Raw genomic sequence first — 57,671 nt, 5'->3', positions numbered from 1 at the left:
TCAAACAGACGAATGAGCGGGATATTCAGTACAAGCTTCAGAAACAAGCCGACAAGCAGACTGAAAATCGTGAACTTCTGCTCATCGATCCCTTGAAGAATCGCTGCGGTAACTGCAAATAGTGCAAACAGGATCGCTACAGGTGCATACGAGCGTAGTATCGAGGTTCCGAGTGGATCGCTGTGATAGAACAATGTATACATCGGTTCAGCCAAAAGGGCTAGTCCTAGTGCTGCCGGCACGGTCAGAAACAACAGAATCTGAAAGGTTTGATCAATGTTCCTGCGCATCGTCTTCCGGTCACCACTCGTATAAGAGGTCGTAATGAGCGGAATCAGCGTCATGGAGAAAGCTGTCGCCAGTGACACCGGAATGATCACGAGCTTATGGGTGTAGAAGTTCAATACGGCAAAAGCGTGGTCTGAGACTTTCGCATTCCCGATATCAGCCATGGCGGTATTGAAGGTGATCTGATCCACCAGTTGAAACAATGGATTGGCGAGACCGACAAAAATGAAGGGAATCGAATAGGCAATGATCTCTTTGTACATCGCTTTTAACGAAATCTCTTCATTCCCCCGGTCCTCTTCAAGGAGTTCATCCAAATGAGGTTTCCGTTTGAACCAATACCAGATCAATGCTCCAAGACTGGCAAGCCCCCCTACGAAAGCGGCGAATGTCGCAACGGAAATCGCCGTTGTCACGGTCCCTTCCATAATGTTCAATACGACATAAATCCCGCCAAGGAGGAAGACTATCCGGACGATCTGTTCAATTACCTGGGAAACCGCTGTCGGCCCCATGGATTGGTGCCCCTGGAAGAAACCGCGGATCAAACTCATGAACGGAATGATGATCAGGGCAAAGCTCACGGCCCGGATGACGGTGGTCACCTGAGCGACGGAAATGACCTGCTCGTCGCTTTTAATCGTCATTTCTGCAAAAATCGGTGCGAATGCATACATGATGAGGAATGATACAACTCCTGTCAGAGTCATGAGCACAAGCCCCGATTTAAATAATTTCCGCCCTACGGCATATTCCCCGATGGCATTATATTTTGAAACGAATTTTGAAACGGCCAGTGGCACTCCTGCAGTCGCTACTGTCAGAAAGATCGTATAAGGTACATATCCATATTGATAAAGGGATGCCCCTTCTTCATGACCTTTTAACAAATCATCAAACGGTATAACATAAAAAAGACCCAAAAACTTCGAAATAAAGGTCCCTAACGTTAAGATAAACGTTCCTCTTATTAATTTAGATGACATAGTATCCCTCTCTATATATCTTGTTGCCCGTTAAACAAACAAAATAAATTCACACACTATCAGTAGTTTACTACTGTACGAATCGAATGACAATTTTTTTCGAATGTTGTATTTAAAACACATCCCATTTAAAATAAGGAGAAACTTCATTTCTGAAGCGAATATTAAAAGTTGGTGGAAAAAATGGTAAAAAAATACGATGTCATCATCATAGGCGGAGGACCATCGGGCTTGATGGCCAGTATCGCAGCCGGGGAAAACGGCGCGAAAGTCCTCCTTGTAGATAAAGGTACAAAGCTTGGTAGAAAGCTTGCGATTTCAGGAGGCGGCCGCTGCAACGTGACCAACCGGCTTCCTGTAGAGGAAATCATCAAGCATATCCCCGGGAACGGGCGTTTTCTATACAGCGCATTTTCGGAGTTTAATAATGAAGATATCATTTCCTTCTTTGAAAACCTGGGAATAGGGTTGAAAGAGGAAGATCATGGACGGATGTTCCCTGTATCGAACCGGGCGATGGATGTAGTCGAAGCCTTACTGAAACGGATGAAGGAATTGAATGTCGACACCCGGACAAGTACCAGTGTAGAAGAAGTGCTGTACGAAAACGGCAAAACGGTGGGCATCCTCTTAAAAGACGGGGAAACCATCGCCGCTAACGCTGTCGTGATTGCAGTCGGCGGAAAGTCCGTCCCTCACACCGGATCAACTGGTGACGGGTATCCATGGGCTACAAAAGCCGGGCATACGATCACGGATCTGTTCCCGACTGAGGTACCCCTTACGTCGGACGAAACATTTGTGAAAAAGAAAGAGCTTCAAGGCCTTTCTTTGCGAAGCGTCGATTTAAGTGTCTTAAATCCCAAGGGGAAGAAAATCGTGACGCATAAAATGGACATGATCTTTACTCATCTCGGCATTTCCGGTCCGGCTGTTCTCCGCTGCAGCCAATACGTCGTTAAGGCCATGAAGAAATGGAACCTGACACACGTGACCATGCAGATCGACTCCATGCCCGATCAAAATGAAGAGCAGTTATTCCAGTCCCTGCATAAACAGGTGAAGGACGAAGGTAAGAAAGCGGCGAAAAATATCTTCAAGGGACTGGTCCCTGAACGATACCTTCTATTTTTATTGGATCGCGCGGAAATCGATCATGACGAAAAAGGGGATCACATCTCCTCAGAGAAGATCCGTCATTTTGCAAAGCTCTTAAAACAATTCACCTTCAATGTGAACGGCACACTATCCATTGATAAAGCCTTTGTAACCGGCGGTGGAGTTTCCATCAAGGAAATCGAACCAAAAACGATGGCTTCGAAAAAGATGGACGGCCTCTTCTTCTGCGGAGAAGTGCTTGATATCCATGGATACACAGGTGGCTACAATATCACCTCTGCCCTGGTTACCGGCCGGCTTGCTGGGTTGAATGCCGCTAAGGTGTGGGTATAAAAAAGAAAGGTTGATCTCATCTGCATATGCAGTGCGATCAACCTTTTTATTTTCTGTACACGACCATGGCCGAGAAGCAATAGATCTGATCTTCCACTTCCTCTGACATCGCAGCCACATGATATTTAATATCGACGATCTTTTTATCATCCATTTTACTGAGAAACTGGTTCATATCTTTCTCTAAATCTTTTTCATGCTCATAATCGAACACCCTCACCTGGATCATGGAATCCCCTCCCGGATTGTTTTGGTATTAGTATTGTCAGAATTATTTATTTTCAAACTAGCAGAGAGGGGATTTATTGACTTCTTTGGAGTAGCGAATTTCAGACTGTTTTCTATTAAATACACGAAAAAAGCACATTCCTTTAAAAAAGAATGTGCTTCCCCGCTTAAATCTCCTTATTTCTTCGCTGCAGTCTCTCCGGCCCAGTTCATCATGCCGCCTTCCATGTTCACCACTTTATACCCCTGTTCCTGCATATAGTGGGCAACATTTCCGCTGCGATTTCCGGAACGGCAGATAAAGATATACTCCTTATCCTTATCGAATTGATCAAGTGACTCAGGGATTTCCCCCATCTTGATATGCTTCGCTCCCGGAATCATCCCTTCTTCCACTTCTTCATCCTCACGAACATCCACTAGTAGCAGATCCTCACCATTCTTCAACTTCTTCTCTAACTCATCCGTTGTAATCGTCTTAATACTATCCATATTCAACATCCTTTCAAGATTCATTTAACCATTCACCAAGATTATACCAAAGCGCGTCCCCAGAACAAAAACATCAGATCCAAATAGAGGGACGGACCTCATTGAAATGCTGATTTAAAGCGCTTTACGCTTCAAAACAGGCCCATTCCGAGGTCCGTCCCTCACCATTATTAGTTGGCTACGATGTTGACTAGTTTGCCTGGTACGGCGATGATTTTGCGGATGGTTTTGCCATCGATTTGTGTTTTGATTTCATCGTTTTGCATGGCTGTTTTTTCTAGGTCATCTTTGGTCATGTCGCGTGGGATCATGACTTTGGCTTTCACTTTTCCGTTCACTTGAAGGACGATTTCGACTTCGTTGTCGACTAGCTTCGATTCATCGAACGTCGGCCATGCTTCGTAGGAAATCGTTCCTTCATGACCAAGCTTGCTCCAAAGTTCTTCTGTCATATGAGGTGCGATCGGTGACAGAAGCTTGATGAAACCTTCTACATAGTTCTTCGGAAGGGTATCCGCTTTATAGGCATCATTGATGAATACCATCAGCTGGGAAATCCCTGTGTTGAAACGAAGACCTTCATAGTCCTCTGTGACTTTCTTAACGGTTTGGTTATACGTTTTATCAAGGTCGCTGTTCGGTGCATCCTTCACTTTAGAGGAAAGTGAACCGTCCTCTTCAACAAGCAGGCGCCATACACGGTCAAGGAAGCGGCGTGCTCCGTCAAGACCGTTCGTGCTCCAGGCAATGGACGCTTCCAGTGGTCCCATGAACATTTCATAAAGGCGAAGGGTATCGGCACCATGAGATTCAACAACCTCATCGGGATTCACGACGTTCCCTTTCGATTTACTCATTTTTTCATTGTTTTCCCCAAGGATCATTCCTTGGTTGAACAGCTTCTGGAACGGCTCTTTCGTTGGAACTACGCCGATATCATATAGGAACTTATGCCAGAAACGGGCGTATAGCAAGTGAAGGACAGCATGCTCGGCTCCTCCGATATACGTATCGACCGGAAGCCACTCCTGCATTTTCTTCGCATCGGCAAGTGCATCTTCGTTATGTGGATCGATATAACGGATGTAGTACCAGCAGCTTCCCGCCCACTGCGGCATCGTGTTCGTTTCACGGCGGCCTTTTTTACCTGTTTCAGGATCTTCTACGTTCACCCATTCACTGATATTTGCAAGCGGGGATTCACCTGTACCGGACGGTTTGATTTCCGTCGTTTTCGGAAGAACAAGCGGAAGCTCACTCTCAGGGACAGTCGTTGTCGTGCCGTCTTCCCAATGAATGACTGGAATCGGCTCACCCCAATAACGCTGGCGGCTGAATAGCCAGTCGCGAAGGCGATACGTAATTTTCTTCGTTCCGATATTTTTCTCTTCCAACCATGAAATGGCTTTCGCAATCGCTTCTTCCTTACCAAGTCCGTCAAGGAAACCGGAATTCACGTGATCTCCGTCACCTGTATACGCTTCTTTCTCAACGTTACCTCCTGCGACCACTTCCACGATAGGAAGATCGAATTCTTTCGCAAATTCATAATCCCTTTCATCATGGGCAGGAACGGCCATGATCGCGCCTGAACCATAGCTCATCAGAACGTAATCGGCGATCCAGATCGGCATTTTCTCGCCGTTAGCCGGGTTAATGGCATAAGCACCTGTGAATACACCGGTTTTCTCTTTTGCTAGATCGGTACGTTCAAGGTCACTCTTCGATTTGATTTTGTCGATATACTCATCCACTTTGGCACGTTGTTCGTCCGTCGTGATTTTCGCAACAAATGGATGCTCTGGGGCAAGAACTGCGTAGGTCGCACCGAAGATCGTATCTGGACGGGTCGTGAAGACATCGAACGATTCTTCATGACCATCGATGGTGAAATTCACTTCTGCTCCTTCAGAGCGCCCGATCCAGTTACGCTGCATATCCTTGATGCTTTCCGGCCAGTCGACCTCTTCAAGGTCTTCAACCAGACGGTCTGCATAAGCCGTGATCTTCAGCATCCACTGCTTCATCGGACGGCGTTCCACTGGATGCCCTCCGCGTTCACTCTTCCCGTCGATGACTTCTTCATTGGCAAGGACCGTCCCAAGTGCCGGGCACCAGTTCACGGCAACCTCATCCACATAAGCAAGTCCCTTTTCGTAAAGCTTCGTGAAGATCCATTGCGTCCACTTATAGTAGCCCGGATCTGTCGTATTGACTTCGCGGTCCCAATCATACGAGAAACCAAGGGACTTGATTTGACGACGGAACGTATCGATATTTTTTTGAGTGAATTCTGCCGGATCATTCCCTGTATCAAGGGCATATTGCTCAGCCGGTAAACCGAATGCATCCCAGCCCATCGGATGAAGGACATTGTACCCCTGCATACGCTTCATGCGGGAAAGGATGTCTGTCGCCGTAAACCCTTCCGGATGTCCGACGTGAAGGCCTGCACCTGATGGATACGGGAACATATCCAGTGCATAGAAATTGGATTTTCCTTCGTCTTCCGTTGCCTTGAACGTTTTATTCTTTTCCCAATATTGCTGCCATTTCGTCTCAACACTTCTATGATTAAAACTCATATTGAGATCCTCCTTTAATTGTCATATGTCTTTCTTTAAAAAACAAAAAAACCCTCATCCCAAATAAATATTTGGGACGAGAGTCTGTATGTACATTCTCCCGCGGTACCACCCACATTAGTGTACGCGCACTCAGCTTCATTCATCCTTAACGCGGAAAACGGCAAGTCTTACTGTTACTTCACACTTGCAACTCAGCAGGCGAGTTCATGATGCTTCTGGTTGACTTTCACCACCCGTCAACTCTCTACGACAGAAAACCGTCATTACTACTCCTGATCAACGTTTCGATATTAATAAATACTATATGTATTCACTATTTTAGTGAAAAATATACAGAAGCGCAAGCCCATTGTTGATTTGTGGGTGAGATTTTAGTCATTTGTTTGAAAGTATGGGCAAAAATTTGAAAAAGAAACGGCCCCCTAAAGGCCGCTTCTCCTCAACCAGTCTATTGAACCGTATACCCGCCATCCAAAACAACTGCCTGACCGGTGATCCCTTTTGCTGCATCACTGCACAGGAACATCGTATAGTCGGCAATTTCTTTGACGTCCAGTAATCGTTTCTGGGGCACCAAAGGATAGATGACTTCTTCAATCACCCTCTCAAATGGGACGTTGCGCGTCTTCGCGAGATCCGCCAGTTGATTCCGGACCAAAGGCGTATCCACGTAGCCGGGACAAACCGCATTCACGGTGATACCATTCTCCGCCGTTTCCAGTGCCGCGACTTTCGTCAAGCCGATGACTCCGTGTTTCGCAGAATTATAGGCGGCCTTGCCCGAGAATCCGACCAATCCATTAATGGACGCCATGTTGATGATCCGTCCCGATCCCTGTGCCTTCATGTGGGGAAGAGCATGCTTGATGGCAACAAACGGGGCTGTCAGCATGACTTTTAACAGCAGCTCGAACTTTTCAGTAGGGAACTCTTCGATATGGGAAACATGCTGAATCCCTGCATTGTTGATCAGGACATCAAGCTTCCCGAAATGATCCACCGTTTTCCCGATCGCTTCTTTTAATTCTGTTTCCGATGTTACATCACAGCCCAATCCCAGAACCTCATATCCTTCTGCTTTAAGAGATTCTGAAGCTTCATGAACAGTATCTTCCTTCAGATCAGTCAGGGCGACTTTCGCTCCTGCAGCGGCAAATTCCCTGCCGATTTGATAGCCGATGCCCTGGGCTGCCCCTGTAATGAATACCACTTTATTTTCTACCATTTTCTTAAATCCCCACTCCCAAGCTGAATAGTATAATCGCAAGTGCCAATCCGATGAGAGGAACGATGACCGTCAATGCCCCGACAGCACCATATGCTTCCCCGTGTGATTCATTACAGATCGAGCGGATCGTCGTCACGACATATCCATTGTGCGGCAATGAGTCCAGTGCTCCTGAAGAAATCGCCACTACCCGGTGAAGGGCTTCTGGATTAACACCCATATCGACATAGTGCGGTGCAAGGATCGGCAGTGCAATCGCCTGACCGCCCGAAGCAGAACCTGTCATACCGGCGATGACGCTGACGGCGATGGCTCCTCCGATCAATGGTGATCCAGGGATATTTGTCATGACATCGACTGCTGTAGTAAAGGCAGGAACAGCTTTGGCCACTCCACCGAAACCGACAACGGCCGCAGTGTTCCCGATGGCGATCAACGCTCCGACCGTCCCCTCGGAAACAGCTCCCCAGAAGCCTTTGAAATACTTACGATTCAATACATAAGCAGAAATGACCCCGCCGAGCAAGGCGATGATCAGAGCCGATTGTTTTAAAGAATCGTGGAATGAAAAAGCCAGGATGAGGACGACCAATAATGGGATCAATCCCATGAACGGGTTTGGTAACGGTCTGCCTTCATCAATGACCGGATCTTCCTCACGTGAGAGGAATCTCTCTCCTTTTCTCACTGCCTTCGTGATCATGCGCTTTAACCACCAATACCCAAACACCGCCATGAATACGGCAACGATCAAACTGACTTCCCAGCCTGCATAAGGCGTTGTGTTTAAGAATTCGATGGGGATCCAGTTTTGGATCTCCGGTGAGCCGGCGGAGGTCATCGTGAACGTGACTGACCCGAACGCTAATGCCGCCGGAATGAAACGGCGCGGCAGATCCGCTTGTTTAAACAGACTGACCGCCATAGGATAAACCGAGAATGCCACAACGAACAGGCTGACTCCCCCGTACGTTAAAACCGCACAGGCAAGTACGATGGCGAACACAGCGTATTTCATCCCCAATTTTTCTACTACAAAACGGGATACGCTGTCTGCGGCACCGCTATCCTCCATCACTTTCCCGAATACGGCTCCAAGTAGGAACATCAAATACCAGGCAGCGACGAAGCTTGTGAAGCCTGACATATAGTTCGTGACGAGATCCGCTTCACCATTTCCAGCCAGTTGCGGAAAAAGCGGCATCCCGCTCAGCACTGCGACAAATAATGCCGAGATGGGCCCAACGATCAGGATGTTCATGCCCCTCATCGTTAAAAAGATTAATAAAATAAGTCCTCCAATCAGACCGATCATGCTTAACATGATATTTCCCCCTTTATTCTCTCGTGATGATGACGCTTACATTTTTATTCAGATGCGTACGCTCCCCTTTCCCAAAAATATGTTCACTCACTATACATGCAATAATTGTGCCAACTTTCAGATTACTATAAGAACACTCGCAAAATTTTTGGGGAGTCCGAAATTCCGGATACACCCACCCTTCAGTCACGAAATGTTCACCATTCCTCTTACAATAAGATAGTCCGGAAATACGGACTATTTTCCATATTTCCGGACTATCTCATGCGTTTATAAAAGTCCATACTTATTTAATTTTTCATACATGCTGGATTTACTGATACCAAGTGACTCTGCAACCTTCCGTTTATCGGGTTGGGCTTGCAGACTTTGAGTCAGAACGGATTTTTCCGTTTCCTCAAGAATTTCTTTCAGCGTTTTAGATCCCACTCCATACACATTCCCCGACTTCATATAAGTCGGTAATGACTGAAGGGAGATTTTGCTTCCATTAGAAAGATAGGTTGAAGCGTGAATGACATTTTCCAATTCACGCAGATTACCCGGCCAGCTGTAGGAGAGAAAAATCTGCATCACTTCTTGGACAAAATCATGGATACGTTTTCCCGAGGATTTTGTGGATTTTTCCAAGAAAAAGGAAGAGAGGGTTTCAATATCCTCTTTCCTCTCTCGCAGGGGTGGTATCTGAAACGGGATGACATTGATCCGGTAATACAGATCACTACGGAATCTCTTTTCTTCCATCATTTTTTCCAGTGGACGGTTCGTGGCCGCAATGATCCTCACGTCCACATTCTGGATCCGGGTTGAACCGACTGCCTCCACTTCCCCTTCCTGTAATACCCTGAGAAGCTTCGCCTGCATATTAAGAGGCATATCACCGATTTCATCAAGGAACAATGTCCCCTTGTGGGCAAGCTGGAATTTCCCTTTCTTCCCGCCCTTTTTCGCCCCGGTAAATGCCCCTTCTTCGTAACCAAAGAGCTCCGACTCCAGGAGCTGCTCGGGGATCGCTGCACAGTTCACTTTAATGAAAGGCTGTCCACTTCTTTCACTCAGCTGGTGGATGCTGTGGGCGAACAGTTCTTTACCCGTTCCGCTCTCCCCTCTTATCAGGACCTGTATATCACTCGGGGCGATCATTTGGGCCTTGTCCTTCAATTCATTCATACCGGGTGAGTCCCCGATGATATCGTTCAGCGAGTATTTCACCCCGGTATTGATATCCTGTATGTAACTTTGAATCTTTGACATCATGTTTTTCACATGTGAACTCATTTGCATCCATTCACTCGTATCCCTGAAAATGACGGATCCAAATGCCCCGATCACTTTCCCGTCCACCCGTATCGGGATTCGGTTGGCGATCATGTAATTCCCCTTGATATATTGAAGATCTGCCACCTCTTCTTTCCCGCTCTCAGCCACAATGTGCATTCTCGTGTTTTCAATCACGTTTGTTACATGTGATCCTATCGCTTTATCCCGTTCAACCTCAAGAAAGCGACAGTAATTATCGTTTATATAGATGATGATTCCTTCGTCATCGACGACGACCAGCCACTCGAAAGCATTCTCAAGAATGATTTCGATCATGTCGACGGACACCTTTTTTAATAAACTGCTCATTTCCCATCGCCTCCTCTGTTTTGCAAGAGAACATATACCTCTATAGTAGCACATCCCAACCTGAGCTTTTTGAAAACAATTCTGATTTGTAAATAATTTCAATCACCAGTCGGGATTCGGTTTAATGCCTTCCATATTAGGGAATCTTCTTAACATGAATGGAGGAATGAAAGGATGAAAATCGCAGAACTGAATATATTTTATTTCGAAGACGATGGAATCATCCCGAATAACCCGGACCTGCCCGTTCTCATTTACCGGAACGCACTCGATCAGGCAAAGGAAGCCGAAGAGATATTCAACCAGAATCACTGGCTGAACAGCTGGACAAACGGCATTTACGATTATCACCATTATCACAGCAATGCCCACGAAGTATTGGGCGTCATGCAGGGTGAGGCAAGCGTTCAATTAGGCGGGGAAATGGGCAAGGAAGTGACGGTCCATCAAGGTGATGTCATGGTCCTGCCAGCCGGGACCGGTCATAAGAGATTGACAGCAAGTCCCGACTTTAAAGTCGCCGGTGCGTATCCTGACGGAGACAATTATAATGTAAAAAAGGGTTCCTTACGCGAACGTCCCAGTGTGTTAATTGAGATTAAAAACGTTCCCCTTCCAACATCAGACCCAGTATTTGGTGATAAAGGTCCTCTGATAAAATATTGGCTCAAAAAATGAGTTAGAAACCATTCTGCACAGTACTGACGCTTTCATTCCTATTTCTCTATAGTAATCCTTCTTAGAAACGACTATCCTTACTTATAAAAACACATGATAATCTTCAGTTAAAGATTATATTTATAAAATAGTCTTGTTTTCTTTCAAGTCCTATGCTATTCTATTATAGCGATGAGCTGAATTGTGTAAGTCGGTGATCACGTCCTTGTGACAACAAACGATGTGGCGTTTGCTGATTATCCGCCTCAATTTTTTTGCAAGTGGGCTTCCATAGGAAATGGGAGCCCTTTTTATATGAAGAAAACCCCCAATGATTCCTCATTGGGGGTTTCTTTATTGTTGCACCGAAACTGGCACGGCGCTTTTCTTTTTCAATGGACGATCATATTGACTGGTAATCAATAATGATACGATGAAAAACGCGATCAGCGTCATGAAGAGCACCTGCATGCTGAATACATCCACCAGCACCCCTCCAATAAACGGACCGATCATCCTTCCACCCGTTGCCGTACTATTGACGATTCCCTGATAGAATCCTTCTCTTCCCTTTGGAGCAAGTGAGTTGGCAATCGTCGGGACCGCCGGCCAAATGAGCATTTCACCGATCGTCAAAATAATCATGGCAATGGCAAACCACTGAAATTGATCGGCAATCGACGCAACACCGAACGAAATCATGAAAATGATGGTTCCGATCATGATTTGCAGCTTTAAATTGTTTTCAAAACGCTTGATCGCTTTGGATAAAAGCGGCTGAGCAAGAACAATCAATGCTCCATTGATCGTCCAGAGTAAGCTGTACTGTTTCAGGGATATATTGATTTCCTGTGTATATGTGGCGATCGTGGACTGCCATTGCACGTATCCCATCCAGCATAAAAGATAGGCGGCACATACGAAGAGCAGTGCCTTCAGTTTCGACTTATCCCTTATCACCTTCGATTCATTCAACACCGACGTATGACCTGCAACCGTAATGTTCCGGTATCCGAAGAAGGCGATGAAGAAAAAAACGATATACATACTCAGATTAGCGATAAATATATAGTTAAAGGAGAATGAGGCGACGAACCCGCCCAATGCGGCTCCGACGGCCACTCCAATGTTTTGAGCGACATAGACAGAATTGAATGCTTTCCGTCCCCCTTCCGGCCACACTGAACCTGCCATGGCGTACATGGAAGGAAATACGATACCTGAGCCGAATCCGACAACAGTCAGGAATACGACATAGTAGGAAAAGCCGTGCCATATATTCATCCCGATAAGGGCGGATAATGTGATCGATATTCCTAACAGGATTGAACGATAACCGCCAAAACGGTCGAATAAAGTCCCTCCAATCAGATTCCCGATCACACTCGCGCCTGCATTCATCATCAGTACAATTCCCGCTACAGACAATGACTTCCCTAAATTTTCATGAAGGTAAATCGTATTAAGCGGCCATAAAAAAGAGGCTCCTGTCACATTCACCATCATTCCAATGACAAGTAACCATAATGATTTGGGCATCATTCTGCCCCCTTTCCATCCTTTTATTTCGAGTCCCAAAAGGATTTTACTCCTTTTCAGGAAAGGGAGCAAGAACTATTTCTTCAAATCATAAAAAAACCAGGCACTCATGGAGAGCACCTGGCCGGGGACATTTATTTTCCGTTGTGATGATTGGATTTAACGGGCTGACCCTGTTTTTCGTAGCGCTTTTTGGCTTCTTTGACAGGATTGTTTTCAGCACCGAATTCTGTATCCAGTTTTCGGAAATCACTACGGGTCTTTTGTTCAGGGTTGTTTTGATCGGAGCGTGTACTCAATGTAATTTACCTCCCACAACATTCGGATCATGATCTAACAGGATCATCTCATTTTGCATGTTTTGAAGCTGAAGTCTCATACGATGCAGTTGTTCACGCTGCTGGGAGTTCGCACTGTTGGCCATGTGAGCCACGTCGTTGACCGCTTCTTCAAGCTGCTGCATGGCCTGTGTGTATTCCACATCATGATAATGCTCCTGCTGTGACCCTGCTTTATATTGTTGTTGAGCGTAACGAATGGCATCTTCGCATTTCTGAATGCATTCATCCATCGAATTCCTTGTTGCCATTTCGACTACCTCCTTGATGGTTGGAATCAAGAAGAGGAAGGGCATATCCTTACTCTCCTCCATCTTAGTTTGAACTTGTTTGCCCGTTTCAGAAGTGGTAATCTTCACCTATTTCTTTGTGCAGGATACATTTGTCCCCGTGTTCATGATAAAATCTCTTTAGCGTCATACATACCGCTATATCACTTGAAATTTAGGAGGTGTTTGTCATCGGGACAAACCCATTTCCATATGCCACAGATTCAAAACGATATCATACATGGAATCATCACCTCCGAAACCATTTCGGACATAAGGTGTTTAAAGTTGCCCTCGACGGCGGGTTCGATTGCCCGAACAGGGACGGCACGGTTGCACACGGCGGCTGTACCTTTTGCAGTGCAGCAGGATCCGGGGACTTTGCCGGAAGCAGGGTCGACTCCTTAGAGAAGCAATTCAATGATATCAAAGGAAGAATGCATAAAAAGTGGAAAGACGGAAAGTACATGGCGTATTTCCAGGCGTTCACGAATACCCATGCACCCGTCGACGTTCTGAGGGAAAAATATGAATCCGTCCTGAAGCAGGATGGAGTCGTAGGCATTTCCATCGCCACGCGACCTGATTGCCTTCCTGACGACGTCGTCGAATATTTGGCTGAATTGAATGAGAGAACGTATTTATGGGTAGAGCTCGGGCTTCAAACCGTCCATGAAAAAACGGCGGGCTTGATTAACCGGGCCCATGATTATCAGTGTTATGTGGAAGGTGTCCATAAATTGCGGAAGCACGGAATCCGTGTCTGTTCCCATATTATTAACGGACTTCCCCAGGAAAATGAGGAAATGATGATGGAAACGGCACGTGAAGTTGCAAAGCTTGACGTCCAGGGAATCAAGATTCATCTTCTGCACTTACTAAAGGGAACCCCCATGGTCAAGCAATATGAAAAGGGTCTTGTGGAGTTCATGGATTTTGATCATTACGTTAAACTCGTTTGTGATCAATTAGAAGTCATCCCTCCTGAAATGATCGTTCATCGAATTACGGGGGACGGACCTATCGACCTGATGATCGGACCGATGTGGAGCGTGAATAAATGGAGCGTACTGAACGCCATCGATGACGAATTGAAACGCCGGGACAGCTGGCAGGGAAAATTTTATAAAATGGATGTGAAAGCATGAAATTAGATCGAATACTACCTTTCGCGAGAGAGCTTCTGGAACGGGCGGTCAAACCGGGGGATATCACGATAGACGCAACGCTTGGGAATGGACATGACACGTTGTTCCTCGCTCGCCTGGTCGGGGAAAATGGCCGGGTATACGGTTTTGATATTCAGGAAGAAGCCATCCATAATACGAGGGAACAGCTTATCACCCACGATCTTGCGGACCGGGTGACCCTGTTCCACCAGGGACATGAGACCGTCATGAACGTCATCCCACCACTGCATTACGGGAAAGTGACAGGGGCAGTCTTCAATCTCGGGTATTTGCCTGGCGGTGACAAGGATATCGTCACCCGGCCGAAAACAACGATACTCGCCTTGAATCAAATCCTGGAGATGATGGCCCCTGAAGGGATCCTTGTCCTTGTCATTTATCACGGACATCCTGAAGGTGCAGTCGAGAGGGACTACATCCTTCGCTACGTTGAACGACTGGATCAAAACTACGTTCATGTCCTGAGATACCAGTTCATGAACCAACTGAATAACCCGCCGTTTGTTGTGGCGTTAGAGAAAAGATAAAAATAGGGACGGACCTCCGCGGAGGTCCGTCCCTGTCTCTTCATAATAATTCGTTTGCAATTAGTTCGAACGATTTGAGTTTATCCTTGAAGTCGTATGTGATGCTGACAAGCATGATTTCATCAGTCTGGTACTCTTCGCTCAGTGCAAGGAGCTTTTCTTTCACTTTCTTCGGATTCCCGACGACCATGCGCTTGCGGTTTTCCCGCACTCTCATTGCTTCGAATGGGGTATACTGATACGCTGCCGCTTTCTCAGGGCTCGGTGTTCCGTTCGAGCGCATGCCCTGCTCGATCATCAGGATCGACAGGTCGATGCTTGATGCGACTCTTTCCGCTTCTTCATCCGTTTCCGCACAGATCGCAAAAACGGCTACGATATTTTTCGGTTCCTTCAGATACTCTGATGGAACAAAATTGTTTCGGTAGGCTTGCGTATATTGCGGGCCACCTTCGCCATTGATGAACTGGGCGAATGTATACGGAAGGCCTTTTTGGGCTGCAAGCATGGCACTGGATGGACTGGAGCCGAGCATCCATACTTCCGGCATCGTCTTGATCATTGGGGCCGCCGTGAGTCCCTGGTACGGATGGGAATCAGGCAGGGAATCGGTCAGATAGCCGAGAAGATCATCGATTTGTTCCGGATACCGGTTCACATCCCTCGGTTTGCCGTCATGCAGGGCCATCGTGGCCATCGGCATTCCGCCGGGAGCCCTTCCCAATCCCAAATCGATTCGATCCGGATTCAACCCTTCAAGCAGACGGAAATTCTCCGCTACTTTGTATGAAGAGTAATGGGGTAGCATCACGCCGCCGGAACCTACACGGATCCTCGACGTATTTTGGGCAAGATGGGCAATCAGCACTTCCGGTGATGATCCGGCAAGGCTCGTGGAATCATGATGCTCTGAAACCCAGAACCGTTCAAACCCTAATTTCTCTGCATGTTTTGCTAACTCTACTGTATTATTTAAAGCCTCCTGCGGGCTCATTCCTTCTGCAATCGGTGACTGATCTAGTACACTTAGCTTCAAAATGGACATCTCCTTTGATTGATGTGTGTATTATTATCAATTCTGAGGAAAAAAATGTCCACTAACATGCTTAAAGGGTGACGGCCGGAATGGCCATCACCCTTTGCTTGATTATTACTTATAGATTAATACTTTGCCGACTGAACCGTCATGGCTTTGGCCAGTTACACGGAATTTTAATCCGTAGTTCGGTACGTTACGTCCAGCGTCTACCATACCTTTGTTGCTGTAATCTTTACTATCGTCGAATAGTGGATTACGTGCAGTATGGTTGTCTTTCATCGTCAGTCCAAGTAATTCAGTGTAATCCAGGAACATTTTTTCTGATTTGTCCAGGCTGAATGCTGCATCGTGAACCTGGTAGCGTGTAGATCCTACAGATCCGTCGCTCCAGTAGTTTGTTTTTTGGTCAGCATCAACAACCCCAACGAAACCGTCTCCAGGATGATTACCTGTCCAGTTATCGCTGTATGATTTATCTACATACCATACAACCAAACCATCATCGAATTGCATTAAGCTTGCACCGCGGCGGATGTTGGCAAGACCTTCATCTACACCGTTATGACTGCGCCATTCGAGCAGGTAGTAGTGCTCCTTCAGGGAAATTCCGTTTGATACTTCGAAGCCGTTTGTTGCAAATTGAGGCTCTCCTTCAGCACCATCTTCAAACACGACATTTCCATCGACTGTTAAAGTGGCGTTATCCAAAGCGAAACCATCAAGGGCAAGGCCGCCATCTGTCACATAATTAAATGTAAGGTTTACTTTTTGTCCTGCAAATTGGCTTAGATCATATGACTTATCAACCCATTGACCTTTTGTAGATTCTGCACGTTGGTCTCCATCAGTATCGTCGTCACCAATCGTGTCCAATTCAACTTCCTCGCCGCTTTCCGTTGTAGCCGTAACGTGAAGGAAATCATAATCGTACTCCACATCATATAATGTTTTGAAGCTGAATGTAGCATTTGTTGCATCTGTTAAATCGAATTCAGGAGAAACTAGTGATGTATTAAGCTCGTCTCCTTTTGTACTGTAATAGTACTTTTCACCAAACTCAGGCAGGATTCCTTGTACCTCTTTGTCTGGAAGATTCACTTTTACAACATCGTTATTGGTACCCTTTGTTGCTGCTTCATCCAACAGATATTCCTCACCTTTGCGGGTAACATCTGCTGCATCGATTTCATCGCCAGATTGCCAATTACCTTGAGTTCCTTCATTGTCCACTACAGCAGAAGCCTGTAGCATTTCTTTCATATAAGGACTAAATCCAGAAGGCATTGAACCAGGGATATCCCCTGCCCAGCTTCCACTTGCCATGATGGACCAGTAGCTTACCGGTTCACCCGTTCCAGTGTATTGGGTATCATATTCATCCGGAAGGCCTAAATCATGTCCATATTCATGGGCCATAACTCCGACTGCACCGTCTTCAGGTTCGATTGTGTAGTCGTATGCGTACATGGTTCCTGCACCCCAATAATCAACTTCAGGAGTTGGAGATCCCGCAATCGGGAAGATTCCTCCAAGATTCCAGCGGTGAGACCAGATAGCGTCAGATCCCAATGATCCACCGCCTGCTTCTTCACCCACACCAGAGTGAATAACCATCAAGTGGTCGACAAGTCCATCCGACTCCAGGTAGTTCCCGTCACCGTCAAGATCGTAACGATCCCACTTGTCATAGTCTGCAAGGTTAACGTCCGGGTCAGCCGCCGCTTGAGCAAGAGCTTCTTTGATCAGGCCGCGTGCATCGACGTCGCTGCCGTCCGGCTGTGGATCATTTCCACCATATGCCGCTGCCGGTTTACTTGCTGTGTACCAGCCTGCAACGTTTCCATCCACTGAATAACTTCCACCAGATTGCTGCTCATAGTACTGCTTCATGGAAACGTATGTCTTTCCATCTGGACCTTTCCATCCTCCAGTTCCAAATAGCATATCTTGATAGTGCTCGCGGGAATAAGCATCGTCCCCTTCATAATGCATATCCGTTTCATCAGCCGTCATGGAATTATGAGGCTTGTCCGGATAGTCTACAAGAAGTACCAATACTTCATCGGTACGCTTTTCTCCATCATATGTTTCTTCCTTTACGGGGTCCGGAGAATTCTTCTTTGCATGACCAAGTTTATTTCCTTTACCGTTCTTCACACCATTATTTTTCATGGATTTTTGAAGTTTTTCTTTCGTTTTTACTTCTTCATTGTGAAGCTCGCCTTCGCCTTCATCTGCTTGTTTCTCAGCAGAATCCGCTTTTGCTTTCAGGAATTTTTGAAGTCCCTTCTGTGCTTCTGCAGCGGTCGCATTCTTCTTAATTTCCCCTTCTTTCTTCAGCATCTCGATCAGGCGTTCATCGTTCGCAATTCCTAAATCGAATGCCCCTCCATGCTTATGATCATATTTCACCGTCGGCTTTGCCAAAACATTCTCAGGCGTCTGTGTCGCAGCGGATGCAGGTACAGCAAATGCCCCTACACTCAGCGCCGCCACCATGGCCATTGATAATACTTTACGTGATTTCAAGTAGTTTTCCCCCTTAAAATATGTACTAAATTTTTACACTAACTACAATATACTCCACTATTCTGAAAAGTAAATATATTCAGATAGTAATTGGTTATTTAGGATTACGAAATAAATAGAATATAGTTAAATAGATTCATATACAGTCGACAAGAAAGTAGGACTATCGTCACTAAACCAGGAAAATCAACAAAAAAATTATGTATAAATATGGTATATTCGGTCTTATATTGGGTAACATTGTCCAACTTTGGTTGGGGGAAATAGACAAAAAAAGGGACGGACCTCCGAAGTAATTCGGAGGTCCGTCCCTCGATAGTCTATTAAGATGTTTTTTTGCGGTTTCTCCATTTGCGGTAGATTTTCCCGTTCAGGTAGAAGAATCGGGTGATCCAGCCGGCTTCTCCGATGAATTGTTTGGAGAAGGATTGGACGCTTGCCTGTTTACTCGCTTTGTCGTCAGACAAATAGACCCCGATGAGTCCTTTATTGATCAAACGGTGAAAATGGGCATGGGGAAGCTCATGGGTATGTTCTTCGGCTTTCTGCAGAAAATGGATGAGTCGCTCTTTTAAATGCTCATCATTTTCATAATAGAAACAGAAGTTCAAATCTCCCCCTTCCCGGTCCTCATCCTGATCGATGAAGTAATCGAGAAGGATATGTAATCCTTGAATGTACGGGAAATACCCCCGCTTGATTTTCTCTGTATACGAAGGCTTGAAGTCACTTCGATTGGCATAAGAGACTAAGCAGAAGATTCCAAGAGTCGATCCCGAACAGGCGGAAAACTCATACCAGTCCATTTCAGGCAAATTCGGGCGATGGGTTTCAAACCAATCCTGAAGCCTTCCCTCTCTCTCTTCTTTCTTCACGTGTTTATGTATTTGCAAATCACAATAGTACTCACACAGTTCCAGGAGGTCACCCTTGATGCTGTCATAGTGACGTAATCGACTCAGGACCGATTGACAGGTGAGGACCAGTTCCCTGAGATATCCCCCATCATCCTGATCCCGTCTTAACGCATAATAATTGACGGGTTCCGCCCCCACCGTCAGGGAATCCTTCATGGACTGATGAAGGAGGGCGAAGTCATCGGGATCCAGGGACACACTGCGATCGCACAGATTATCCAGATAATCGCTGATCGTCTGATACGCGACGATGAACCGGATCGTATCTGCTTTATGATCCAATGCCAGAAGGGAAAGGATCGATCCCCCTTCGCAATGGAACGTTTTATGCTCGATGCTCGCAAGTGCCTGGTTTCTGAGTTCCTGATTGGGTATCTTTTCCGCCCGTTTTTTCCAGCCGTCCAATTCTTCATGCACGATGGGAAAAACGGTGCGGTACACTCTTGTCATTAATGAAAAGGGATCACTTGGTATCGACATTTCATCACCTCTTTTACAAAATGTATCCCAGCGCTTTCAAGCGGCTTTCAATGAAGATCTTTGAATACTCATATATTTCTTCTCTTTCAGGTTCATTATAAATTTCATGATAGCACTTTGGCCATTCTTTGTAATGCATTTCGGATAATGACAGCTCATTGAACCATTTCTTCACAACTTTTTTCTCGACGATTTTATCATCCCCCGCCTGCATCACAAGCAATGGGACATCTGGCATTTTATCCAGGTTGCTGAATGCTGCCTTCATCGCCTGTACGAGCTCCCTGTACCAGCGGACAGACACTTTCGTTATATAAAGCGTATCATTGCTGTCAATTTCCCGGACATCTGCGTTCCGGGTCGCCATATCAATGGTCAAACCTGAGGGGAACTTCACCATGGGAGCGATTTTATTTAAACCGAGGGATAATAGCTCGACCGGTTTAGGCGGGGTCGTAACCAATCCCAAACACGGCGAGGATAAAATGACACCCGCTACGTTCACATGGGATTCCTGCAGGAGTCGTATGGCGATAAGCCCGCCCATACTATGACCGATCACAAAGACAGGTAATTCGAATTGATAGGCTGCCTGGACCCAGTCTTTCACTTCCACGAGGTATTCATCAAAGGAATCGATATGTCCCCTCTGGCTTCTTGACGTCATTCCCTGACCGGGTAAGTCACCCATTACGACGTGGAAGCCTGCAGCCCGCCACATTTCAATGAGCCAACCATATCTTCCGTGATGTTCCATCGCCCCATGAATGATGACGATGACTGCCTTTGCCTCTTGATCTGATTCCCATTTCCACATGACAAATCCTCCTTTGTAGTTCTCTCCATGAAAGAATTCTGCTACCATTATTATAATAAATATTATTGAAAGGGGTAGTAAAAAATGCTCTATCCATATTACGATAAAAGACCCATCATCGCACATTCAGCATTCATCGCCGATTATGTAACCATCTCCGGGGACGTGGAGATCGGTGAAGAATCAAGTATTTGGTTCAATACCGTCATCAGGGGGGATGTCGCTCCCACTAAGATCGGTGATAAGGTAAATATACAGGATAACTCCATTCTTCATCAGAGTCCAAATAACCCTCTTATCCTCGAAGATGAAGTGACCATAGGACACGGGGTGATCCTCCATAGCTGCAAAATCAGGAAAAAGGCATTGATCGGCATGGGCTCCATCATCCTCGACAATGCCGAAATCGGTGAAGGGGCTTTCATCGGAGCAGGAAGCCTTGTGCCACAGGGGAAGGTGATACCTCCTAATACCCTTGCGTTCGGACGGCCGGCCAAAGTCGTGAGGGAGCTTAACGAGCACGATATCAGCGAAATGAAGCGTATATCCCGGGAATACGCAGAAAAAGGACAATATTATAAGAGCATTAAACCGTTTTAACTTCCTATACTTGGGATACCCCATCCTCCCTGAGAATACTCATGGAAGATTTTCTTGCATGGCACCTTTCGGTAGGAAGTTTCAACAGTTTTGCCCTCCTACATAGGAATTCACCAAAAAGACCAACACCCGAAAAGGTGTTGGTCTCTTCTATCTTCCTTTATTCGCCCAGTGCTTCTACTTTTAATGCTTCCGCTTTGTTCGTGCGTTCCCAAGGAAGATCGATGTCGTTACGGCCGAAGTGTCCGTAAGCAGCTGTCTGCTTGTAGATCGGACGACGAAGGTCAAGCATTTTGATGATTCCTGCAGGACGCAGGTCAAAGTTATTGCTGACAACGTCAATTAGAACATCTTCTGATACTTTCCCAGTTCCAAATGTATCAACAGAGATGGATACGGGCTTCGCAACCCCGATTGCATACGCTAATTGAACTTCACATTTTTCAGCAAGTCCTGCTGCCACGATGTTTTTCGCTACATAACGTGCTGCATAAGCTGCTGAACGGTCCACTTTCGTTGCATCCTTACCAGAGAATGCACCGCCACCGTGACGAGCGTATCCGCCGTATGTGTCAACGATGATCTTACGTCCAGTGAGTCCCGCATCACCTTGTGGTCCACCGATTACGAAGCGGCCAGTAGGGTTGATAAAGTATTTTGTTTCCTCATCGATCAATTCTTTCGGTACAACCGGGTCGATGACATACTCTTTCAGGTTACGTTGGATTTGCTCAAGCGTCACTTCAGGGTGATGCTGAGTCGAGATAACGATCGTGTCGATGCGGACAGGCTTGTCGTTTTCATCATATTCAACGGTAACTTGTGTTTTTCCGTCAGGACGAAGGTAAGGAAGGATCTCTTCTTTACGAACTTCTGTTAAGCGACGGGAAATTTTGTGTGCAAGGGAAATCGGAAGAGGCATAAGCTCTTTCGTTTCATTACAAGCGAAACCAAACATCAGCCCTTGGTCACCTGCACCGATGGCATCGATTTCTTCATCCGTCATTTGACCTTCACGTGCTTCAAGGGCCTGATCGACACCTTGGGCGATATCAGCCGACTGCTCATCAATGGATGTAAGAACGGCACATGTCTCAGCATCAAAGCCATATTTCGCACGGGTGTAGCCAATTTCACGGATTGTTTCGCGAACGATTTTTGGAATATCGACATACGTATTCGTAGTGATTTCACCGGCAACCAGAACGAGACCCGTTGTGACAGACGTTTCGCACGCTACACGGGCATTCGGATCATTGGTAAGAATTGCATCAAGAATTGAATCAGAGATTTGGTCACAAATTTTATCTGGATGTCCTTCGGTTACGGACTCAGATGTAAACAGACGACGTTTAGTTGACATCAAGGTTCCTCCTTAAGCATATTTGCCAGAAATATTCTTCTGACAAAACAGTAAACAGATACGGTACTCATTTCCCTAAGTAGTATGAAGTAAACATGATTCTTTTATAAATAAATCATGATTTATGTGCATGTGGTCCACTATAAACAGAAAAAACCCTTCCTCAGGAAAAAAGCTTCAGAGGAAAGGTTTCAGATCATAGCCGCGCCTTTTCTCTCTTATCGTTCAAGGTTTTAGAGACCTTGCCTCAGTTTAGCACCTTCGCTTAATCGGATCATTTAGAAAATGAGATCCATTCACTATTTAGCAGGTTGCTGGGTTTCATAGGGTCTGCTCCCTCCACCAGCTCAGGATAAGAGTATCCGTTCAAGGAACAATGATAACGGTTAGGACAAGTGGTGTCAACTTTTTTTGAATGACAGGTTTAACCATTCATTTCATGATTTCAGCCTGTTTTTCTTCATTAAAATAACCTAATGGGGTAATGAGGCTAAACATTGCACAATGTGTTTCATATAAATAAGAAGAAACAAGCTTTATTCGGTCAAGAAATGTGACAAAATGAAGACACATTATAAAATTAAATAAATAGTATAGACTAATAGCTTGATTGTGTTATACTATTTTTGTGAAGAAAACGATACCATTAAATAAATTTATATAAAGGAAGGGTTCTAATGAATTCAGTGAGCATGTCTAATGAATTAACAGAATTACTTAACGGTCAAAACATTCAGGAACAATTATCTGTTTCGCAACTAGTCGAAAAGGTCCTTCAACGAAATGAAGGCGTTTTAACATCATCAGGTGCAGTCAGAGCAGAAACTGGTAAATACACAGGACGCTCTCCTAAAGATAAATTTATTGTGGAAGAACCAACTACGAAGGATAAAATCGAGTGGGGTTCTGTCAATCAACCGATATCCATGGAATCATTCGATAAATTATATACGAAAGTCATCGCATACTTAAAAGAAAAAGAAGAAGTCTTCTCCTTTAAAGGGTTCGCAGGCGCAGACCCTAAACATAGACTACCGATTCAAGTGATCAATGAGTTCGCGTGGCATAATCTGTTTGCCCACCAATTATTCATCCGTCCTCAAACAGAAGAACTGAAAGATCATCAATCCGAATTCACCGTGATTTCAGCTCCGAACTTCAAAGCTGACCCTGAAGTCGACGGCACCCACTCTGAAACGTTCATCATCGTTTCATTTGAAAAACGGATCGTATTGATCGGCGGTACGGAATATGCCGGTGAAATGAAGAAATCCATCTTCTCGGTCATGAACTATGTACTTCCTGAATCCGATATCCTTTCCATGCATTGCTCTTCGAACGTCGGTCGTGAAGGCGATGTAGCGTTGTTCTTCGGATTGTCCGGTACAGGGAAAACGACTCTATCCGCAGATCCCAACCGCCGTTTGATCGGTGACGATGAGCACGGCTGGTCCCCTAACGGTGTATTCAACATCGAAGGCGGCTGCTACGCGAAGTGCATCGGCCTGACTCGTGAAAAAGAACCTCAGATCTTTGATGCGATCCGTTTCGGTTCCGTCCTTGAAAATGTCGTTCTTGGTGATCTGTCCCGCATCGCGGATTATGATGATAACACTTTAACAGAAAACACGCGTGCTGCCTACCCCCTTCAAGCGATGGAAAACATCGTGGAGCCAAGTATCGCAGGACATCCAAATACAATTGTATTCTTAACAGCTGACGCATTCGGGGTACTGCCCCCGATCAGCAAGCTGACGAAAGAACAGGCAATGTACCATTTCTTAAGCGGTTATACATCGAAGCTTGCAGGTACAGAACGTGGAATCACGTCACCACAAGCAACATTCTCTACATGCTTCGGTTCACCGTTCCTTCCGCTTCCTGCCACTCGCTATGCAGAGATGCTTGGTAAGAAGATCGACGAGCACAATGCTCAGGTATTCCTTGTGAACACCGGTTGGACCGGCGGAGAGTACGGAGTTGGGAACCGTATGAAGCTATCCTACACCCGCGCCATGATCCAGGCAGCCCTTGAGGGTGAGCTTACGAATGTGGAAACGGCAACAGACGAAATTTTCGGCCTGAACATCCCGGTTCACGTACCAGGTGTTCCTGACGAAGTGCTTCAACCTAAGAAGACATGGTCCAATGAAGCGGCCTATGAAGTAAAAGCAAAAGAACTTGCTCACAAATTCAACGAGAACTTCAAGAAATTCTCGAACGTCCCTTCAGACATCGAGCAAAAAGGCGGTCCGACCGTTAAATAAATCATTTCACATACAAAGGTCCGTCCCTCAACTTTGAGGGACGGACCTTTGTTATCGTTATAGCCCTTTTTTACGGCCGGTGATTCTGTTGAATAAGAATACGACAACGGCGATGATCAGTAGAACATGGATGACTGCTCCACCGATTTTAAAGATCAATCCTAGTAACCAAAGAACTAATAAGATTCCGATGATGGTCCAAAGCATGTGTGCTCCTCCTTAGAACTAATATAGAAAAACTGTTGTTGCTCATAAGTTTCCCTATAATGTGAATTTTAAAACCATTACCTTTTCCCTATTCTTTTTTCAAAATCCAATGAAAAATAACACTTTACTAAATATTACTAATTTTGGTATGATTATGATTAAATTTCACAGGGGGAATAAAGATGATCAGACAGCTTACAGAGAAAGATCATGCTATATGTCAGCAACTCATTCAGCAGCAGCCTGCTGAGAATTTATTTATCATCGGAGACATCGAAGCCTTTGGATATGAGCAGGATTTCCAGAAGATCTGGGGAGATTTTGATGATGAAGGAAACTTAAGGGGGATCCTCCTTAAATACCGTGAAAACTTCATCCCTTTTTCCATGGGGGATTTCGACGCAGAAGGATTCGCCGCTATCATCAACGGGACGGAAGACTACAGCATCGTTTCAGGATTAAAGCAGATTGTCACTGAAGTTGAACCCTTCTTATCAAGGAAGATCGATTCGAAGAGGCATATGTATTATGCTAAATGCGACAATACCTCTTCCATGGATGACCACGACCTGCCCCATGTGAAAGAGGCCACTATCACTGATTTACCGCAACTGGTAGAGCTTTTAAACGCCATCCCTGAATTCAGCGGAGGAAGTTTTACAGTGGATAAACGAAGGCACGGGATGGTAAAAGGGGTAGCCCGCAGCTACTTCGTCGAACAAGATGGAAAGTTTGTTTCTTCCGCTTCCACCACAGCGGAGAACAGCATGTCCGCCATGATCGTCGCCGTATGTACCCATCCCCAATATAAGAAAAAGGGCTACGCCACCGAATGCATGACAAAGCTCTGCCGGGACGTTTTGAACGAAGGAAAAGAACTATGTCTTTTTTATGATAATCCTGAAGCAGGAAAAATTTATAAGCGTATCGGATTTAAAGATATCGGCTATTGGTCAATGTATAAATTCAAATGAAAAAAAGTGGATTCCTAAAAATAGGAGTCCACTTTTTTTCTTATGCTGCAACATTCCGGTTCTGGATCAATTTCGCCTGTACCAACCGTTTTCTTACGGTGATGCCGATCCAGCTCGCCAGGAATGCTTTAATCAGTCCAACGACGATAAACGGATAAACCCCCGCTGCCATCGCCTGACTCCAGCCCAGATCCGCCACAAATTTCAGTTGGATGGTACCAAGGATCAGCGTGATGACCATGCCGACCGTATTGGCGATCATCGCCATCGGAATCGTAAATTTCGTTTTTTCAAGAATGAATCCTGTAAAGTAAGCCGCAATGATAAATCCGAAGATATATCCTCCCGTCGGACCGACCAGCACCTGTGCCCCTCCACTGAATCCAGCAAATACAGGGACCCCTACTGCCCCGAGTGCCGCATAGCAAATCAAGGACAGGGCCCCGTATCTGCTTCCAAGAATGGTGGCCGTGATCCCGACAGCCAGAGTTTGACCGCTGATGGGAACGAGTGGCAGTGGTATTTCAATCTGTGCGAGTATTCCTGTCATTGCAGCAAAGATGGCACAGTGAATGATCATCCGCAGTTTTTCTCCATTCATGTTAAATCCCCCTTGTGTATGTAAACTACTTGTACCATTAAGTTTACACAAATCAGAAGAATTAGGGAAGCACAATTTCCGTAAAAAAAGAGTAAAAAAATTCATGTTAGCGTACAAGCCTGAATATCTTTTGAGTATGTGCACAATGGAAAAGGAGGAGACATATGAAGCGTCTGGCCGTATTACTTTTATGTGTATTCGTATTGAGTGCCTGCGGGGAGAAGAAACCTGCATCGTATGAATTATGTGGCTATGGGGATATGATGGTCGTGAACGACAAGGAGTACGTGAAAGTATCAGAGGAGAAGAAACTGACCCTTGATAAAAAAGTGGGGTCAATCAAAGAAAAGATCGAAACCAAGTATCACCCCGTCAATGACTTTACGGCTAATACACTTCCAAAAGGTACACCCATTTACAGCGTAAAAGACCACAAAAACTATCTTATCGCACAAACAAAGGATAACCGCTATCTACTATATGAAGAAATCAAATAAAACGGAAGGCTGTAAGCTTATGTTTACAGCCTTCCGTTTATTAATTGGTGGAATTGAGGGAAATCAACCGGTAGACGATCGTCGTTTTATCATCTTTCCACTCCATCTTTTCGATCCTTCCGAAACCACTGGGATCACTGTGCTTCGTTTTTTTCACATCAATGGGAAGATGCATCGGATAAAGGCGGTAACCGTCCTTTTGAAGCTGAAACAGATTCTCCTCTTTTCTCACTTCTTTTCCTTTTGTCACAATCATCGTATTTAATTCCAGACCCATGCCCATCTTATATGACCTCAATCCTTTTCATTTATTGAATTTTCATCCATGAACAAAGCAGGGAAACGATCTCTTGATTTTTCCTTGGCGGAAAGTAGTGGGTAAACTCTTTGAAGTAATGGGACGAAACCTGCTTCCCGAGCTCTTTCAATCTTTTTTCTAATCTATATGCATGCTCGACGGAAACGTTCTGATCTTTTTCGCCGTGAATGATCAAGACCGGTGCCACAAGATTTTCAAGTGAATATAAGGGAGTTCTCCATTCGTATCTTTCAGGGACTTTATTCGGACTGCCCCCGATCACTCTTTTCATCATTCTGCGCATGTCCTTTCGTTCATCATACGTCAAGAACATGTCCGACACGCCACCCCATGTGACGATGGACCTCACATCCCTCGACTCGATTCCTGCCAGGAGGGCCATGACACCGCCTCTTGAAAAGCCGAATACATGAATCCGATTCTTTGTGACCCGGGGGTGATCTTTCAACAGCTCCACGCCGGAAACAGCATCCTCCCGGTCATCCCCCGCAAAATCCTCATTCCCTTCTCCCCCAAGGTTCCCCCTGTAATAGGGCGCAAACACGATGAATCCTTGAGAAGCGAACTGAGCGATCCTGGCTGGCCTGACCATCCCGACGCCTTTGATCCCCCCTCTTAAATAGAGGAAACCGTCGTATGAACCCTTTACAGACGGCTCTGCCAGTAACCCCTTCACCCTCAGTCCCGAGGATATATAGGTGATTTCATATAATTCAACATGTGGATTCGGAGATGGAAACAGGATTTTCTCTACGATCGTTCCGTTCTTCATATTCTCTTCCTTTCAACACGTGCAATGGGTATTCACACATTTTTTATACTGTACATAGAATATTTTAGCAAATCTAAATAGCCGATGCGAAAGAGCTTTATGACCATCCTACCCTTCCGCCGGATAGATAAACAAGGCGAAGAGAGCTGCACTCATCCCCATATCGATTACCCGCAAGGATTAAAGGAGGAAGATTGAATTGAAAAAATGGCTTAAAAGTGGTCTAGGTGTACTCCTCATTCTCATGTTGACCATCGGATTGACTGCATGTGGAGAAAAAGAGGAGGCTGTCCAAAAGGTTCGTGTAGCGGAAGTGACCCGCTCAATTTTTTATGCACCTGAATATGTAGCGATTGAAAAAGGATTCTTTAAAGAAGAAGGGCTCGACATTAAACTGACCACCACATGGGGCGGGGATAAGACGATGACCACCCTCTTATCAAACGGTGCCGATGTCGCATTGGTCGGCTCTGAAACGTCCATCTATGTCCATGCGCAGGGGTCGGATGATCCGGTCATCAACTTTGCTCAATTGACCCAAACCGACGGTACGTTCCTTGTCTCCAGGGAAAAGGTGGAGAACTTCGAATGGGATCAGTTGAAGGGTTCAACCTTCCTTGGACAGCGTAAAGGCGGCATGCCGCAGATGGTCGGGGAATTCGTATTGAAGAACCATGGCATCGATCCCCAAAACGATTTAAATCTGATCCAGAACATTGATTTTGCCAATATTGCCAATGCCTTTGCATCTGGTACCGGCGACTACGTCCAATTGTTCGAACCGACAGCCTCGATCTTTGAACAAGAAGGAAAAGGACATATCGTCGCTTCCTTTGGCACGGAATCAGGGCATGTACCGTACACGACCTTCATGGCGAAAGACAGTTACATGAAAGAAAACAAAGAAACGGTGGAGAAATTCACGAAAGCCCTTTACAAAGCACAGCAATGGGTGGAAGAACATTCAGCGGCCGATATCGCCAAAGTGATTGAGCCTTACTTCGAAGATACAAAAGTGGATTTAATCGAAACGGTTGTCGACCGGTATAAATCACAAGGCTCTTTCGCAACAGACCCGATCCTGGATGAAGAAGAGTGGAACAATCTTCAAGCCATCATGGATGAAGCAGGAGAACTCCCTCAGTCCATCGATCACAAAACGCTCGTAAACACTTCCATTGCTGAAAAAGTAGCAAAGTAGCAATACCCGGGGGCTGACACACGTCAGCCCTTCCGTTGTAAAAAATCCGAAAATGGAGGCTTAAAACAGTGAACTTTCTATTGATCGATTCCGTCCACCACACCTACTTCTCACCGAAAACGGCCACCCATGCCCTCACAGATATCTCAATGCAGGTGGAAGAAGGTGAATTCGTCTCATTCATCGGACCGTCGGGATGCGGAAAGACGACGCTTCTTTCCATTGTCGCCGGGCTCATTCAGCCGACGGAAGGAACTGTAACATTAAACGATAAGCCAATCAGGAATATGAAGAAGAAGTTGGGATATATGCTTCAGCAGGACTATCTCTTTCCGTGGAAGACCATTGAAGAGAATATTTTTCTCGGCTTGGCCATTATGGGGAACCTGACCGAGGATAAAAGAAAAGAAGCACATGCTTTATTGAGGGAAATGGGCCTCGAGGGAGTAGAGACCTCTTACCCACGGGAATTATCAGGGGGGATGCGTCAACGGGTCGCACTGATCCGGACACTCATCACCGAGCCTCAATTACTACTCCTGGATGAACCTTTCTCTGCACTCGATTATCAAACGAAATTGAAGTTAGAGGATCTAGTGTTTTCCACTTTAAAGTCCTTCGGAAAAACGGCCATCCTCGTCACCCATGATATCGGGGAAGCGATCTCCATGAGTGACCGCATCATTCTATTCGGTTCGAAACCGGGGCGTGTCCATATCATATTCGACGTACCCCAGCCGTTAAAGGGATTGATGCCCTTCGAAGTCAGGAATCATGAAGCATATCCTGAATTTTTCCAATCCATCTGGAAGGAGCTTGAGAAACTTGAATCACGAATCGATTAAGCAAAAACACCAGGAATACATTCACTCACTGAAAAGAGAGCAGCGATGGGTTTGGTTTTATCAAGCCCTTATTTTCACCGTCTTCTTCTCACTGTGGGAGATTGCCAGTCGAAACAGCTGGGTGGACCCCCTCATCTTCAGTTCACCTTCGAAAATATGGAAACTTTTCATCGTGAAGGTGGGGGACGGGAGCCTTTTAGCCAATCTGTCCGTGACCCTTGGTGAAACCGTCATCGGGTTCATCCTCGGCACCCTGCTCGGGACCCTGCTTGCCGCTTTACTTTGGTGGTCACCGTTTCTCTCGAAAGTACTGGACCCCTACCTTGTCATCCTGAACGCCATGCCAAAGGTCGCCCTCGGGCCGATCTTGATTGTCGGACTTGGACCGGGCTTTACGTCCATCATCGCCATGGGGACGGTCATATCTGTTATCATCACCACCATCGTCGTCTATACATCCTTTCGGGAAGTCGATCCGAATTACTTAAAGGTGATGCAGACATTCGGGGCAAAACGGGGACAGATGTTTAAAGAAGTCATCCTTCCCGCCTCCTTCCCTACCATCATTTCAACCTTGAAGGTCAATGTAGGGCTATCATGGGTCGGCGTCATCGTAGGGGAATTCCTTGTCTCCGCCAAGGGCCTCGGCTACATGATCATCTACGGATTCCAGGTGTTTAACTTTACCCTTGTCCTTCTCTCCCTTCTCGTCATTGCCGTTTTCGCAACCATTATGTATAAACTCGTGGAGCAGCTTGAGAAGAAATGGATCAAGTCATAAGATCGAGATCTCTTACTCTTATCAGTGCCGATTCCACCACCTGATCCTTCATGATGAAGCTAAAGGAAGGGTCTTTCTGAATATGTGAAAAATCACCGTTCCATAGCACGGCTCCTTCTGTTTCCAGATAATCATCTTTGCGGATAAGCTCATCTGCTTCCGCAAAGAAAATCGTTTTGACAAACGGAGTGCGGTCAAACACCTTATATTCCCCAATGAATACAGGCTCTTTGATCACTCCCCCCGTTTCTTCAAACGTTTCACGTGTCGCTGCTTCCTCGAGGGTCTCACCCTGTTCCCTCTTCCCCCCTGGAAACTCGAGACCCCTCTTTTTATGGCGGGTCAATAACCATTGGCCTTTATAGCGGCAGATCACGAGGACATGATAGGATTCCTGTTGAAACTTCCCCTTATGAAAAGATAATTCTACTTTTATGCCATTTTCATCTGTAAATTGTTCCATTTACGTCACCTCATCCGTACACGCTTTCTTTCATCTAACCACAAATAAAAAGCATTGGTCCACAGATATCACTTCTGAACCAACACTTTTATCATTACTCGTGGTTTTCATGAGGCTTGGAATCGAGGATGCCTATACTTTCAATGAAGGTCTTTACGTCTTCATCCCCCAGTCGGTGGAGCATTTCATACACTTGATGCAGGTTTTCATCATAGGCATCATTTTCCCGATCAAAATGATATTGAACATAAGGAACGTGAGCCCGGTAGAAACCTTGCCAGTCGACCGAGTGATTGGAATCGAATACCTCCCGAAGCTGGGTGATTTCTTCATCCGTCGCAGATATTTTAAAGTTCCATTCGGAATCCGTCGAGCTTCTTGAAATTTCACCGGTGGCCACTTCAATATAATAATCATGTCTTTCTTCGCTCATCTTCCCACTCCTTCACAGTACTTACCCTTCATTTTCCTCAATTGACGAAATTCTATTCACTTCGATTTCTTCTTCAACACTTCAACCGCTTTTCGTAAAAATTCCGGTACGGGCACTCCTGCTCTCCCGACATTCTCAATGATCGAAATCATCTCATTACATAAATAAAAAATAATCGTCGCATTACGAATAAAGTGTTGATTTGTTAGTATAGTATCAATAAGGTGAGCAACGGTGACAAGCGAGAAGATCAGCACTTTCCGGCCAATCCCTTTCACCCCGTATTTGCTTGATAGCTTACCTTCGAGCCCGCTTGCAATCATCCCGGTGAAGTAATCGAGGGTCACGGCGATCAACAGAAACGTAATCAACATGTCCCACTCTCCGAATAAGTTAAGAATAAGAGCACTAAGACCCGATCCAACAAACAGCAGCATGCTTTTCTCCAACTAGACCATCTCCTTTTCATAGTGGCTGGTTTATCACAGACAACCTACGCATCACCACTGGAGCGACGCCGTATCAGCTGGGGCAGAACGCCTATCCGTGGTTAGAAAGTCCGATAAAAGGGTAAAGACAAATAAGAGTTGTCCTAGCATAATATGTAGAGTAATTCATAAACGTTCATGTTAAAATGGAACTAAAGGGAGGTGAAGTGCATGAAGTTGATCGAAGAAATCTATGAAATGTACCGTGGAAGAATCAAAGGTACCGACGAAGACTTAGACCTCATTGCCCTTACAATCTTAGAAGATACATCCAGGAATGAACTATTGGAAATGATACAGGAAATGGAAACAGAAGAACTACAATACTTCTTCCGCTTATACATATTCGAAACATTGAAAGAAAAATGGTCCAACAGCGAAGAACGCGTGAGGTTGGAGAAGAAGAGTTTACATTAAGAAAAGCGCAGGCGGGTTGGTCAGAGGCAACAAGCATAAGACGGGAATGCTGGAAAGGCGCTCTTTGCCTTTTTGGCATTCCTGACTTATGACCTCGAGCCTCTACCCGCCGGAGCTAGACATATCCAAAATTAAAAAGCGTTGCTCCTACTATCCCGGAGCAACGCTTTTTTCATCCTCTTATATCCACCGCATGTCCTTTACTTGGATGCTGTGCAGGCTGACTTGCCTGCATATCCCTCATCATCACCGTGACTTGTGCCGTTTGAGTCGCCATCTGGCTCTTAAGCAGATTCATGCTGAGCGTCCTCTGAAGCTCTGCCACCTGTTTTCCCATCATAGAAGACATTTCCATGGTATCTTCCCCCTCGCTTCGTCTGTGAAGATTGGTGCATACTATACTCAGAATAACAAACATCCAATGGAAAACATAGGAAACGTCATAAAAATGTTGCTTTTTCTCCTGAATGGCCGATCTTTCTATGGTAAAATAGTGAAAAAAAGGGGGTTGCGTGATGTCAATGACTCTTGTTTTGATCATTGCGGTTGTCATTTGTATCCTGGTGATTTTCGTCAGTGCCCTTACTACGTCCAAAGCCTACACAACCGTTAAACATACAGTTGATCCACTCGAAAACAATCCTCACCTCGAACAGATGAAACAGGATGAGGAAAAGGAACATAAAGAGTAAACACAAAAAACCACCGTTCAATCATGAACGGTGGCTTTTTTTATGCGAATACTTGCTTCAAATCTTCGTTGCTTTGACTCAACCAGAAACGCATCAGCTTCTTGGCTCCTTCTAAATCATGAAGCTTCGCCTGCCCGCATTGTTTTTCATTGGCTGCAGGGATTTCCTCGATTTCTACCGCTTCTTTCATCGTTGCGTTCAGCAGGTCGATGATTTCTTCCACTTTCGGCTCCCCGCTGACGACTAAATAATAACCCGTTTGGCAACCCATCGGGGAAATGTCTATGATATCAAAATGAGCATAAGGCTCTGCATATTTACGGATCGTGAAGGCTAATAAATGCTCAAGAGTATGAATGGAATCAGGCTTCATCGCTTGCTTGTTCGGCTGACAGAAACGGATATCAAACTTATTCACAAGTCCGTCGCTTCCTACTTTATGCACACCACAATGTCTGACATAAGGTGCTTTCACTGCATTATGATCTAATTCAAAGCTTTCTACTGAAGGCATTAAAATCACTCCCATTTAGTTTCTACTACATAGTATAACGTAAATTCATAGTTATTTCATCAACTTAATCTGAATTAGGTAAAAAACCTTTCCACATCCGGGCTTACAGGCCAAAACCTTTCAATCCGCCTACAGATTCTGATATAGTAAAAGAAAATTGTACGGGGAGACGGATCATGAAACGAGTATTGTTAGTATTGTTCAAGCTTTACCAACGCGTCATTTCTCCTCTTAAACCCCCAACTTGCCGCTTTTATCCTACCTGTTCCCATTACGGTGTCGAGGCCGTGAGCCGGTTTGGCGCACTCAGGGGCGGCTGGCTGACGATCAAGCGGATTGTGAAGTGTCATCCATTTCATCCTGGAGGAATCGACCACGTGCCTGAAGAATGGCCGCGGCAAAAAAATAAATGATTGAGACTGGCTCCAAATTTAGGAGGCAGTCTTTTTTTATAAAAACCATCCATTTATCTTGCTTATTCCCCCTATCGGTAGTAAAATAACCTGTGTGCTAAATCGTAATCATTACAGTTAAGAAACGGACACGACTTAAAAAAGGAGGATTCCTCTTGAACTATATTCGCATGAGTTTGCTATTATTATTGATTTTCGTATTGTCTGCATGTGGAGCCGACTCCGGTCAGGACGGCAAAAAGAAAGATGTATTAGAGATTTACACCACTGTCTACCCTCTTGAGGATTTCACGAAAAAAATCGGCGGGGACTATGTGGACGTAGAAAGCATCTACCCCCCCGGTGCTGATGAACACACCTTCGAACCATCTCAGAAAGACATGATGAAGATGGCAGATGGGGATGTTTTCTTCTATGTCGGGATGGGCCTTGAAGGTTTCGTTGAAAAATCTAAATCATTATTAGAAAACGAAGACGTTACAGTGGTACCGACAAGTACAGGAATCGAAGTGCCTCACGAAAAGGGTGCTGATGAACACGACCATGAGGATGGCCATCACCACGATGTGAATCCACACATTTGGCTGGATCCCGTGTATTCGAAGCAAATGGCAAAGAATATTGCCGACACCCTCTCAAAGGAAATGCCCGAGCATAAAGAGGAATTCCAGGCGAATTTTGAAGAGCTGTCGGGTGACCTGGATGAGTTAGACGCAGAGTTCAAAAAGATGGCTGACAGCGCACCAAAGAAAACCTTTTACGTTTCCCACGCAGCCTACAGCTACTGGGAAGAACGCTACGGCCTCCACCAGGAAGCCATCGCCGGATTGAATACAGCCAATGAACCGTCCCAGCAGGAGCTGAAAGAAATCATTGATAAAGGAAAAAAAGACAACGTCCAATACATTTTCTTTGAACAGAATGTCTCTTCACGCCTGACAGAAGTCGTCCAAGATGAATTGGGTGCGAAATCACTGACACTTCATAATTTATCCGTCCTTACAGCCGATGATCGAAAAAAGGATGAGGATTACTTTTCATTGATGAAAAGGAACATTGATATGTTGAAAAAAGCTTTGCAATAAGAGCAGCCACCGTGGCTGCTCTTTTTTTTATGTGGTATACATAACCCTCCCTCCTAAAAAACATGAATATTATTTTCCATTAAGTGGACAATAAGGAAATGTTAAAGACTAGTAAAGGGAGATTTGAAAATGGATGAATTAGTAATTGCTCGTTCCATGTTTGGGATCACAATGGGGTTTCATATCATTTTTGCCACACTTGGAGTGGGTATTCCGTTAATGATCCTTGTTGCCGAAATTATGTTTCAACGGACCAATGACCTTGATTATTCCGTGATGGCCAAGCGCTGGACCAAGGCGTTTGCCGTTTTGTTAGGGGTTGGTATCCCGACAGGAACGATCGCGGGCGTTCAATTGTCCCTCCTTTGGCCGGGATTTATGGAAGTCATCGGCCGAGTCATGGCCCTGCCGTTTCAAATTGAAATCTATGCTTTCTTTGTGGAAGCATTGTTTATGTCCATTTATGTGTATGCAGCGAATCGCATTGCACCATGGATGAGGATTGTGAGCCTGGTCCTTGTCGCCATCGGAGGTCTTGCTTCAGCTGTACTCATCACCAATGTACATGCGTTTGAAGGAACGCCTGACGGATTTGAAATCATAAACGGGCAGATAACCAACGTAGATCCGTGGAAAGCATTCTTTAATCCGAGTTTCTTCGTAACCGCCGGACACGTGGCATTATCGGCCTATGTAGTGGGGTCATTTACGATTGCAACCGTATCCGCTTTTAAAATGCTCCGATCGTCTTTCGGATCGAGGATTTATGCGTTTCACCGCAAGTCACTCATGATTTGCTTATTAGTCGGGGGTGTATTCGCATTCTTGACCGCAATCAATGGACATGAATCGGCCCAAAAGCTCCATGAGTATCAGCCTGAGAAATTGGCTGCAGCGGAAGGTTTGTTCGAAACCCAGACTCATGCTCCACTTTCCGTTGGAGGTTTCACCGACCCTGCCACTCAAGAAGTAAAGTGGGGGATTGAAATTCCGTGGGCACTCAGTTTCCTTGCCGGGAACAGTTTCGATACGGAAGTGATCGGATTGAACGACTTCCCTGAAGAATATTGGCCGCCTCTTTTCGTCCATACCCTATTCAACGCGATGGTCGGGATCGGCTCACTGCTTATCTTACTATCGCTGGTGGCCTATGTATGGAACAAGCTACTGAAGAAAGACCGTTTCCCGAAATGGCTGATGTGGGCATTCGTCGCCGGTGGGCCGCTGTCGATCATGGCCATCGAATTCGGCTGGATCTTCGCCTGTACAGGTCGACAACCTTGGACGATCTACCGCATTCTCAGTACGGAAGACTCGGTGACCACTTCAGGGAACTTAGGGACCCTTTTCATACTGTTCGTTTCCGTTTATGCGATTTTGGCCGTGTCCGTCGTTCTGGTTCTTCTCTATTATTTCAAGCGGAATCCACCTGAAAAGGATATTAACAAGGCGGAAGCGAGTCACAAGGATATTCCTTTATCAACTTAAACAGCAGGAGGTGAAGAAATGACACAATCATTGATTGCCATCACGATTCTATGGGGTTTCGTCTTTATCTATGCCGTCATGGCGACGATGGATTTCGGCGCAGGTTTCTGGTCGATGATCTACATCAATCATGACAAAACGAAAGCGACGAACATTGCCAATCGCTATCTGTCCCCGACCTGGGAGGTCACCAATACATTCATCGTCGCCTTAGTCGTCGCCGTGTACAGTATGTTCCCTGGAGCCGCCTATTCATTAGGGACCGTTCTTCTCGTTCCAGGAAGCCTGATTCTTTTGCTTCTGGCCCTGCGGAGTGCTTTCCTTGTATTCTCTCATGTAGCAGATGACTACAGAAAGCCGCTGACCTACGTAACAGGAATCACCGGCTTATTGATTCCGGGTCTGCTCATCAGTGTACTGCCCATTTCCCACGGACCTTATATTGATTTCAGCGACGGACAGACCCTGCATCTGGGAAAATTGTTCAGCAGTCCCCATGAATATGCTTTCTTCGGATTCGCCGTCGCAAGTACGCTATTTCTGTCATCTCTGCTTCTTGCTGACTATTCCAAGGCTTCAAAGGAATTCGAAGCATTCAAAGTTTATCGACGGGACGCGCTGATCATCGGTCCCATATCGGTTGTCATGGCTTTTCTCATCATGTTCACCATGAAAAATGAGGCAAGATGGATTTACGATCGTATGATGGACGACCTGCCGATTCTACTCGTCTCGCTTCTCGGGTTCCTCGTCGCGGGGGGTGCTTTGTTCCTGCCGACGAATAAGGAAGGGATGAAAGGGATGCCCCGGGTGGCCGTCATTGCCGTTACTTTTCAATATGTACTGGCGAGTTATGTGTACGGTAAGGCACATTTACCGTATATCATCTACCCTGAGGTTACGATCCAATCGGGATTTACCGATCCCAACTCCTTTAAGGCTGTATTCATCACCTATATCGTCGGGTTCATCATCCTGTTCCCTGGCTTTGTCTACTTCTGGAGTCTGTTCATGAATGATAAACGGTATTTACGGCAAAAAAGTGAATGAATTCGCTCCGGGACTCCCGGGGTTTTTTTCTTTCTGATCCGTCAGGTAGATTAGTTGCCTATCCGCACTTCTACACTTTACACTTACGATAGAACCTTATGGAAAGGATGATGAAAGATGGCACAATCGATTAAAGGCAAAACCGCTTATATAACGGGGGCTGCCCGCGGAATCGGAAAGGCGACCGCATTAGAGCTTGCCCGTGAAGGCATTCATGTCGGGTTGATCGCCCGCACAGAAAGCACCCTGGCAAAAGTGGCAGAGGAAGCACGATCCCTTGGAGTGAAAGCCAGTGTGGCTGTAGCTGATATTTCCGATATGGAACAGGTGGATCAAGCAGTGGCAAAACTAACAAATGATTTGGGAACTGCGGATATCTTAATCAATAATGCCGGTATCGGAACGTACGGTTCGTTTCTTGAGATCGATCCGGAAGAATGGAAACGGACCTTTGAAGTCAATGTATTCGGAACCTACTATGTAACCCGTGCCGTCCTGCCCCAGCTGATCGAGAAGAACCGGGGGGACATCATCAACATCTCATCCAGCAGCGGCTTGAAAGGGACTGAAGGAAGCACGGCGTACAGTGGATCGAAGTTTGCCGTCCAAGGGATGACAGAGGCACTGATGCAGGAAGTCCGGAAACATAATATTCGTGTCATGACCCTGAATCCGAGCCTGGTGGCAACGGATCTGACCTTTGGGGATAAGCTTGATGAAGCAGACAAAGAGAAGTATATGCAGCCCGAGGACTTGGCAGAGCATATGGTAGCGCAGCTGAAACTGCATCCAAGGATCTTTATCAAACAGTCCCTTCAGTGGGCGACGAATCCGTTTTAATTAAAAAAAAGCCAGGGAGCATGTACTCTCTGGCTTTTATCTATTCGATTGATTATTAAAATTTGTTGTGCGTTTCATCAAGTGTAAAATCTTCCTTAAACTGTGTTACTGCACTCAAACGCTTTCTGTTGAGTTCCACTCCTATTCCAGGACCCTCCAATCGATCCACTACACCATTTCTCACAACAATCGGTGACGTGATGATGTCCTCCTCCCAGTACTTTGAGGAGGATGAGATATCACCTGGAATCCGGAATCCTTCAAGGGTTGAAAGTGCCAGATTATGAGCCCTGGATACCCCGAATTCGATCATTCCTCCGCACCATACCTTGATATCGTGTTCCCGGCACAAACGGTAGATTTCCAATGCGCTCGAATATCCTCCTACTCTGCCAAGCTTGATGTTGACCACTCCACAGCTATTCAAATGAATGGCACTCCTCATGTCGTGGGGCGTGACGATGCTTTCATCAAGACAGATTGGAGTCGATATCTCCTTCTGTAACAAAGAATGTTCTACTAAATCATCGATGCCAAGGGGCTGCTCGATCATTTCTAAATCGAACTCATCCAATGCTTGAAGCCGAGGCACATCTTCAAGACTATACGCTGAATTCGCATCAGCCAAAAGGGAAAGGTTTGGAAAATGGGATCTCAATTCTTTTACGATTTCCACATCGGCCCCTGGGGAGATCTTCAGCTTTATCCGTTGATATCCTTCTTTCACAAGATCTTCAGCCTGGTTGATCATCTCTGGAATGGAGCCTGCTCCGACCACGGCCCCGGCAAGAACTTCTTCACGCGTCCCGCCGATCAAATTCCATAATGGCACACCTTTCTGCCTTGCATAAAGATCCCATAAAGCCATTTCAAGGGCAGCCTTCGCCATGGCATTTCCACGAACGGCTTCAAACCGCTTCCCGATTTCCTCAGGATGGTGAAATGATTTACTGTTCATAAGAGGGATCAAGACATCCTTCAGCATATGATGAGAAGTTTTGACCGTCTCTTCTGTATACCACGGTGTCGAGAAGGCGACTCCTTCCCCGAGCCCGCATACCCCTTCTTTGTCCCGCACTTCGATAATGATTCCTTCCCGCTCCTCAACTTTCTGAAGATGTGTCACGAAAGGCTTTTTTAAAGGCATCGAAATAATATGGAGCGTAACCGACTTAATCCTCATCGGCAACCATCCCCTTTTCCCACTGCTCTCTTAAAACTCTCCTCAGCAGTTTGTTTGACGCATTTCGTGGAAGTTCATCTACAAACACGAATTTTTTCGGACGTTTATAAGACGCCAGGTTCTTTTTGCAGTGTGCGATGATCTCCTCTTTTGTCAGATGATCTTTTTTTACAATGAAGGCACACGGAATCTGTCCCCATTCGTCACTTGGGATGCCTGTCACTCCTGCATCCTCCACCCCGTCACAGCTGAGGAGGACACTCTCGAGTTCAGCCGGATACACATTTTCTCCCCCGGAGATGATCAGGTCCGAGCGCCGGTCCAGGACAAATAAGAACCCGTCTTCATCCACATATCCGATGTCCCCCGTATGAAACCAGCCTGATTCGAAGCTTTTGGCGTTGGCTTCCTCTCTCCGGTAATATCCACTCGTCACGTTTGGACCTTTCACAAGGATTTCCCCTTCTTGGTTCGCACCTTCTTCACTCTTGATCTTTAATTCAGAAGGAAAGAGAGGCTTTCCGGCCGAACCTAACTTCGACATACTGTATTCAGGTGACAATGTCACTATCTGTGAGGCCGTTTCTGTCATACCATAGGTTTGGAAGACCGGTACCCCTTTTTCTTTACACTTCTCCAGTAATGGAAGTGGTGCTGGACCACCGCCCAACAGCATGCAGCGGAAACTTGGATGATAGGTCTCATCCCCCAAGCCTTTCATCAAACGGGAGAGCATATTGCTGACAACCGACATGATGGTGACATTCCCTGCCGTCAATTCACGGTTGATCTCTTCCACATCGAAGGTTTCAAACAGACGCACGTTCATTCCGTAAATAACACTTCTCATCAGGATTGAGTAACCACTGATATGAAAAAGGGGAACGGAACAAAGCCATGTATCATTTTCATTTATACCAAGATTAAGGGAGGACCCAATGGCGCTCCACCAATGGTTCCCATATGATTGAAGGACTCCCTTTGGTGCTCCAGTCGTACCTGATGTGTACATGACCGAGCATGCTTGATCTAACTGAAAATGATCCTTCACCTCAAATATTGTCGGGGCAGAGTCGAATAATTGTGAGAAAGAGACTCCCACCACGTCATCACCTAAAAAATCAAGCTTCCCTGCAAATTCATCATCATAAATGACCGTCGATAATCCCATATCTTGAATCTGGAAAGTAAGTTCATTTGCACTTAGCTTATTGTTTAACAGTACAGTCGTGAAACCGAGCTGTTGAATGGCATGAACAAGGAAGACAGACTCCACTTTGTTTTTAATCATGAGTCCCAAAAAAGGATGAGACGAATGTTTTACAATGGTATGCAGTTGTTCCCCGATCGAAATGGCCTTTTCCCACAGCTCACCAAATGTAAACTCTACACTACCATTGCTTAACGCCATTCGGTCAGGGGTTAAAAATGCTCGTTGTTTCAGCCAGTTAGGCAATTCCTGTGTTGTCATCCTGTCATTCTCCATTCCTTTCGTATTGATTCGATTATTTTAAAAAAGCCCGATGAATCCATATCAGATTCATCAGGCTGCCCTCAAATCAAGGGAAACGAGGGAATTGTCCGAAGTCCGGCTTACGCTTTTCTTTGAATGCGTCGCGGCCTTCTTTCGCTTCTTCCGTTGTGTAGTAGAGAAGGGTAGCGTCACCTGCAAGCTGTTGCAGACCTGCCAGCCCATCTGTATCTGCGTTGAATGAAGCTTTTAAGAAACGAAGGGCAGTCGGACTTTTCTCAAGCATTTCTGACGCCCATTGGACTGTTTCCGCTTCCAGCTGCTCATATGGCACCACTGTATTCACAAGACCCATATCAAGCGCTTCCTGTGCATTGTACTGACGGCATAGGTACCAGATTTCTTTCGCTTTCTTGTGGCCGATGATGCGTGCAAGATATCCTGCACCGTATCCAGCGTCAAAGCTCCCTACTTTAGGACCTGTTTGTCCGAAGATTGCATTGTCAGCGGCGATCGTAATATCACATACGACGTGAAGGACATGTCCGCCTCCAATCGCATAACCGGCTACCATTGCAATGACCGGCTTTGGAATCACACGGATCAGACGCTGTAAGTCCAATACATTCAAGCGAGGAATTTCATCTTCCCCTACATATCCGCCATGACCGCGTACACGTTGGTCTCCGCCTGAACAGAATGCTTTCTCACCTGCACCTGTTAAAACGATGACACCAACCTTGGAATCGTCGCGTGCATAAGCAAATGCGTCGATTAATTCCATGACGGTTTTAGGACGGAATGCGTTACGAACTTCTGGTCGATTGATCGTAATCTTAGCGATTCCATTGTATGTTTCGTATAAAATATCTTCGTAATTTCTTTCTGAAACCCATTCAAAAGCCATTGGTTTGTTCCTCCTTTATGTAGTTAACAGTAGTTCCTCTATTATTGTACCAAACTTTCGCGATTCTTCCACATGAATTGCATGACCGGTGTTGGAAAATGTCAGTATTTGAAAGTCGGGGTTGAGTTTTTTCATCTCTTCTGCAATATGAACGAATTTATGATCCAGCTCTCCGACGAGTAACCGGACTGGACATGTTAGTTCATCAAGCCTGTCCCATAAAGAAGCCTGGGCACCGGTCCCCATCCCTTTCAAACTGTTGGATAGGCCTGTTTCCGATTGGCTCAGGCGCTGTTGCCTGATTTCGGAACGTTCTTTATCCGGAAGCCTCTTCTGAGACGCGAACAAGGGAATCTCCTGCCAGAAGTCGACAAAGTCTTCGATGCCTTCCCTTTCTATTCTGTCCGCCAGTGCATGATCCTTATTCCGTCGCTCATTTCTTTCTTCACTCGTCTTCAATCCGGGAGAGGCACTTTCCAATATCAATGCCTTCACTTTTTCAGGATAGGTCAGGCTGAAGTAAAGGGCCATACGCCCCCCCATTGAATACCCGAGCAACACTGCTTTGTCGATGTCGAGCTCATCCAGAAGGCTGGATATATCTGCTGCAACCCGGTCCATTGTGTATCTAGTGACCTCTTTCGGGGACTCCGTACGGCCATGACCAATCAAATCAATGCTGACACATCGGTATGTAGCAGACAACTGATCAGTGACCCCGGACCATGTTGTTGTGTCCCCTGTGAAGCCGTGAAGGAAAACCAAAGGGTCTCCCTCCCCTTTCACTTCTACAAAATATCGGATATCATTCACTTGAAGAATCAAGATCTTCACCCTTTAGGTTCTGCGTCATTTCCCGGGAAACAAAATTCCACAATTTACGATGATTTGCTACATTTTCTTCCCGATTGGTCACTACCTCAATGATCTTTATTCCCTTGCTTTGCTCTGCTTCCTGGAGAGCCGGGATGAATTCTTCCCGGGTTCCAACATGGAAATAATGTGCACCGTAAAGTTTGGCTGCATGAGCAAACTCCAAGTCCATCGGGGTTCCGAACAGGTCTTCGAAGTGAGTCTGGTCACCTGCTTGAGGCAGGTAGGAAAAGATTCCGCCCCCATTATTGTTCATCACGACAATCGTCATATCCAATTGATATTTTCTTGCTGTCAATAACCCATTGAGATCATGGAAAAAAGCGAGATCCCCAATCAGGAGATACATTGGATGGGATAACGTGCTCATCCCTAGAGCCGTCGATACCACTCCGTCAATCCCGTTAGCTCCGCGGTTGGCAAAAATCCGCTGGGACCGGTCATTGGTGAAAAAGTATGTATCCAAATCACGGATCGGCATGCTGTTACTCGAAAACAGGGTGGCTCCTTCAGGCAAATGCTGTATCAACTGATGGACCGCCATTCCCTCATCCCAGGATTGGTGACCCTTGACGAGTAAACCCTTTGTTTCCTTGTTGACGCGCTTCCACTCATCCAGCCAGTCCATATTTCTTTGCCCGCTTTGGTCCATAAAGCTTTGACAGAACAGGTCTTCCCCGCAGTGAATAAAATCAGTACCGCGTGCCGTCGGGTCCTGCCACTCTTCCCCTTTACTCACAACCCACGCCGGGATATCAGGCAGCCCTTTCAGAAACAGCATAAGTGCTTTTGATACGGGCATGGCACCGAAACGGATAATGAGATCAGGATGGAGTGATTGTTTGAGTTCATCAATTCTTAAGAACGTGTCATAGCAGTCAATGATATTATCTTTAGAATGGTTCCCGCTCCGGACGAAGGACAGTGGGTCTGCAACGATCGGCAGCGCATATTTTTCGGCAAATTGTACGATAGTCGGAACAGCCTCTTCACTTAGCCCCGGTCCGCACACAATGAGGCCGCGCTTTGAATTCACTAATGTTTCCTGAAGTTCATTCTTGAAGTCAGAAGATAGCTGCCGGTCCCCTTGAAGAACTCTTTTTGCCGGTCTTCCACTTGAGAATTCAACTTTTTGTAAATCCGGAATCAACGGTTCCCTGAACGGAAAATTATAATGAACCGGACCTTCCGGATTTCCCGTTGAAAGAGCTACGCCCCTGACTGCAGATGAACGGGCATATTGCAGCATGGACGGGATGCTTTCAGGCAATGCCATGTCGATGGACCATTTCACGTGTTTTCCGTAAAGATCGATCTGATCAATGGCTTGAGGTGCTCCCACTTCCCTCAGTTCATGGGGCCGATCAGCCGTCAGCACAATGAGGGGCACCCTTGCATAGCGTGCTTCAATGACAGCAGGATAGTAATTGGCTCCTGCCGTTCCTGAACTGCAAAGGATGGCGACGGGCTTTTTCTTAGACTTGGCGATACCCAAGGCAAAAAAAGCCGCAGAGCGTTCATCTACATTGATATACGTCTTCACCCCGGGATGGTGGGCGAATAGCAACGCTAAAGGAGTAGAACGAGAGCCGGGACTGATGACGACTTCGTCTACTCCATTTCCTACCAATTCTTCAATGAAGGCCGCTAAATAATCTGTAAGTTTCTTTTGGTGTTCATCAATCATGTACGGTTCCCCCTAATGCCCGGAGCATCGGCCGAAATTTCATCTGTGTTTCTTTAAACTCACTTTCAGGTTCTGAGTCGGCTACGATTCCGCACCCTGCATACAAGTAGGCTTTGTCTCCCTGGAGGAGGCCTGAGCGAAGGGCGACGGCATATTCACCATTTCCATAGGCATCGATCCAACCGATGGGAGCGGCATATAGACCACGGTCCATGTCTTCCTCCTGCCTGATCACGTGCATCGCTTTGTCCCTCGGGACGCCGCCCAGTGCGGGAGTGGGATGCAATTTTTCAACAAGGTTCAAAAGCGACGTATGCTCGGATGCCTGTCCGATGACCGGTGTGTAGAGATGCTGGATATCCTTCAGCTTCATAAGCTGTGGCGAAGAAGGGATCGAAAGTGTGTCACAAAATGGGTGGAGCGCATGTTGGATGCTGTCCACCACAAGATGATGTTCATACCGGTTCTTTTCATCCCCGAGCAGCTCTTCCCCAAGTTTCTCATCACTTTCTAAGGTATCCCCCCTGGCGATCGAACCTGCAAGGCAGGTGGAGAGGATTTCTTCCCCTGTTTTCTTTACGAGTCGTTCCGGAGTTGCGCCGATAAAACAGCTTCCTTCCCATTCAAAGCTGAATACGAAGCTGTCAGGCTGCTGTTTCCACAGATTATCCAATACGAAATCAGAGGACACCTGTTGGTCGAATGACACTTCACATTTTCTCGCAAGGACGACTTTATCCATCTCACCCTTCTGCAGGCGGTTCACCACACTCTGGACGGATTCCTTCCATTCTTCAGGTTTCACATCACGGGTTCCGATCCATTCAGGGCGTTCAGGTATGAAGGCCTTTCGGGCGTTTGCAAGAAGCTCTTCTTTCAATCCGATACGCTCATGGAATAAGCTGTCATCCTCATCCGGATGACAGATGACATTCATCGTCAAATAATTCGTTTTTTCAGGCTTTGTTAACATGAACATCGGGAGTTGGAATGTACCCGCAGAGAAATCATTCCACTCTTCACTGTTAGTGTTCATTGGGTCGAAACGAAACCCACCATATAATAGTGGACCTGTTCCTGCCCATTTGTCCCCTGTCACAATCACAGATTCTTCAATAAAGCGCTTCCACTCGTTCTCAACCGTAAAAAAACGCTCTTCTTTTTCATCTGTAGACAGAATATGAGCCGCTCCGAGTCCTACCAGCGTGACGGTATGATCACGGTCCTTCCATAGAAAGCGCTCTCCATGAAAAGAGTTTCCTCCATAATAAAAAGAAAGAGGATCCACTGCATCCACTTCTTCCACTATGCTGAGAAGGACGGGGCGATGTATTTGTTTAGCCTTCATTCTGGCTGTATCATATGCTTTTTCAATATTGGTCTTATGGATGGTAACCAATTGAATTCCCCCAAACAAAATCACGTACAATAGTCAAACTTACTATAAGATACACCTGTACTTATGGTGTGTCAACGGAGTTCAAGACATGTTTACACTATTTATCCTTATTATATATATAATAAACCCTTTTTCTTCTTTTGAGAAACCAAAAGCTTTGTAAAAGTCCTCAATTACTGGTAAATAGAACCTTCACGAATTTGTAGAAAATGATTGACAGTCCCGTTCCCTTTACCTACACTTTAATCTGTAAAGGAATTGTAATGTTTTCTGAAAATTCCTTATTGCGTAAGGGAGAGAGAATGAATGGAACAACAAGCATCCAACGTGTTGGAATCAGATAAAGGGTGGAAGATCTGGTGGCAATTGACTCGCCCCCACACTCTTACAGCGGCATTTGTACCTGTACTATTAGGGACGGTACTCGCGCTGCAATTTACGAAAGTGGATTTTTTGCTGTTTGCAGCCATGCTGGTTGCCTGTCTGTTGATCCAGGCGGCTACCAATATGTTCAACGAATATTATGATTATAAAAGAGGTCTTGATACAGAGCACTCGGTCGGGATCGGCGGAGCGATCGTCCGTAATGGTGTCAAACCATCAACGGTCATCAATCTTGCCTTTTCACTATACGGAATCGCCCTTCTGTTAGGGATTTATATCTGTCTTAACAGTACTTGGTGGCTGGCCCTCATAGGAATAGTGTGCATGGCAGCGGGGTACTTTTATACTGGCGGACCAATGCCAATTGCTTACACACCATTTGGCGAAATCGTAGCCGGATTTTTCATGGGATTTGTGATCATCCTCATCTCATTTTACATCCAGACCGGCTACATCAATGGGGACAGCGTCCTCATCTCGATTCCGGTTTCCATATTGGTAGGTTCCATATTATTGGCCAACAATATTCGTGACCTCGATGGAGACAAAGAAAACGGCCGCAAAACCATAGCGATCCTGTTAGGAAAAAAAGGGGCGATCATCCTCTTAGGCAGTATGTTTGTCGTTTCCTACGCCTGGATCATCGGATTGGTCGTATCGGGGATCTCATCACCATGGCTGTTCGTAGCCTTTTTAAGCATCCCTAAAGCAATCAAAGCAACAACAGGATTCATCGGCAAATCACAACCCATCGAAATGATGCCCGCCATGAAAGCAACCGCCCAAACTAACACCATCTTTGGTTTCCTGTTAACCATTGGATTATTACTTGCTTACATGCTATAAAAAGACAAAGAGTCGACCCGACAAATCCGGGTCGACTCTTTTTTTATGTTTTAACCATCCCACTTTCGGATAAAGTATGGTTAGGACAAGATTTAAGCGAACATTATGAAGGATGTGAAGAAATTGCTAACAGACAGCCAAAAACAGACATTAAAACAAGAACTGGTTCAACAGGAAAAGCAGTTAAAAGAACATTTACATCAGGATTTAGATAATCTTCACCATACAAACGAACGAGATAACTCAGGAGAACTTTCCCTTTATGATAACCATCCCGCCGATATGGGTACAGAGTTGTATGAACGGGAGAAGGATTTTGCCATCGACGATCATGCAAAGCTTGAATTGGATAAAATCCAACAAGCCCTGCATGCGATTGAAGACGGTTCGTACGGTCAATGTAAAGAATGTGGACAGGATATTCCTTACGAGCGTCTCGAAGTCATTCCGACGACCCTTTATTGCAAGGACCATACACCGGAGAAGTCCACACCCCAGGATCGGCCGGTAGAAGAAGATGTGCTGCAGCCGCCAGTCGATAACGAATTCAGACATGAAACAGATGGGAACGTGCGTGACGACCAGGACAGCTTCCAGGAGGTCGGCCGTTTCGGGACATCTGAAACCCCGTCCGACTTTGAAGGGGATCATGAGGATTACTCAGACCTGTATCAGGATGAGGACACTTCGGAAGGGTTCACCGAGGATTTTGAATCATTCGTCGGGACCGACATGGAAGGCTCAAACCGTAAAGCCTATCCGTCAAAAACACATGAAGAGTACGAGGATATGCTCGATGAGAACGATATGGAATCTCCACTGGGTGACATCCCCTATAAAGATGGAGACAGCTACGTTTCAGACAAGAAGAAAAAATAGAAAGAACGCTTGGGATCCGCTTCCCAAGCGTTTTTTTATTTCATTAAACTCCCCTGTGCAATGCCCCATATGTCCTTCGCATATTGCTCGATTGTCCGGTCACTGGAGAAATAGCCGGAATTGGCAATGTTCTGGAGGCACATCCGGGACCAGTGCTCTTTGTTTTCATACGCCTTTCCTGCCTGTTCATGAACCCTTACGTAGGAATCGAAATCCCTTAGGACAAAGAATTGATCATTCTCAGTCAGTAACGAGTCATAAATGGTTTCGAAATGATCACCTGCATCCGGCAGGGTATCATCTATTAATTGGTTCAACACCTTTTTGATCCTTGTATCGTAGTGGAAGTACTCCATGGCGTAATAGCCTCCATGGTGCTGATATTTCATCACTTCCTCAGCGGTCAATCCGAATATGAAGATATTGTCTCTTCCGACCTGTTCGAGGATCTCAATATTGGCACCGTCAAGTGTCCCAAGGGTCAACGCACCGTTCATCATGAACTTCATATTCCCCGTACCGGACGCTTCCTTACTGGCCGTTGAAATCTGCTCGGACAAGTCAGCTGCCGGGATGATCTCTTCTGCAAGGGACACCCGGTAGTTTTCAAGGAACACGACTTTAATGCGCCCTTTCACAAGCGGATGATCATTCACAAGATCTGCTACAGAGTGAATCAATTTAATGATTTTTTTGGCATAGTAGTAACCCGGGGACGCCTTTGCCCCGAAAATGAATGTCCGTGGATGAAAATCAAATCCCGGATCTTCCACACAGCGATTATATAAGTGAAGGATATGCAATACATTCATTAACTGACGTTTGTACGCATGAAGCCGCTTCACCTGGATATCAAATATCGAAGACGGATCGACAATGATTCCATTGCTTTCATATATCAGACCGGCAAGCTTTTGTTTATTTCCCTGCTTCACATCATACAGGTCTTTCAAAAATGCCGTATCATGGTGATACTCCTTCAGCTTCACCAATTTGGAAGGGTCTTTAATCCACTCATCCCCGATGGAAGAGGTAATCAGGTTCGAAAGGGATGGATTACTATCAAGGAGCCACCTTCTATGGGTGATTCCATTTGTCTTACTATTAAATTTTCCAGGGTAATATTGATAAAATAAGTTCATTTCCCGCTGCTTCAAAATTTCCGTGTGAATCTTTGCCACACCGTTCACACTGAAGCTTCCTACTATGGCAAGATGGGCCATTTTGACTTCATCATGTGAGATGATCGCCATGTCCTCTATCCTCTTCCACTCACCGGGATACTCTTTCCATAACTCCCTGCAGAATCGTTCATTGATTTCATTCACTATCATGTGGATGCGGGGCAGGAGGGGCTGGAATATCCGGATCGGCCATCTCTCCAGTGCTTCTGACAGAGTCGTATGGTTTGTATAGGCGAATGTATTCGTCGTGATTTCCCATGCCTCTTCCCATTCAAAGGAGTATTCATCCAGAAGGACCCTCATCAATTCCGGGATGGCAAGAACCGGATGGGTATCATTGATATGGATTGAAATATTCTCATGCAGTTCCTTCAGATCCCCATTTCGGTAAAGGTGCGAATCCAGAATGGAGCGGATACTTGCTGAGACGAGGAAGTATTGCTGCTTCAGGCGCAGGATCTTCCCTTCCTCATGGGTATCGTCAGGATATAGAAATTCTGTGATGGCTTCCGTATCACGTTTGTACTTCATCATATCTTTACCCGCTTTATAGGCGGCAGGTTCGGCACTCCATAAACGGAGTGTATTGACCGTCGACGTCTCGAATCCCACCACAGGCATATCATAAGGAACCGCCGCGACGACTTCTGCGTCTACATGTCGAAACCTTAAGACATCCTTTTCCGTATATGATTCCACCTTCCCCCAGAAAGGCACTTCGACGGTCAGGTCTGATTTACGGACCTCCCACACATGTCCATGACGCAGCCACTGTTCCGGGAGTTCCATCTGAAATCCGTTCACGATCTTTTGTTCAAACAATCCATGCTTATAACGGATTCCATATCCATGACCGGGTAAATTCAGGGAAGCCAGGGAATCCAGAAAGCAGGCGGCTAAACGGCCAAGGCCGCCATTTCCAAGACCTGCGTCGTGCTCAACCTCTTCCATTTCCGCAAGGTCGATTCCAAGATCCTGAAGTCCTTTATCCACAATATCGTAAATCCCCAGATTGGTCAGATTTTGCCTGAGCAGACGCCCCAGTAGAAATTCGATGGATAAATAGTACACTTGCTTTTGTTTATTGAACCGGTATTGCTCATTTGTATGGATCCAGTTCATCGAAATATATTCACGTATCAAGTGGCCTAATGTGAAAAACTGATCCTGACTTGTGGACTCAGGGAACGTTTTTCCATACATCATTTCAAGCTTCTTCAGAAACAATTCTTTGAATTCAATCGGATCAGAAAACATGGCTTTCACTCCTTGTTACCAGGTCAGCGTATAGTTGATTATACTTAAAGGCCGATTGTGCCCAACTATAATCTTTATTCATTGCATTACGTACAATATGGTTCCATGTTTCCGGATCTTCGTGGAAATATGATAGGGCCCTTCGATAGGTGTAAAGCATATCGTGAGCATTAAAGTTTTTGAATGAGAAGCCATTTCCGCTCTTTGTCTCCTCATTGTAGGATTCTACGGTATCGTTCAGTCCGCCTGTCTCCCTAACAAGTGGCAGGGCTCCGTATCTCATGGCAATCAACTGTCCCAGCCCGCAAGGTTCGAACTTGGAAGGCATCAGAAACATATCACTGGCAGAGTAAATCTGTTTTGCCAGTTCTTCATTGAAGCCGATCTGTATTCTGACCTTATCCGGGTACGTCCACTCCATTTCCCTGAAGAACTGTTCAAACTCCCAATCCCCTGTCCCCAACAGGACAAACTGGACATTCTCCTGGATCATCTCATGGAAGACGCCCCTGATGAGTTCAAGACCCTTTTGGTTCGTCAGTCTCGAAATGATGGACACAAGTGGGATCCCTTCATTCTCCTCGAGGCCCAGACTACTTTGCAGATGCTGCTTGGACAGCTTCTTTCCTTGAAGATTCCCGCTAAAAAAAGGAAACTTCCCGTCATCAGGATTATACACTTCATCATCAATCCCATTGAGGATCCCCAATAGTTGGTTATACCTCTGACCAAGTATATTATGAAGTTTTTCCCCGTAGTAAGGCGTGAGGATTTCTTCTTTATACGTAGGACTCACCGTTGTCACGAAGTCCGAAGAAATGAGCGCACCTTTCATGAAATTGATATTTCCATAAAACTCGAGATATTCATGATGAAAATACTTCTCCGGGATAGCTAATAAGTCCGTCATCACCTGTTTAGGGTAAATTCCTTGAAATTGCAGATTATGGATCGTGAATACGCTGCGGATGAATGAATAGCCCGGTCTTTCCTGATACTCACTTCTGAGTAGGAAAGGAACCATGCCCGTATGCCAATCGTGACAGTGAATCACATCCGGATAGAAATCGAGAACAGCGATACTTTCCAATACAGCCCTTGTAAAGTAGGAGAACCTCTCTCCATCGTCAAAGTATCCGTATAAACGCTCCCGGTTAAAATAATATTCATTGTCCACAAAATAATATGTCACGCCATTTTCACTATACTCTTCAATTCCACAATACTGATTTCTCCAGCCGACTGACACGAAAAACTCTTTCTTCCGTTTCATTCTTGAACGGAATTCTTGAGGGATCCCGCCGTATTTAGGCAGAATCACCCTGACATCCGTGCCTAAACTTCTTAATTCCTTGGGCAGTGCGCCTGCAACGTCCGCCAAGCCACCGGATTTAATAAATGGGACACACTCAGATACTACAAATAACACTTTCACGAATTCATCAGCGCTCCTTGAATCATCCCTTTGCGAATGACAATTGGACTGTTAGATTCCCCGATAAGCTTGACGCCATCTTCTATTCTCACATCTTTATCCAGAATCACATTCTCCAGTACACAGTTATCTCCAATTTGGCTCTTCTGCATAATGATGCTGTTAGAAATTGTGGTATTCTTGCCGACCTTCACTGCTCTGAACATTGTAGAATTTTTCACTTTGCCCTCAATGAAGCATCCATTGGCGATGATGCTGTTCTTCACACTTGCAGCAGATGTGTAGCGTGTCGGCGGCTCATCCTTCACTTTCGTATAAATGGGCATATCTTTTTTGAACAGCTCTTTCCAATAGGATAAGTTCATAAGCTTCATGCTGGCATCATAGTATTCTTGAATGGAATCGATCGTTTGAACAAAACCTTCATGCTCATAGCCGCACACCTTGAATCCGCTATCCATGTCGTCCACCACATCCTGCATACATGTATATCCCGTTTCACGCCTGTTCCCGATCAAATCAACCAGTGTAGACGTTTTTACTAAGTACATGTCTAAGGAGCTGCCATTGTGGCGCATTTCCGTTATATCACAACCGATACGGATATGACGTTCCAATACGGGCTGGTAATCGATGTTACATAACGTAAAGCAATTGCTGATCAGGGCGTATTCCTGTGTACTGCGTCTGAAATAGTCCATATGATGGGCAAAGTGATTGAAGGACCCGACCCCCTCCTCATTCGCTTCCAATCCAGGAGCAGGAAAGAAAAACAAGCCATCCCGCTTCCGGTTCAGATCCCAGTTCTTCCCTGAGCCGAGGTGATCCATCAGAGATCTGTATTGAAACTTTGGAAAAATCGCAACACTGCCAATGTCGGAATTCACCATATTGGAAAGGACAAAGTCAATCAACCGGTATCTGCCGGCAATGGGAAGGGCCGCCAATGAGCGATGCAGCAATAAATCCTCCAGGGAATCGTAGTAACTCGTAGCGTCTATAACACCAAGCATTGTATTTTTCAAAACACTTCTCCTCCTCTAATGTTGTTATGATGGTCTTGAACCTTACACTCTTTCCTGTTCCAGCAGTGCTTCAATGAAGGATTCCGTCACCAGGATGACTTCATCGGATCCCTCTTCCGGCATGATGCACAAGCCCTTTGGAACCCTTACATCAGGCGGCACGATCGCCTGCTCGATATAGGCGTTTTCTTCAACGACGGCGTCCGGCATGATGACTGAACGGCTGACATGCGCTCCTTTTTTCACCGTTGTTCCCTGGAAGAGTACGGACTTTTGAATCGTTCCTTCAATCGTACACCCTTCATTGACCAGAGATCCCTCCACAAGTGCTTCTTCTGAAATATATTGAGGCGGCTCATTTGGATTAACCGAATACACTCTCCAATCATGATCGAACAGGTTCAGTTCATTCTGCTCATCTATCAGATCCATATTTGCTTCCCAAAGGCTCTTGACCGTACCGACATCCTTCCAATATCCTTCAAATGGATAAGCCATCAGTTTCTTCTTTTCATCCAGGAGGAGAGGAATGACGTCCTTCCCGAAGTCATGGCTTGAATCCGGATTCCGTTCATCCATCTCGAGATAATCCTTCAGCACGGAATAATTAAAGATGTAAATGCCCATCGAAGCAAGATTGCTTTTAGGGAAAGCTGGTTTTTCCTCAAACTCTGTGACACGCATTTCCTCATTCGTGTTCATCAGTCCGAAACGGCTCGCTTCATCCCATCCCACTTCAATGACCGAAATCGAGACATCTGCTTTTTTCTCGATATGATAATCAAGCATTTTACTATAATCCATTTTGTAAATGTGATCCCCCGAAAGAATCAATACGTACTCGGGATCGTATTGCTCAAGGTAATTCATATTTTGATAGATGGCGCTTGCCGTCCCCGTGTACCAGCGCATCTCGGATGATTCAGCATATGGGGGCAGAACGGTCACACCACCGTTCCTGCGGTCAAGATCCCACGCACTCCCGATTCCGATATAAGAATTCAATACCAGGGGCTGGTACTGGGTAAGAACACCGACAGTGTCGATGCCTGAGTTCGTACAATTGCTCAGGGTAAAATCAATGATACGGTACTTTCCTCCAAATGGTACGGCGGGTTTCGCCAGACTTTTCGTCAATGAACTTAACCTGCTCCCTTTTCCACCTGCTAACAACATGGCTACACATCTACCTTTTGCCATTACTTTTCTCCCCTTTCAGTCGATTGGTCTTAAATAAACGGCTGCGTATGGTGGAATCGTCATTTCCACATAACCATCTCTTCCATGATACGGTTCATTGTGCACGGTAAGCGGGTTGGGATTCACCTGATGGGAACCTCCAAACCTTTCATCATCACTATTCCAAATCTCTTCATAAGAAGAAACCTTATCTACTCCCACCTTATACTTGTGATACACATGAGGGCTGAAATTACAGATCACCACAAGATGATCTCCCTTCTCTATCCCATAACGGATGAAAGAGAAAATCTGCTGCTCAGCATTATTTACATCAACCCACTGGAATCCGTCCGACCGATGATCCATTTGAAATAATGGTTCAGCACCTTTATATAAATGCATAAGCTCTTTAAAATATGAATTGAATTTGTGATGAAAATCGTAATCCAGTAAATGCCAATCCAACTCCTCAAGGTCTTTCCATTCTGAAAACGGGGCCAGTTCACTTCCCATGAACAGAAGTTTTTTTCCTGGGTGAGCCATCATGAAGCCGAGGAGCAACCTGTACTGAGCGAATTTCTGCCAGTAATCCCCCGGCATTTTATTTAATAACGACTTCTTCCCATGCACCACTTCATCATGGGAGAAGGGGAGAACATAATTCTCTGAAAAGGCATATAACAATGAAAACGTAATGAGAGAATGCACATGCCTTCGTTCAGACGGATCGGTTTCCATATATTTAAGGACGTCATTCATCCATCCCATATTCCACTTATAATTAAATCCAAGTCCTCCATAATGAACCGGAGACGTCACTTGTGGCCAGTCTGTAGAATCCTCTGCGATCATCAGGATCGAAGAATCAAACTCAAAAACGGCCTTGTTCAAGTTTTTCAGAAACTGTATGGCGCCTTCATTCGGCGCAAGCTCACCTTGATTCGCCCAATAGATGATGTTCGCCACCGCATCGATCCTGAAGCCATCGATATGGTACTGATCCATCCAGAAGCGGGCATTGGAAATCAGGAAGCTCCTCACTTCCCCTTTACCTAAGTCAAAGTTCGCCGTACCCCACGTATAATTCTCACGGTCCCTTTCCTCACTGTACTCATAGGCAAACGAACCATCAAACTCATATAACCCATGCGCATCCTTACAAAAATGGCCTGGGACCCAATCCAGGATCACGCCAATATTATGTAAATGACATTCATTCACTAATGCCATCAAATCATGCGGTGACCCGTAGCGACTGGTAGGGGAATAATAACCCGTACCCTGATAACCCCAGGAACGGTCAAATGGATGCTCCGTGACAGGCAGCAGCTCGATATGGGTGAATCCATGCTCTTTCACATAGGGAATCAATTGCTGTGCTAATTCTTTATATGAAAGAAACTCCCCAGCTTTCTTCTTCCATGTGCCTAAATGTACTTCATAAATCGCCATAGGCCTGTCGTAGATCGTAGTGGTTGAACGGTCCTCCAGCCACTTCTCATCTTCCCATGCAAAGCCCTCCAGCCCATACACGACGCTTGCCGTATGAGGACGCTTTTCAGAGGCAAACCCGTACGGATCCGCCTTCAGCTTCTTTGTCCCCAGGAGAGTCGTAATCTCATACTTATACGTTTCTCCCGTTAGATCCTTATCGACTCGAATCGTCCACAGACCTTCACTGTTCCGCTTTTTAAAATCATATCCATTCCCATTCCATTGATTAAATGAACCCACCAATGAAACATGTCTTGCTTTCGGTGCCCAAACGCAAAATTCTGTATAGGTCCCAGTGAAATCCCTTCTCACATGTGCACCCATAAACTGATAGGCCTGCTGCAAATTCCCCTCATGAAACAAAAACACATCGTAATCTGTTATGGTCATTGCGTTCATCATCTCACCTACATTTTTTCAATTCTACTTAACTATTTTCTAACAACATCACCAAAATCCTCTTTATAATCGTCGTTCAATTCCGACAATTTACTACATACTCATATGAAAAAACGGCCTAATTGGGAAGTTATTCTAAATGGTAAGGTTTACATTGTAAAAACATAGGGGAAATACGTTGGATTCGTAGCGGAATTTGTCGAAAGTTTTTACATAAAAAAATCTAAAATTTGTGGGAAATATAAAGGGATTCCGGTATTTTGTATAGGATTTTGTTTGGTTGGAAGATGAAACAGTGGTGTCGAATGAAGGGAGGGAGAGATGGCTTTGTCAATCAAAAGATTGGTCACTTTATTGGTCATTTGAACAACAAAAAAAGACTATCATCAATGATAGTCTTTTCAGAATGACCCATACGGGATTCGAACCCGTGTTACCGCCGTGAAAGGGCGGTGTCTTAACCGCTTGACCAATGGGCCTTAATGGCGGAGAAGGAGGGATTTGAACCCTCGCGCCAGTTGCCCGACCTACACCCTTAGCAGGGGCGCCTCTTCAGCCACTTGAGTACTTCTCCAAATATGGCTCCGCAGGCAAGATTCGAACTTGCGACCGATCGGTTAACAGCCGATAGCTCTACCACTGAGCTACTGCGGAATAATGAAATGGTGGGCCTAAGTGGACTCGAACCACCGACCTCACGCTTATCAGGCGTGCGCTCTAACCAGCTGAGCTATAGGCCCAAAAATAAAATTGGAGCGGGTGAAGGGAATCGAACCCTCATCATCAGCTTGGAAGGCTGAGGTTTTACCACTAAACTACACCCGCACTAAAATATGGGGCGACTGATGGGAATCGAACCCACGAATGCCTGAACCACAATCAGGTGCGTTAACCACTTCGCCACAATCGCCATAATGTGTCTAAACAGAAAAATGGTGGCTCAGGACGGAATCGAACCGCCGACACATGGATTTTCAGTCCATTGCTCTACCAACTGAGCTACTGAGCCAAATAGTTTTCGGCTTCCGCTAAGCTTCGAATCTCTTCGTCAGCTCACTCAGTCACATCCTCACGTATGTAAAATACGCTCCGGTGTTCCTTCGATCGCTTCCTCGACCTTCTCGCTTATCGAAACCCTTTTCCTTTTCAAGAAACAATATTCTAATTAAAAATGGCGGTCCGGACGGGACTCGAACCCGCGACCTCCTGCGTGACAGGCAGGCATTCTAACCAACTGAA

The 57,671-nt window shown here is 45.7% G+C and carries 55 protein-coding genes, 7 tRNA genes, 1 riboswitch and 1 other annotated feature (1 of these 64 running past the window's edge); of the genes, 20 read left to right on the top strand and 42 right to left on the bottom strand.

Features of this window, described 5'->3' with window-relative positions:
* On the bottom strand, window positions 1-1,274 hold the 5' portion of the coding sequence (locus tag AM506_RS13085; protein ID WP_060672932.1) for a putative polysaccharide biosynthesis protein. The gene continues 346 nt to the left of window position 1, outside the view; the window shows 1,274 of its 1,620 coding nt (coding positions 1-1,274); it begins with the start codon at window positions 1,272-1,274; its stop codon lies beyond the left edge, outside the window.
* Window positions 1,275-1,457: 183 nt separating this feature from the next.
* On the opposite strand from AM506_RS13085, the gene AM506_RS13080 reads away from it, so the two are divergent.
* Entirely contained in the window at window positions 1,458-2,726 is a 1,269-nt protein-coding gene (locus tag AM506_RS13080) for an NAD(P)/FAD-dependent oxidoreductase (protein WP_060673006.1), read from the top strand.
* Window positions 2,727-2,772: 46 nt separating this feature from the next.
* Here AM506_RS13080 and AM506_RS13075 read toward each other — a convergent pair whose 3' ends face one another.
* The 6 genes from AM506_RS13075 to AM506_RS13050 form a co-directional block, all read right to left on the bottom strand.
* A complete protein-coding gene (locus AM506_RS13075) occupies window positions 2,773-2,955 on the bottom strand; it encodes a sporulation protein Cse60 (protein WP_060672931.1) in 183 nt (60 codons plus the stop codon).
* 176 nt (window positions 2,956-3,131) lie between these two features.
* Complete coding sequence (locus tag AM506_RS13070) at window positions 3,132-3,446, bottom strand: rhodanese-like domain-containing protein (protein ID WP_060673005.1); 315 nt, start codon at window positions 3,444-3,446, stop codon at window positions 3,132-3,134.
* Between the two features lie 170 nt (window positions 3,447-3,616).
* Window positions 3,617-6,031, bottom strand: a complete 2,415-nt coding sequence (leuS, locus tag AM506_RS13065) for a leucine--tRNA ligase (protein WP_060672930.1) — start codon at window positions 6,029-6,031, stop codon at window positions 3,617-3,619.
* 69 nt (window positions 6,032-6,100) lie between these two features.
* Window positions 6,101-6,323, bottom strand: a binding site (T-box leader).
* Window positions 6,324-6,482: 159 nt separating this feature from the next.
* Complete coding sequence (locus AM506_RS13060; protein WP_060672929.1) at window positions 6,483-7,259, bottom strand: 3-hydroxybutyrate dehydrogenase; 777 nt, start codon at window positions 7,257-7,259, stop codon at window positions 6,483-6,485.
* Window positions 7,260-7,263: 4 nt separating this feature from the next.
* Entirely contained in the window at window positions 7,264-8,586 is a 1,323-nt protein-coding gene (locus AM506_RS13055; RefSeq protein ID WP_060672928.1) for a GntP family permease, read from the bottom strand.
* Window positions 8,587-8,856: 270 nt separating this feature from the next.
* The gene (locus AM506_RS13050; RefSeq protein ID WP_060672927.1) at window positions 8,857-10,215 is read right to left on the bottom strand and encodes a sigma-54 interaction domain-containing protein; all 1,359 of its coding nucleotides are present in this window, start codon (window positions 10,213-10,215) and stop codon (window positions 8,857-8,859) included.
* Window positions 10,216-10,389: 174 nt separating this feature from the next.
* Between AM506_RS13050 and AM506_RS13045 the strand changes: the two genes are divergently transcribed.
* Entirely contained in the window at window positions 10,390-10,893 is a 504-nt protein-coding gene (locus AM506_RS13045) for a cupin domain-containing protein (protein ID WP_060672926.1), read from the top strand.
* Between the two features lie 333 nt (window positions 10,894-11,226).
* Here AM506_RS13045 and AM506_RS13040 read toward each other — a convergent pair whose 3' ends face one another.
* The 3 genes from AM506_RS13040 to AM506_RS13030 form a co-directional block, all read right to left on the bottom strand.
* Window positions 11,227-12,411: an MDR family MFS transporter gene (locus AM506_RS13040; RefSeq protein ID WP_060672925.1), complete on the bottom strand. Its 1,185-nt coding sequence runs from the start codon at window positions 12,409-12,411 to the stop codon at window positions 11,227-11,229.
* A gap of 134 nt (window positions 12,412-12,545) precedes the next feature.
* Entirely contained in the window at window positions 12,546-12,710 is a 165-nt protein-coding gene (locus AM506_RS13035) for a hypothetical protein (RefSeq protein WP_060672924.1), read from the bottom strand.
* Window positions 12,707-13,000: a YtzC family protein gene (locus tag AM506_RS13030; protein ID WP_060673004.1), complete on the bottom strand. Its 294-nt coding sequence runs from the start codon at window positions 12,998-13,000 to the stop codon at window positions 12,707-12,709. Before AM506_RS13030 ends, AM506_RS13035 begins: the two co-directional genes overlap by 4 nt.
* Before the next feature lie 200 nt (window positions 13,001-13,200).
* Between AM506_RS13030 and AM506_RS13025 the strand changes: the two genes are divergently transcribed.
* Both AM506_RS13025 and AM506_RS13020 read left to right on the top strand, forming a co-directional pair.
* The gene (locus AM506_RS13025) at window positions 13,201-14,166 is read left to right on the top strand and encodes a TIGR01212 family radical SAM protein (RefSeq protein WP_152968601.1); all 966 of its coding nucleotides are present in this window, start codon (window positions 13,201-13,203) and stop codon (window positions 14,164-14,166) included.
* Window positions 14,163-14,735 carry a class I SAM-dependent methyltransferase gene (locus AM506_RS13020; RefSeq protein ID WP_060672923.1) on the top strand — a complete coding sequence of 191 codons (573 nt, stop codon included), beginning with the start codon at window positions 14,163-14,165 and terminating at the stop codon, window positions 14,733-14,735. Before AM506_RS13025 ends, AM506_RS13020 begins: the two co-directional genes overlap by 4 nt.
* Before the next feature lie 40 nt (window positions 14,736-14,775).
* Here AM506_RS13020 and AM506_RS13015 read toward each other — a convergent pair whose 3' ends face one another.
* The 4 genes from AM506_RS13015 to AM506_RS13000 form a co-directional block, all read right to left on the bottom strand.
* Entirely contained in the window at window positions 14,776-15,780 is a 1,005-nt protein-coding gene (locus tag AM506_RS13015; protein ID WP_060672922.1) for an LLM class flavin-dependent oxidoreductase, read from the bottom strand.
* A 105-nt stretch (window positions 15,781-15,885) separates the two neighbouring features.
* Window positions 15,886-18,303: an immune inhibitor A domain-containing protein gene (locus tag AM506_RS13010; RefSeq protein WP_060672921.1), complete on the bottom strand. Its 2,418-nt coding sequence runs from the start codon at window positions 18,301-18,303 to the stop codon at window positions 15,886-15,888.
* A 323-nt stretch (window positions 18,304-18,626) separates the two neighbouring features.
* On the bottom strand, window positions 18,627-19,700 hold the full coding sequence (locus tag AM506_RS13005; RefSeq protein ID WP_060672920.1) for a tetraprenyl-beta-curcumene synthase family protein: 1,074 nt from the start codon (window positions 19,698-19,700) through the stop codon (window positions 18,627-18,629).
* 13 nt (window positions 19,701-19,713) lie between these two features.
* A complete protein-coding gene (locus tag AM506_RS13000; protein WP_060672919.1) occupies window positions 19,714-20,517 on the bottom strand; it encodes an alpha/beta fold hydrolase in 804 nt (267 codons plus the stop codon).
* An 84-nt stretch (window positions 20,518-20,601) separates the two neighbouring features.
* Here AM506_RS13000 and AM506_RS12995 point away from each other — a divergent pair, with 84 nt between their 5' ends.
* Window positions 20,602-21,117, top strand: coding sequence for a gamma carbonic anhydrase (locus AM506_RS12995; protein ID WP_060672918.1), 516 nt, complete (start codon window positions 20,602-20,604; stop codon window positions 21,115-21,117).
* A 160-nt stretch (window positions 21,118-21,277) separates the two neighbouring features.
* Here the strand turns inward: AM506_RS12995 and metK are convergent, their stop codons facing one another.
* Window positions 21,278-22,480: a methionine adenosyltransferase gene (gene metK / locus AM506_RS12990; RefSeq protein ID WP_060672917.1), complete on the bottom strand. Its 1,203-nt coding sequence runs from the start codon at window positions 22,478-22,480 to the stop codon at window positions 21,278-21,280.
* A gap of 215 nt (window positions 22,481-22,695) precedes the next feature.
* A riboswitch (SAM riboswitch) is annotated at window positions 22,696-22,839 on the bottom strand.
* Between the two features lie 318 nt (window positions 22,840-23,157).
* On the opposite strand from metK, the gene pckA reads away from it, so the two are divergent.
* Window positions 23,158-24,747 (top strand): phosphoenolpyruvate carboxykinase (ATP), encoded by a 1,590-nt coding sequence (pckA, locus tag AM506_RS12985; RefSeq protein ID WP_060672916.1) that lies wholly within the window; start codon window positions 23,158-23,160, stop codon window positions 24,745-24,747.
* Between the two features lie 57 nt (window positions 24,748-24,804).
* Here pckA and AM506_RS22530 read toward each other — a convergent pair whose 3' ends face one another.
* Entirely contained in the window at window positions 24,805-24,954 is a 150-nt protein-coding gene (locus AM506_RS22530; protein ID WP_106298475.1) for a lmo0937 family membrane protein, read from the bottom strand.
* A 182-nt stretch (window positions 24,955-25,136) separates the two neighbouring features.
* Between AM506_RS22530 and AM506_RS12980 the strand changes: the two genes are divergently transcribed.
* Entirely contained in the window at window positions 25,137-25,928 is a 792-nt protein-coding gene (locus tag AM506_RS12980; protein WP_060672915.1) for a GNAT family N-acetyltransferase, read from the top strand.
* 40 nt (window positions 25,929-25,968) lie between these two features.
* Here AM506_RS12980 and AM506_RS12975 read toward each other — a convergent pair whose 3' ends face one another.
* Window positions 25,969-26,529 (bottom strand): biotin transporter BioY, encoded by a 561-nt coding sequence (locus AM506_RS12975; protein ID WP_060672914.1) that lies wholly within the window; start codon window positions 26,527-26,529, stop codon window positions 25,969-25,971.
* A gap of 164 nt (window positions 26,530-26,693) precedes the next feature.
* Between AM506_RS12975 and AM506_RS12970 the strand changes: the two genes are divergently transcribed.
* Window positions 26,694-27,026 carry a hypothetical protein gene (locus AM506_RS12970; protein WP_060672913.1) on the top strand — a complete coding sequence of 111 codons (333 nt, stop codon included), beginning with the start codon at window positions 26,694-26,696 and terminating at the stop codon, window positions 27,024-27,026.
* Between the two features lie 40 nt (window positions 27,027-27,066).
* Here AM506_RS12970 and AM506_RS12965 read toward each other — a convergent pair whose 3' ends face one another.
* Both AM506_RS12965 and AM506_RS12960 read right to left on the bottom strand, forming a co-directional pair.
* Window positions 27,067-27,309 carry a DUF2584 domain-containing protein gene (locus tag AM506_RS12965; RefSeq protein WP_060672912.1) on the bottom strand — a complete coding sequence of 81 codons (243 nt, stop codon included), beginning with the start codon at window positions 27,307-27,309 and terminating at the stop codon, window positions 27,067-27,069.
* Between the two features lie 25 nt (window positions 27,310-27,334).
* Window positions 27,335-28,117, bottom strand: coding sequence for an alpha/beta hydrolase family protein (locus tag AM506_RS12960; protein ID WP_060672911.1), 783 nt, complete (start codon window positions 28,115-28,117; stop codon window positions 27,335-27,337).
* A gap of 244 nt (window positions 28,118-28,361) precedes the next feature.
* Between AM506_RS12960 and AM506_RS12955 the strand changes: the two genes are divergently transcribed.
* The 3 genes from AM506_RS12955 to AM506_RS12945 all read left to right on the top strand — a co-directional run bounded on the left by AM506_RS12955 (window position 28,362) and on the right by AM506_RS12945 (window position 30,944).
* Window positions 28,362-29,318, top strand: coding sequence for an ABC transporter substrate-binding protein (locus tag AM506_RS12955; protein WP_060673002.1), 957 nt, complete (start codon window positions 28,362-28,364; stop codon window positions 29,316-29,318).
* Between the two features lie 68 nt (window positions 29,319-29,386).
* On the top strand, window positions 29,387-30,163 hold the full coding sequence (locus AM506_RS12950; RefSeq protein WP_060672910.1) for an ABC transporter ATP-binding protein: 777 nt from the start codon (window positions 29,387-29,389) through the stop codon (window positions 30,161-30,163).
* Window positions 30,144-30,944 (top strand): ABC transporter permease, encoded by an 801-nt coding sequence (locus tag AM506_RS12945; RefSeq protein WP_235576113.1) that lies wholly within the window; start codon window positions 30,144-30,146, stop codon window positions 30,942-30,944. Before AM506_RS12950 ends, AM506_RS12945 begins: the two co-directional genes overlap by 20 nt.
* Here the strand turns inward: AM506_RS12945 and ytkD are convergent.
* The 3 genes from ytkD to AM506_RS12930 form a co-directional block, all read right to left on the bottom strand.
* On the bottom strand, window positions 30,934-31,407 hold the full coding sequence (ytkD, locus tag AM506_RS12940) for an RNA deprotection pyrophosphohydrolase (protein WP_060672908.1): 474 nt from the start codon (window positions 31,405-31,407) through the stop codon (window positions 30,934-30,936). The genes AM506_RS12945 and ytkD overlap by 11 nt on opposite strands.
* A 94-nt stretch (window positions 31,408-31,501) precedes the next feature.
* A complete protein-coding gene (locus AM506_RS12935; RefSeq protein ID WP_060672907.1) occupies window positions 31,502-31,840 on the bottom strand; it encodes a hypothetical protein in 339 nt (112 codons plus the stop codon).
* Between the two features lie 56 nt (window positions 31,841-31,896).
* A complete protein-coding gene (locus AM506_RS12930; RefSeq protein WP_235576112.1) occupies window positions 31,897-32,289 on the bottom strand; it encodes a phage holin family protein in 393 nt (130 codons plus the stop codon).
* 210 nt (window positions 32,290-32,499) lie between these two features.
* On the opposite strand from AM506_RS12930, the gene AM506_RS12925 reads away from it, so the two are divergent.
* Window positions 32,500-32,745 carry a DUF6154 family protein gene (locus tag AM506_RS12925; RefSeq protein WP_060672906.1) on the top strand — a complete coding sequence of 82 codons (246 nt, stop codon included), beginning with the start codon at window positions 32,500-32,502 and terminating at the stop codon, window positions 32,743-32,745.
* 172 nt (window positions 32,746-32,917) lie between these two features.
* Here the strand turns inward: AM506_RS12925 and AM506_RS12920 are convergent, their stop codons facing one another.
* Window positions 32,918-33,100, bottom strand: a complete 183-nt coding sequence (locus tag AM506_RS12920) for a hypothetical protein (protein WP_060672905.1) — start codon at window positions 33,098-33,100, stop codon at window positions 32,918-32,920.
* A gap of 160 nt (window positions 33,101-33,260) precedes the next feature.
* Here AM506_RS12920 and ytzI point away from each other — a divergent pair, with 160 nt between their 5' ends.
* Window positions 33,261-33,437: a YtzI protein gene (gene ytzI / locus AM506_RS22525; protein ID WP_235576111.1), complete on the top strand. Its 177-nt coding sequence runs from the start codon at window positions 33,261-33,263 to the stop codon at window positions 33,435-33,437.
* Window positions 33,438-33,477: 40 nt separating this feature from the next.
* Here the strand turns inward: ytzI and AM506_RS12915 are convergent, their stop codons facing one another.
* Window positions 33,478-33,951 (bottom strand): S-ribosylhomocysteine lyase, encoded by a 474-nt coding sequence (locus AM506_RS12915; RefSeq protein WP_060672904.1) that lies wholly within the window; start codon window positions 33,949-33,951, stop codon window positions 33,478-33,480.
* Between the two features lie 176 nt (window positions 33,952-34,127).
* On the opposite strand from AM506_RS12915, the gene yidD reads away from it, so the two are divergent.
* From yidD to AM506_RS12895, 5 genes are all read left to right on the top strand, one after another.
* The gene (gene yidD / locus AM506_RS22140; RefSeq protein WP_079534055.1) at window positions 34,128-34,364 is read left to right on the top strand and encodes a membrane protein insertion efficiency factor YidD; all 237 of its coding nucleotides are present in this window, start codon (window positions 34,128-34,130) and stop codon (window positions 34,362-34,364) included.
* 155 nt (window positions 34,365-34,519) lie between these two features.
* Window positions 34,520-35,449 carry a metal ABC transporter substrate-binding protein gene (locus tag AM506_RS12910; RefSeq protein WP_327205539.1) on the top strand — a complete coding sequence of 310 codons (930 nt, stop codon included), beginning with the start codon at window positions 34,520-34,522 and terminating at the stop codon, window positions 35,447-35,449.
* A gap of 129 nt (window positions 35,450-35,578) precedes the next feature.
* Window positions 35,579-36,937 carry a cytochrome ubiquinol oxidase subunit I gene (locus AM506_RS12905; RefSeq protein WP_060672903.1) on the top strand — a complete coding sequence of 453 codons (1,359 nt, stop codon included), beginning with the start codon at window positions 35,579-35,581 and terminating at the stop codon, window positions 36,935-36,937.
* Between the two features lie 18 nt (window positions 36,938-36,955).
* Entirely contained in the window at window positions 36,956-37,987 is a 1,032-nt protein-coding gene (locus tag AM506_RS12900) for a cytochrome d ubiquinol oxidase subunit II (protein WP_034765498.1), read from the top strand.
* 117 nt (window positions 37,988-38,104) lie between these two features.
* Complete coding sequence (locus tag AM506_RS12895; RefSeq protein ID WP_060672902.1) at window positions 38,105-38,827, top strand: 3-ketoacyl-ACP reductase; 723 nt, start codon at window positions 38,105-38,107, stop codon at window positions 38,825-38,827.
* A gap of 55 nt (window positions 38,828-38,882) precedes the next feature.
* On the opposite strand, the gene menC is transcribed toward AM506_RS12895, so the two are convergent.
* The 6 genes from menC to AM506_RS12865 form a co-directional block, all read right to left on the bottom strand.
* Window positions 38,883-40,010 carry an o-succinylbenzoate synthase gene (menC, locus tag AM506_RS12890; RefSeq protein ID WP_060672901.1) on the bottom strand — a complete coding sequence of 376 codons (1,128 nt, stop codon included), beginning with the start codon at window positions 40,008-40,010 and terminating at the stop codon, window positions 38,883-38,885.
* On the bottom strand, window positions 40,000-41,481 hold the full coding sequence (locus AM506_RS12885; protein WP_060672900.1) for an o-succinylbenzoate--CoA ligase: 1,482 nt from the start codon (window positions 41,479-41,481) through the stop codon (window positions 40,000-40,002). Before AM506_RS12885 ends, menC begins: the two co-directional genes overlap by 11 nt.
* Window positions 41,482-41,569: 88 nt before the next feature.
* Window positions 41,570-42,388: a 1,4-dihydroxy-2-naphthoyl-CoA synthase gene (gene menB, locus AM506_RS12880; RefSeq protein WP_060672899.1), complete on the bottom strand. Its 819-nt coding sequence runs from the start codon at window positions 42,386-42,388 to the stop codon at window positions 41,570-41,572.
* Window positions 42,389-42,403: 15 nt separating this feature from the next.
* The gene (gene menH, locus AM506_RS12875; protein WP_060672898.1) at window positions 42,404-43,213 is read right to left on the bottom strand and encodes a 2-succinyl-6-hydroxy-2,4-cyclohexadiene-1-carboxylate synthase; all 810 of its coding nucleotides are present in this window, start codon (window positions 43,211-43,213) and stop codon (window positions 42,404-42,406) included.
* Window positions 43,194-44,948, bottom strand: coding sequence for a 2-succinyl-5-enolpyruvyl-6-hydroxy-3-cyclohexene-1-carboxylic-acid synthase (gene menD / locus AM506_RS12870; RefSeq protein WP_060672897.1), 1,755 nt, complete (start codon window positions 44,946-44,948; stop codon window positions 43,194-43,196). Before menD ends, menH begins: the two co-directional genes overlap by 20 nt.
* Window positions 44,941-46,347, bottom strand: a complete 1,407-nt coding sequence (locus AM506_RS12865; protein ID WP_235576110.1) for an isochorismate synthase — start codon at window positions 46,345-46,347, stop codon at window positions 44,941-44,943. The genes menD and AM506_RS12865 overlap by 8 nt, the downstream gene beginning before the upstream one ends.
* A gap of 306 nt (window positions 46,348-46,653) precedes the next feature.
* Between AM506_RS12865 and AM506_RS12860 the strand changes: the two genes are divergently transcribed.
* Window positions 46,654-47,577, top strand: a complete 924-nt coding sequence (locus AM506_RS12860) for a 1,4-dihydroxy-2-naphthoate polyprenyltransferase (RefSeq protein ID WP_060672896.1) — start codon at window positions 46,654-46,656, stop codon at window positions 47,575-47,577.
* 114 nt (window positions 47,578-47,691) lie between these two features.
* A complete protein-coding gene (locus AM506_RS12855) occupies window positions 47,692-48,456 on the top strand; it encodes a TraR/DksA C4-type zinc finger protein (RefSeq protein WP_327205537.1) in 765 nt (254 codons plus the stop codon).
* Window positions 48,457-48,491: 35 nt separating this feature from the next.
* Here AM506_RS12855 and AM506_RS12850 read toward each other — a convergent pair whose 3' ends face one another.
* The 12 genes from AM506_RS12850 to AM506_RS12795 form a co-directional block, all read right to left on the bottom strand.
* Window positions 48,492-50,897, bottom strand: a complete 2,406-nt coding sequence (locus AM506_RS12850; protein WP_060672894.1) for a glycogen/starch/alpha-glucan phosphorylase — start codon at window positions 50,895-50,897, stop codon at window positions 48,492-48,494.
* Window positions 50,887-52,332: a glycogen synthase GlgA gene (gene glgA, locus AM506_RS12845; protein ID WP_060672893.1), complete on the bottom strand. Its 1,446-nt coding sequence runs from the start codon at window positions 52,330-52,332 to the stop codon at window positions 50,887-50,889. The genes AM506_RS12850 and glgA overlap by 11 nt, the downstream gene beginning before the upstream one ends.
* A complete protein-coding gene (locus tag AM506_RS12840) occupies window positions 52,329-53,357 on the bottom strand; it encodes a sugar phosphate nucleotidyltransferase (protein WP_060672892.1) in 1,029 nt (342 codons plus the stop codon). Before AM506_RS12840 ends, glgA begins: the two co-directional genes overlap by 4 nt.
* Window positions 53,358-53,399: 42 nt before the next feature.
* Window positions 53,400-54,557, bottom strand: a complete 1,158-nt coding sequence (locus AM506_RS12835; protein WP_060672891.1) for a glucose-1-phosphate adenylyltransferase — start codon at window positions 54,555-54,557, stop codon at window positions 53,400-53,402.
* Between the two features lie 15 nt (window positions 54,558-54,572).
* Window positions 54,573-56,423, bottom strand: a complete 1,851-nt coding sequence (gene glgB / locus AM506_RS12830) for a 1,4-alpha-glucan branching enzyme (protein WP_327205536.1) — start codon at window positions 56,421-56,423, stop codon at window positions 54,573-54,575.
* A gap of 416 nt (window positions 56,424-56,839) precedes the next feature.
* Window positions 56,840-56,911, bottom strand: a tRNA-Glu gene (locus AM506_RS12825).
* A 4-nt stretch (window positions 56,912-56,915) separates the two neighbouring features.
* A tRNA-Ser gene (locus AM506_RS12820) sits at window positions 56,916-57,006 on the bottom strand.
* A 5-nt stretch (window positions 57,007-57,011) separates the two neighbouring features.
* Window positions 57,012-57,086 (bottom strand) — tRNA-Asn (locus AM506_RS12815).
* Between the two features lie 9 nt (window positions 57,087-57,095).
* Window positions 57,096-57,172 (bottom strand) — tRNA-Ile (locus AM506_RS12810).
* 11 nt (window positions 57,173-57,183) lie between these two features.
* Window positions 57,184-57,257 (bottom strand) — tRNA-Gly (locus AM506_RS12805).
* A gap of 9 nt (window positions 57,258-57,266) precedes the next feature.
* A tRNA-His gene (locus AM506_RS12800) sits at window positions 57,267-57,342 on the bottom strand.
* 23 nt (window positions 57,343-57,365) lie between these two features.
* Window positions 57,366-57,441: transfer RNA gene (locus AM506_RS12795), tRNA-Phe, on the bottom strand.
* Between the last annotated feature and the right edge of the window lie 230 nt (window positions 57,442-57,671).

The sequence above is a fragment of the Rossellomorea vietnamensis genome (assembly GCF_001305855.1).
Lineage (GTDB): Bacteria > Bacillota > Bacilli > Bacillales > Bacillaceae_B > Rossellomorea > Rossellomorea vietnamensis_A.
This window is presented reverse-complemented; position numbering and strand designations above follow the sequence as displayed.

Coding starts and splice junctions, on each gene's coding strand:
- AM506_RS13080 (WP_060673006.1), top strand. CDS start 1,458: ATGGTAAAAAAATACGATGTCATCATCATAGGCGGAGGACCATCGGGC.
- AM506_RS13075 (WP_060672931.1), bottom strand. CDS start 2,955: ATGATCCAGGTGAGGGTGTTCGATTATGAGCATGAAAAAGATTTAGAG.
- AM506_RS13070 (WP_060673005.1), bottom strand. CDS start 3,446: ATGGATAGTATTAAGACGATTACAACGGATGAGTTAGAGAAGAAGTTG.
- leuS (WP_060672930.1), bottom strand. CDS start 6,031: ATGAGTTTTAATCATAGAAGTGTTGAGACGAAATGGCAGCAATATTGG.
- AM506_RS13060 (WP_060672929.1), bottom strand. CDS start 7,259: ATGGTAGAAAATAAAGTGGTATTCATTACAGGGGCAGCCCAGGGCATC.
- AM506_RS13055 (WP_060672928.1), bottom strand. CDS start 8,586: ATGTTAAGCATGATCGGTCTGATTGGAGGACTTATTTTATTAATCTTT.
- AM506_RS13050 (WP_060672927.1), bottom strand. CDS start 10,215: ATGAGCAGTTTATTAAAAAAGGTGTCCGTCGACATGATCGAAATCATT.
- AM506_RS13045 (WP_060672926.1), top strand. CDS start 10,390: ATGAAAATCGCAGAACTGAATATATTTTATTTCGAAGACGATGGAATC.
- AM506_RS13040 (WP_060672925.1), bottom strand. CDS start 12,411: ATGCCCAAATCATTATGGTTACTTGTCATTGGAATGATGGTGAATGTG.
- AM506_RS13030 (WP_060673004.1), bottom strand. CDS start 13,000: ATGGCAACAAGGAATTCGATGGATGAATGCATTCAGAAATGCGAAGAT.
- AM506_RS13020 (WP_060672923.1), top strand. CDS start 14,163: ATGAAATTAGATCGAATACTACCTTTCGCGAGAGAGCTTCTGGAACGG.
- AM506_RS13015 (WP_060672922.1), bottom strand. CDS start 15,780: ATGTCCATTTTGAAGCTAAGTGTACTAGATCAGTCACCGATTGCAGAA.
- AM506_RS13005 (WP_060672920.1), bottom strand. CDS start 19,700: ATGTCGATACCAAGTGATCCCTTTTCATTAATGACAAGAGTGTACCGC.
- AM506_RS13000 (WP_060672919.1), bottom strand. CDS start 20,517: ATGTGGAAATGGGAATCAGATCAAGAGGCAAAGGCAGTCATCGTCATC.
- AM506_RS12995 (WP_060672918.1), top strand. CDS start 20,602: ATGCTCTATCCATATTACGATAAAAGACCCATCATCGCACATTCAGCA.
- metK (WP_060672917.1), bottom strand. CDS start 22,480: ATGTCAACTAAACGTCGTCTGTTTACATCTGAGTCCGTAACCGAAGGA.
- pckA (WP_060672916.1), top strand. CDS start 23,158: ATGAATTCAGTGAGCATGTCTAATGAATTAACAGAATTACTTAACGGT.
- AM506_RS22530 (WP_106298475.1), bottom strand. CDS start 24,954: ATGCTTTGGACCATCATCGGAATCTTATTAGTTCTTTGGTTACTAGGA.
- AM506_RS12980 (WP_060672915.1), top strand. CDS start 25,137: ATGATCAGACAGCTTACAGAGAAAGATCATGCTATATGTCAGCAACTC.
- AM506_RS12975 (WP_060672914.1), bottom strand. CDS start 26,529: ATGAATGGAGAAAAACTGCGGATGATCATTCACTGTGCCATCTTTGCT.
- AM506_RS12970 (WP_060672913.1), top strand. CDS start 26,694: ATGAAGCGTCTGGCCGTATTACTTTTATGTGTATTCGTATTGAGTGCC.
- AM506_RS12965 (WP_060672912.1), bottom strand. CDS start 27,309: ATGGGCATGGGTCTGGAATTAAATACGATGATTGTGACAAAAGGAAAA.
- AM506_RS12960 (WP_060672911.1), bottom strand. CDS start 28,117: ATGAAGAACGGAACGATCGTAGAGAAAATCCTGTTTCCATCTCCGAAT.
- AM506_RS12955 (WP_060673002.1), top strand. CDS start 28,362: ATGTTGACCATCGGATTGACTGCATGTGGAGAAAAAGAGGAGGCTGTC.
- ytkD (WP_060672908.1), bottom strand. CDS start 31,407: ATGGAACAATTTACAGATGAAAATGGCATAAAAGTAGAATTATCTTTT.
- AM506_RS12935 (WP_060672907.1), bottom strand. CDS start 31,840: ATGAGCGAAGAAAGACATGATTATTATATTGAAGTGGCCACCGGTGAA.
- AM506_RS12925 (WP_060672906.1), top strand. CDS start 32,500: ATGAAGTTGATCGAAGAAATCTATGAAATGTACCGTGGAAGAATCAAA.
- AM506_RS12920 (WP_060672905.1), bottom strand. CDS start 33,100: ATGGAAATGTCTTCTATGATGGGAAAACAGGTGGCAGAGCTTCAGAGG.
- ytzI (WP_235576111.1), top strand. CDS start 33,261: ATGTCAATGACTCTTGTTTTGATCATTGCGGTTGTCATTTGTATCCTG.
- AM506_RS12915 (WP_060672904.1), bottom strand. CDS start 33,951: ATGCCTTCAGTAGAAAGCTTTGAATTAGATCATAATGCAGTGAAAGCA.
- yidD (WP_079534055.1), top strand. CDS start 34,128: ATGAAACGAGTATTGTTAGTATTGTTCAAGCTTTACCAACGCGTCATT.
- AM506_RS12905 (WP_060672903.1), top strand. CDS start 35,579: ATGGATGAATTAGTAATTGCTCGTTCCATGTTTGGGATCACAATGGGG.
- AM506_RS12900 (WP_034765498.1), top strand. CDS start 36,956: ATGACACAATCATTGATTGCCATCACGATTCTATGGGGTTTCGTCTTT.
- AM506_RS12895 (WP_060672902.1), top strand. CDS start 38,105: ATGGCACAATCGATTAAAGGCAAAACCGCTTATATAACGGGGGCTGCC.
- menC (WP_060672901.1), bottom strand. CDS start 40,010: ATGAGGATTAAGTCGGTTACGCTCCATATTATTTCGATGCCTTTAAAA.
- AM506_RS12885 (WP_060672900.1), bottom strand. CDS start 41,481: ATGACAACACAGGAATTGCCTAACTGGCTGAAACAACGAGCATTTTTA.
- menB (WP_060672899.1), bottom strand. CDS start 42,388: ATGGCTTTTGAATGGGTTTCAGAAAGAAATTACGAAGATATTTTATAC.
- menD (WP_060672897.1), bottom strand. CDS start 44,948: ATGATTGATGAACACCAAAAGAAACTTACAGATTATTTAGCGGCCTTC.
- AM506_RS12860 (WP_060672896.1), top strand. CDS start 46,654: ATGGAACAACAAGCATCCAACGTGTTGGAATCAGATAAAGGGTGGAAG.
- AM506_RS12850 (WP_060672894.1), bottom strand. CDS start 50,897: ATGTTTTCTGATCCGATTGAATTCAAAGAATTGTTTCTGAAGAAGCTT.
- AM506_RS12835 (WP_060672891.1), bottom strand. CDS start 54,557: ATGGCAAAAGGTAGATGTGTAGCCATGTTGTTAGCAGGTGGAAAAGGG.
- glgB (WP_327205536.1), bottom strand. CDS start 56,423: ATGACCATAACAGATTACGATGTGTTTTTGTTTCATGAGGGGAATTTG.